At 39.3% G+C, this 57,671-nt stretch carries 39 protein-coding genes (2 of these 39 running past the window's edge); 8 read left to right on the top strand and 31 right to left on the bottom strand.

The features are described from left to right. The 5 genes from BM179_RS13160 to BM179_RS13140 all read right to left on the bottom strand — a co-directional run. Nucleotides 1-607, bottom strand: the beginning of a protein-coding gene (locus BM179_RS13160; protein ID WP_092017532.1) for an alpha-L-arabinofuranosidase family protein. Its footprint begins 1,385 nt before the window's first position; 607 of the gene's 1,992 nt are visible here — the first part of the coding sequence; its start codon is at nt 605-607; its stop codon lies beyond the left edge, outside the window. 348 nt (nt 608-955) lie between these two features. Next, a complete protein-coding gene (locus tag BM179_RS13155) occupies nt 956-2,449 on the bottom strand; it encodes an arabinan endo-1,5-alpha-L-arabinosidase (RefSeq protein WP_092017530.1) in 1,494 nt (497 codons plus the stop codon). Between the two features lie 92 nt (nt 2,450-2,541). Further along, the gene (locus tag BM179_RS13150) at nt 2,542-4,110 is read right to left on the bottom strand and encodes a RagB/SusD family nutrient uptake outer membrane protein (protein ID WP_092017528.1); all 1,569 of its coding nucleotides are present in this window, start codon (nt 4,108-4,110) and stop codon (nt 2,542-2,544) included. Nucleotides 4,111-4,129: 19 nt separating this feature from the next. Then, a complete protein-coding gene (locus BM179_RS13145; protein ID WP_177219396.1) occupies nt 4,130-7,249 on the bottom strand; it encodes a SusC/RagA family TonB-linked outer membrane protein in 3,120 nt (1,039 codons plus the stop codon). A 151-nt stretch (nt 7,250-7,400) separates the two neighbouring features. After that, on the bottom strand, nt 7,401-8,408 hold the full coding sequence (locus BM179_RS13140; protein WP_092017524.1) for a FecR family protein: 1,008 nt from the start codon (nt 8,406-8,408) through the stop codon (nt 7,401-7,403). A 280-nt stretch (nt 8,409-8,688) separates the two neighbouring features. Here BM179_RS13140 and BM179_RS13135 point away from each other — a divergent pair, with 280 nt between their 5' ends. Next, on the top strand, nt 8,689-9,795 hold the full coding sequence (locus BM179_RS13135) for a DUF2891 domain-containing protein (protein ID WP_092017522.1): 1,107 nt from the start codon (nt 8,689-8,691) through the stop codon (nt 9,793-9,795). Between the two features lie 353 nt (nt 9,796-10,148). On the opposite strand, the gene BM179_RS13130 is transcribed toward BM179_RS13135, so the two are convergent. Continuing rightward, nucleotides 10,149-11,264 (bottom strand): DUF2911 domain-containing protein, encoded by a 1,116-nt coding sequence (locus BM179_RS13130; protein WP_092017520.1) that lies wholly within the window; start codon nt 11,262-11,264, stop codon nt 10,149-10,151. 440 nt (nt 11,265-11,704) lie between these two features. Here BM179_RS13130 and BM179_RS13125 point away from each other — a divergent pair, with 440 nt between their 5' ends. Continuing rightward, entirely contained in the window at nt 11,705-12,784 is a 1,080-nt protein-coding gene (locus BM179_RS13125; protein WP_092017518.1) for an MBL fold metallo-hydrolase, read from the top strand. A gap of 65 nt (nt 12,785-12,849) precedes the next feature. Here BM179_RS13125 and BM179_RS13120 read toward each other — a convergent pair whose 3' ends face one another. The 3 genes from BM179_RS13120 to BM179_RS13110 form a co-directional block, all read right to left on the bottom strand. Beyond that, on the bottom strand, nt 12,850-14,910 hold the full coding sequence (locus tag BM179_RS13120) for a putative oxidoreductase C-terminal domain-containing protein (protein WP_092017516.1): 2,061 nt from the start codon (nt 14,908-14,910) through the stop codon (nt 12,850-12,852). A 178-nt stretch (nt 14,911-15,088) separates the two neighbouring features. Beyond that, on the bottom strand, nt 15,089-16,468 hold the full coding sequence (locus tag BM179_RS13115; RefSeq protein WP_092017514.1) for a Gfo/Idh/MocA family protein: 1,380 nt from the start codon (nt 16,466-16,468) through the stop codon (nt 15,089-15,091). A gap of 128 nt (nt 16,469-16,596) precedes the next feature. Beyond that, nucleotides 16,597-17,862, bottom strand: coding sequence for a DUF6807 domain-containing protein (locus BM179_RS13110; protein WP_092017512.1), 1,266 nt, complete (start codon nt 17,860-17,862; stop codon nt 16,597-16,599). 364 nt (nt 17,863-18,226) lie between these two features. On the opposite strand from BM179_RS13110, the gene BM179_RS13105 reads away from it, so the two are divergent. Continuing rightward, a complete protein-coding gene (locus tag BM179_RS13105) occupies nt 18,227-19,390 on the top strand; it encodes a LacI family DNA-binding transcriptional regulator (RefSeq protein ID WP_092017510.1) in 1,164 nt (387 codons plus the stop codon). Between the two features lie 7 nt (nt 19,391-19,397). Here BM179_RS13105 and BM179_RS13100 read toward each other — a convergent pair whose 3' ends face one another. Beyond that, a complete protein-coding gene (locus BM179_RS13100) occupies nt 19,398-20,246 on the bottom strand; it encodes a polysaccharide deacetylase family protein (protein WP_092017508.1) in 849 nt (282 codons plus the stop codon). Nucleotides 20,247-20,474: 228 nt separating this feature from the next. Between BM179_RS13100 and BM179_RS13095 the strand changes: the two genes are divergently transcribed. Both BM179_RS13095 and BM179_RS13090 read left to right on the top strand, forming a co-directional pair. After that, on the top strand, nt 20,475-21,566 hold the full coding sequence (locus BM179_RS13095; protein ID WP_310586950.1) for a Fic family protein: 1,092 nt from the start codon (nt 20,475-20,477) through the stop codon (nt 21,564-21,566). Between the two features lie 110 nt (nt 21,567-21,676). After that, nucleotides 21,677-22,504: an SGNH/GDSL hydrolase family protein gene (locus BM179_RS13090; protein WP_092017504.1), complete on the top strand. Its 828-nt coding sequence runs from the start codon at nt 21,677-21,679 to the stop codon at nt 22,502-22,504. Nucleotides 22,505-23,127: 623 nt separating this feature from the next. Here BM179_RS13090 and BM179_RS13085 read toward each other — a convergent pair. The 3 genes from BM179_RS13085 to BM179_RS13075 are packed head-to-tail and all read right to left on the bottom strand — an operon-like array spanning nt 23,128 to nt 26,452. Then, the gene (locus BM179_RS13085) at nt 23,128-24,984 is read right to left on the bottom strand and encodes an ATP-binding protein (RefSeq protein ID WP_092017502.1); all 1,857 of its coding nucleotides are present in this window, start codon (nt 24,982-24,984) and stop codon (nt 23,128-23,130) included. Nucleotides 24,985-25,013: 29 nt separating this feature from the next. Further along, nucleotides 25,014-25,976, bottom strand: coding sequence for a DNA cytosine methyltransferase (locus tag BM179_RS13080; protein ID WP_092017500.1), 963 nt, complete (start codon nt 25,974-25,976; stop codon nt 25,014-25,016). Then, on the bottom strand, nt 25,973-26,452 hold the full coding sequence (locus BM179_RS13075) for a hypothetical protein (protein WP_092017498.1): 480 nt from the start codon (nt 26,450-26,452) through the stop codon (nt 25,973-25,975). The genes BM179_RS13080 and BM179_RS13075 overlap by 4 nt, the downstream gene beginning before the upstream one ends. Before the next feature lie 380 nt (nt 26,453-26,832). Between BM179_RS13075 and BM179_RS13065 the strand changes: the two genes are divergently transcribed. Both BM179_RS13065 and BM179_RS13060 read left to right on the top strand, forming a co-directional pair. Continuing rightward, nucleotides 26,833-27,009: a hypothetical protein gene (locus BM179_RS13065; RefSeq protein WP_218159219.1), complete on the top strand. Its 177-nt coding sequence runs from the start codon at nt 26,833-26,835 to the stop codon at nt 27,007-27,009. Nucleotides 27,010-27,203: 194 nt separating this feature from the next. Next, nucleotides 27,204-27,626 carry a helix-turn-helix domain-containing protein gene (locus tag BM179_RS13060; RefSeq protein ID WP_092017496.1) on the top strand — a complete coding sequence of 141 codons (423 nt, stop codon included), beginning with the start codon at nt 27,204-27,206 and terminating at the stop codon, nt 27,624-27,626. Nucleotides 27,627-27,723: 97 nt separating this feature from the next. Here the strand turns inward: BM179_RS13060 and BM179_RS13055 are convergent, their stop codons facing one another. The 4 genes from BM179_RS13055 to BM179_RS13040 form a co-directional block, all read right to left on the bottom strand. After that, nucleotides 27,724-29,439, bottom strand: coding sequence for a GMC oxidoreductase (locus tag BM179_RS13055; RefSeq protein WP_092017494.1), 1,716 nt, complete (start codon nt 29,437-29,439; stop codon nt 27,724-27,726). A 42-nt stretch (nt 29,440-29,481) separates the two neighbouring features. Then, entirely contained in the window at nt 29,482-30,105 is a 624-nt protein-coding gene (locus BM179_RS13050) for a gluconate 2-dehydrogenase subunit 3 family protein (RefSeq protein ID WP_092017492.1), read from the bottom strand. 259 nt (nt 30,106-30,364) lie between these two features. Continuing rightward, the gene (locus tag BM179_RS13045) at nt 30,365-30,886 is read right to left on the bottom strand and encodes a hypothetical protein (protein WP_092017490.1); all 522 of its coding nucleotides are present in this window, start codon (nt 30,884-30,886) and stop codon (nt 30,365-30,367) included. Next, nucleotides 30,883-31,362 (bottom strand): hypothetical protein, encoded by a 480-nt coding sequence (locus BM179_RS13040; RefSeq protein WP_092017487.1) that lies wholly within the window; start codon nt 31,360-31,362, stop codon nt 30,883-30,885. The genes BM179_RS13045 and BM179_RS13040 overlap by 4 nt, the downstream gene beginning before the upstream one ends. A 285-nt stretch (nt 31,363-31,647) precedes the next feature. Here BM179_RS13040 and BM179_RS13035 point away from each other — a divergent pair, with 285 nt between their 5' ends. Continuing rightward, complete coding sequence (locus tag BM179_RS13035) at nt 31,648-32,661, top strand: YncE family protein (RefSeq protein WP_092017485.1); 1,014 nt, start codon at nt 31,648-31,650, stop codon at nt 32,659-32,661. Nucleotides 32,662-32,733: 72 nt separating this feature from the next. Here BM179_RS13035 and BM179_RS13030 read toward each other — a convergent pair whose 3' ends face one another. The 14 genes from BM179_RS13030 to BM179_RS12965 form a co-directional block, all read right to left on the bottom strand. After that, nucleotides 32,734-34,089, bottom strand: a complete 1,356-nt coding sequence (locus BM179_RS13030; RefSeq protein WP_092017483.1) for a sugar porter family MFS transporter — start codon at nt 34,087-34,089, stop codon at nt 32,734-32,736. A 4-nt stretch (nt 34,090-34,093) separates the two neighbouring features. Further along, nucleotides 34,094-35,866, bottom strand: coding sequence for a class I mannose-6-phosphate isomerase (locus BM179_RS13025; RefSeq protein ID WP_229632948.1), 1,773 nt, complete (start codon nt 35,864-35,866; stop codon nt 34,094-34,096). An 8-nt stretch (nt 35,867-35,874) separates the two neighbouring features. Further along, complete coding sequence (locus BM179_RS13020; protein ID WP_218159218.1) at nt 35,875-36,822, bottom strand: ROK family protein; 948 nt, start codon at nt 36,820-36,822, stop codon at nt 35,875-35,877. 26 nt (nt 36,823-36,848) lie between these two features. Then, the gene (locus tag BM179_RS13015; protein WP_092017477.1) at nt 36,849-38,150 is read right to left on the bottom strand and encodes a glucosidase family protein; all 1,302 of its coding nucleotides are present in this window, start codon (nt 38,148-38,150) and stop codon (nt 36,849-36,851) included. A gap of 9 nt (nt 38,151-38,159) precedes the next feature. Beyond that, nucleotides 38,160-41,306 carry a glycoside hydrolase family 92 protein gene (locus BM179_RS13010; protein WP_177219394.1) on the bottom strand — a complete coding sequence of 1,049 codons (3,147 nt, stop codon included), beginning with the start codon at nt 41,304-41,306 and terminating at the stop codon, nt 38,160-38,162. Nucleotides 41,307-41,485: 179 nt separating this feature from the next. After that, a complete protein-coding gene (locus BM179_RS13005) occupies nt 41,486-42,217 on the bottom strand; it encodes a GntR family transcriptional regulator (RefSeq protein WP_092017475.1) in 732 nt (243 codons plus the stop codon). A gap of 238 nt (nt 42,218-42,455) precedes the next feature. Then, entirely contained in the window at nt 42,456-43,778 is a 1,323-nt protein-coding gene (locus tag BM179_RS13000) for a Gfo/Idh/MocA family protein (RefSeq protein WP_092017473.1), read from the bottom strand. 155 nt (nt 43,779-43,933) lie between these two features. Further along, complete coding sequence (locus BM179_RS12995) at nt 43,934-45,403, bottom strand: sulfatase family protein (protein WP_092017471.1); 1,470 nt, start codon at nt 45,401-45,403, stop codon at nt 43,934-43,936. A gap of 184 nt (nt 45,404-45,587) precedes the next feature. Beyond that, nucleotides 45,588-48,020: a polysaccharide lyase family 8 super-sandwich domain-containing protein gene (locus BM179_RS12990; RefSeq protein ID WP_092017469.1), complete on the bottom strand. Its 2,433-nt coding sequence runs from the start codon at nt 48,018-48,020 to the stop codon at nt 45,588-45,590. 198 nt (nt 48,021-48,218) lie between these two features. Further along, on the bottom strand, nt 48,219-48,551 hold the full coding sequence (locus BM179_RS25595; RefSeq protein WP_218159217.1) for a glycoside hydrolase family protein: 333 nt from the start codon (nt 48,549-48,551) through the stop codon (nt 48,219-48,221). 329 nt (nt 48,552-48,880) lie between these two features. Next, nucleotides 48,881-51,937 carry a chondroitinase family polysaccharide lyase gene (locus tag BM179_RS12980; RefSeq protein WP_092017467.1) on the bottom strand — a complete coding sequence of 1,019 codons (3,057 nt, stop codon included), beginning with the start codon at nt 51,935-51,937 and terminating at the stop codon, nt 48,881-48,883. A gap of 31 nt (nt 51,938-51,968) precedes the next feature. Further along, nucleotides 51,969-53,093 (bottom strand): glycoside hydrolase family 88 protein, encoded by a 1,125-nt coding sequence (locus BM179_RS12975; RefSeq protein WP_229632947.1) that lies wholly within the window; start codon nt 53,091-53,093, stop codon nt 51,969-51,971. 249 nt (nt 53,094-53,342) lie between these two features. Continuing rightward, nucleotides 53,343-54,353 carry a glycosyltransferase family 2 protein gene (locus BM179_RS12970; protein ID WP_092017463.1) on the bottom strand — a complete coding sequence of 337 codons (1,011 nt, stop codon included), beginning with the start codon at nt 54,351-54,353 and terminating at the stop codon, nt 53,343-53,345. A gap of 78 nt (nt 54,354-54,431) precedes the next feature. Further along, nucleotides 54,432-57,671: the 3' portion of a polysaccharide lyase family 8 super-sandwich domain-containing protein gene (locus BM179_RS12965; protein ID WP_092017461.1), read on the bottom strand. 396 nt of this gene lie beyond the right edge of the window; 3,240 of the gene's 3,636 nt are visible here — the last part of the coding sequence; its start codon lies off the right edge, out of view; its stop codon occupies nt 54,432-54,434.

The following is a 57,671-nucleotide window of genomic DNA, read 5'->3' as shown; positions in this document are numbered from 1 at the left end:
TTCCTTCAAACCAGATATTCAGTTTTCCTTTGGATTCTGTAGCATTTGCGGTGAAACTGACGGCTTGCTTTTCCCAGGTATTTCCGTTTTTTTGTGGAATCAGGGTAGTTCCTCCTATGTTTTCTCCTTTGGCATTTATTAATTCTACATGAAGTTTTACCGATCCGCTGGTTTGTCTGTACATGACCGAGAAGTCATAACGCAAACCATTTTTAATTCCCATTCCTCTGAAACCTTCATTGGTAATACCCAAATCTCCTCTGACAGTATTTTCGGCTTTTACAGAAAGAAACCTTGGATTACTGACATTTTTCTCTTGTCTGTTCTGAACGGTAACAGTGCCTTCTTTAAACTTTTTCTGCTGAATTTTCCAACCCATTAATGGTTTGAAAAATTCGAAAGAACGGTTTTTAACCAATTCTGCATATAAACCTCCATCTGCTCCCAGGTTAATGTCCTCAAAAAATACACCCCACATAGTTGGCTGTATTTCTGAAACAGGTTGAGCTGTTTTTACCACAATGGAAGGATTTTGTGCTTCCGAACTGAGCGGAGCCCAAAGGGTGGAGAGCAAAACAGCTGAAAGAGTTACTTTTCTGATATTCATTGATATTGAGATTTATTGTTACTTTCTTTATTTTTCATGGTTTCAGAAGCTATTTAACCTTCTTTACTCCTTCTGATGTCATAATGACACGTTTCAGGCTGCCATCTGGATTATAGTTGAGATAATCTATACAAACTGATCTGTGAAAGCTTCCGGCATCGGCTGCTAAAGCTCCATTATGATAGATACATTATCTGAAACGGCTACGCCAATGGCTTTCCCGGCAATACTCCCATGTTCTACTGCAACATGCCAAAAGTACTTATTATTTTTCTTAATTACCTGAGATGCCCGGCCGGAATCTTTTGCTGATTAAATGAGTCTGTATTTTGTTAAAAGAACGATGATTTATTTCTTTTTACCCCAGACAGCAATACCTGTTTTCGTTAAACCTGTAAAAATCAGGCCGGAGGTTTTATTTTCCCAATCTCTTCCTCTTTCAACATATACCGAAGCAGATTTACCGTCTGCCCATGTCAATTCCAGCCAGGGAGCAGCATATGACCATTTATTGGCCGCATTATTGTCAAAACTTCCGTTGGCATCTATTTTCATAGGAACAGACACCTGAAAATCCGGAGAAGTCTGCTCTTTGTCATACCCGGGAACAACTCTGTAATTCAGGGTAATCTGTTCCCAATTCCCTGATAAATCGGCCTGACTTACCGCAGTCGGCTCAACACCATCGTATCGTTCCGGTGAGGCAATTGGCCAGCCATCTTTTGTCCAGTATAATTTCCGGACATGCAGAATCATAAAATATTTATCATTCCCAGGTCGTCCCTGATGAGCAATGTAAAACTGTCCGTTATTCTCGAAAACGGCACAATGAGAAGTCCCCTGCCAGCCACTGTGACCCTGAAACTGATAAGGTGCAATCAACATCGGAGCATGATCGGTATCAGTATTGAGGTCTTTCCCCTCAAAATCATAGAAAGGTCCTTCCGGCGAATCAGCTCTTCCTACTCTGACATTATATTTGGTTTCCAGCCAGTCGTAAGCGATAAAGAGATAGTATTTTTTCTGAGCCTTGTTGTAAATAATTTCAGGCCCTTCAATATTTCCGTTATAGACCCCGTTTGTAAAACCACGATTGGCAATTCTCCTGCCTTTATCTCCGCTTTTAAGAGCCAGACCAGTTGCCGGATCAAGCTGCAACATATAAATACCATCCCAGGCTGAGCCATAATAAAGCCAGTGTTTTCCACTCGGATCAATCAGAACGCTGGGGTCAATGGCATTTGTTTGTCTGGTATTATCATCTTTGGAAACCACTGCCAGACCTTGCTCTTTCCATGGACCGAGCGGGGAAGAAGAACTTGCCATTCCTATTACACTCAATCGGGCTTTGGCGGAAGAAAGGGAATAATATAACCTGAACTCATTACCTGCTTTTATTACATACGGAGCCCAAAGTGAATTGAAAGGTGTGCCGCCACTTTGTTTGATAAAATCACTTCCTTTGGCCGGAAGGCCATCAAATGCCCAGCCATAGAAAGTCCATTCTACCAAATCTTTAGAAGTTCTGATCTGGATCCCGGACCTGATATCAGTGCCATAGGCAGCGTCTGTACTGTAACTGTAATAAGTATCTCCTTCCTTAATAATAGAAGGGTCATGAACATTGTAAGGTCCCCAGCGAAGATAGTTTGAGGCTGAGGCAACCTCTGCATAATTGTCTTTGATAGTGTTAATATCAAAGGTTGTAGGGGTAGGTGTCGAGGGATTTCCGGTACCCGGATTCGTTCCGGGATCCACTTTAGACTCTTTACAGGCAGAGAGGAATCCCAGCCATAAAATTGCTATAAAGATATGTTGTACCTGTTTTTTGAAATATTGCATAAAATTCAGTGTATCTGGAAAGGTGGCTGATGAGGAAAATGTTTAAACACTCATCCGTAAGCGATTAAACTCCGGATGAGTGTTATGTGCAATTAGTAGCTTTGATTTTGTTTTACTCCCGGATTGGTGTTGATTTCAGCAATAGGAATCGGGAAGAATTCGCGTCCTTTCTGATAGGTATTAAATTCAGGATCTCTTTGCTTCAACTCAGCGAGTTTTGCCGGATCCGATAACCAGCCCCATCTTTTGATGTCATCAAAACGATGTCCTTCAAAACTGAATTCAAGCAGACGTTCATGAGCAAGCTGATCCCGCATCTGAGCGGCCGTCATGTTTGGTCTGACCGCAGCAAGGTCCGGAAGATTTACCCGGCTTCTCACCTTTTGGATGTACTGATAAGCCTGAGCTGTCTGCCCTGTTTCGTTAAGACATTCGGCATACATCATCAGAACATCTGCATAACGCATGATTCTTTCATTAATCCCTGATCTCCAGTCGAATTCATCAGAGCGTCCGGAATCATCGTTTTCGTATTTTCTGACAAACAGATCATTCAGATCGGCAGGATTGTTTTTATAATTTTCCGAGAAAAGTTTCCCGTATAACTTCAATCCCGGTTTGTTATAAAACATCGTAGCAACCAGGCGGGGATCATCATCTCCTGAAATGGTTTTTTCCAGTAAAAATTCGTTGAAAGAAGAACGGGTTGGCTGAACGTCTGTCCATCCGAATCCACGCGGGGCATAAGTAATAGCTCTTGCTGAAACTACTCCCCAGCCCGGTTGTGGTTCCCCTCCCCAGTTCAGGTCTTTACCTCCTGCATCTCTGGAAAACTGAACCTCGAACAGAGACTCCTTATTATTCTCATTTTTCTCTGTGAAGTTATCACGATATTCTGCTACCAGATCATAGATTCCTAAGTCCATGACTGCTTTAAACTGACTGGCAGCTTCCGGATATTTTTTAGTAAAAAGGTAGGCCTTTCCCAGGAAAGCAAGAGCAGCGCCTTTGGTAGCACGTCCTTTCTGCCCTTTATCAGGTCCGGTAACATTGTCATAACTAACCGGAAGCAATTCTGAAGCCTTTTTTAAGTCATTGATTACCTGAGCCCAACCCTCTGCTTCTGTAGATTGTTTTACATAAAAATCTTTGGTAGATTTTACAGAAGTAGTAGGTAAAATAACATTTCCGAACATGTTAACAAGGTGATAGAAGTACAAGCCTCTCAAAAAATAAGCCTGACCTAACACCCTCTTTTTTACCTCTTCATCCATTTTGATTCCCGGAACAAAGTCCAGAACCTGATTGGCTTTGGAAACTCCTTCATAATAGGCGCCGAAAGCCCAGCCATAGATATCACTATTTCCGGCATTCAGGGCAAATTTGCCGGAATTGTACATCTGGTCCCAGGGGCTGTTACTTCTCACATCATCTCCGCGCGTGTCGAGCAGGAGAGGTGTACTGCGCATATAACCTCCGTCGATAGTCAGGGTCTGATACGTTGCATTTATTCCTTTAATGGCATCTTCCTGATTTTGCCAGAAAGTGGCAGAAGTCTGCTGATTAGGATTAAGTTGCTGAAGATCTTTCTCACAGGCTCCTGTAAGCAAAGCTGTAGCCAAAAGTGCTATTGTATATTTTTTATGTAATGTCTTCATCATGATAATACGAAATTGAATGTTAAAATCCTACCTGCAAACCAAGCATAACAGTTCTCGGGTTCGGATATGAACCGTAGTCAAAACCTCTGCTGAAAAGTCCATCACTTGAAAAATCCGGGTCATATCCTCTGTAACCTGTAATAAGGAAAAGATTCTGCCCTGAAACATAGACTCTTACTTTGTTTACGCCTTTTAGTTTTCTTAATAATTCCTGAGGAACCGTGTAACCGATCTGTGCATTTTGCATTCTCAGATAAGCCCCGTTTTCAACAAATCTGTCGGAATCTCTGGCATTGGCATTGGGATCTCCGATGACAGGTCTCGGAACATTCGTATTGGTATTGGCAGGAGTCCAGTAATTCAGGGCATCTACATGGTGATTTGAATACTGCTCACCCATCAGGTTACGATAAACGCCATTGAAAACTTTGTTTCCGGCTTGCCCCTGAATGAAAAATGATAAATCGAAATTTCTGTAGGAAGCTCCGAAATTTGCTCCATAATAGAAATCAGGAATGGCATTTCCCAGATAAACACGGTCGTCGGCATTGACCTTCCCATCACCGTTTACATCCTTGAATTTGAGATCGCCGGGAGCGGCATTGATTTGGATAGCATGATTTTTAATGTCATCAGCATTCTGGAATATGCCTTCAGTCAGGTAACCATAAAGTTCACCGACAGAGTGTCCGACTTCGGTTTTACTGGCAGCTCCGTAGATAGGTTCATTATTCCCGCCCAAAGACAAAACTTTGTTGCTGAGCGTATGGGCATTTGCCGAAATTTCGTACTTAAAATCGCCTTCTTTATGTCTGTAGCCTGCGGTAAACTCTACCCCGGAGTTGCTGACAGAAGCAGCATTGGTAACAACCGATGCATTGGTAGAACCTACCGAAGTCGGAATAGGTACTGAAGCCAGCATATCATAGGCCCTGTTATCAAAATATTCAACCGTAAAGGAAAGTTTGTCTTTCAGTAAACCAAAATCCAGGGCCACATTGGTAGTTCTTTTCGACTCCCATCTGATTGAAGGATCAACTACCTGTGTGCGGGTAGCGCCGGGAGCCAATGCTCCGTCAAAGACGTAGTTCCCGTTGGTATTGATGTATGTATCATACTTGTACGGATCTATCGCCTGATTCCCCAATTCTCCATATCCGCCTCTCAGTTTCATGGAATTGATAAATTCAGGCAACTGAAGATCATTATGAATATTCCAAGCGGCCGCTAAAGACATAAAGTTACCGAATCGGTTGTCCGGGCTGAATTTAGAAGAGCCGTCACGACGGAAGTTAAAAGTCAGCAGGTATCTGTCTGCAAAATTGTAATTCACCCGGCCTAAATATGATTGTAATACAGAGGTTGAAATGTATTCACTTACACTCCGGCCTCCGGAAGATTCCAGTCCTGAGCTCAGTGAAAGGAAATACGGTTCGGTCAGGCCAAGAGCCGTACCTCTTGTCCAGCCAAAATTGTCTTTCTGGTGAGTAATCCCCGCCAGAAAGTCCACTCTGTGACGACCGATTTCTTTGGCATAAGAAAGTGTATTTTCAACCAGGAAAGTGTTTGAAGCACCACGTGTAACAGACAAGAAAGCGAGTGGTGTAAGATAGTAAAACCCTAAATCATATTTTGGTTCGAAGAAAAAGTCTTTCCAGTCTGTACGGTCATAGCTCACACTCAGTTTATATTTGAAATCTTTTGCTAATTCAAGTTCTCCCCAGAAGTTCCCCAAAAGCCTGTTTCTGTCTCCATAACTTTGCAGAAGACTGTTCATGCCGATAACATTCAGAGTAATAGCTCTTTGTGTATTGTTATCACTTCCTCCAAAACCTCCCAGGCGATTCGGATCATAGACCGGCATGGTTGGTATAGCCGTCAGTAAACTGGTTACACTTCCTCCGAAAACAGCATGTTCTCTGGTATTGGCATTATTGATTTTATGCGATTGTGTATAGGCGAATTTGGCACCGAAAGAGAAAATACCCTTTTTCCCGGTAAGGTTTCCGTTAAAGGTATAGCGGGTATAATTCTGAGGACCGGAATAAGTGCTGCTCTGGTCGAAATAACCTAAAGAAGCATTGGCTTTTATTATATCATTTCCACCTGAAAAACTTAGGTTATGGTCTTGAATGATACCGGTTTTAAAACCCTCTTTCTGCCAGTTTGTATTGACATTACTGATAAAGGACGGGCTGGAAGGGTTATTCCCCGGTGCGACAGGCAAGCCGGCATTTACTTCAGCAGCACTTGTAATATTCTGATAGCCGATTCTATCTGTTACAGGAATCGTTTTGGCAATATTCTGTACACCTGCATAACCGCTGTAATCAATTTTCAATGGCCCTGCCTTACCTTTTTTAGTAGTAATAATGACCACTCCGCCGGCAGCTCTGGAGCCATAGATTGCTCCGGCTGAAGCATCCTTTAAAACCTGTACACTTTCAATATCATCAGGGGCAAAATCGTAAGGAGCATCTACCGGAACCCCGTCAATTACAAACAAAGGATCTGTTTTTGTAAATGAGGAAATTCCCCTGATTTTAATGCTTACAAACCCTCCGGGTTCTCCGGAACCATGTACTGTCACCCCGGCAACCTGTCCCTGAAGCATTTTAGCTACATCATAGGTAGCTGTTTTCCGGGCATCATCCATTTTTACAATACCTACTGAACCTGTCAGGTCTTTGACTTTCTGGGTACCATAACCTACTACAACCACTTCTTCCAGCGCCTTCACATCTGAAACCAGTGTGATATTCAGTACTTTTTTCCCCTGAACCAATACTTCTTTCGTCTGATATCCGACAGAACTGATTACCAGAACTGTTTGTCCGTCAGGAATTTCTATGCTAAATTCTCCTGCAGCATTAGAAACAGTTCCTTTGTTTGTTCCTTTTACCAGGATATTAGCTCCGGGAAGTCCGTTCCCGTCATCACTTGTAATTTTACCGGTAATGGTATAGGCTGCCGTTTTTGAATTATAAATTCTTTCTGAGATGAAATTTCCCGTTTTCAAGCCTTCAGAACTTCTGCTTTCGGCTTTTGCCTGACCGAACAATACTATATTCAGTGCCAGAAGCATACCTGCTGACCTGCCTTTAGGGCTACGAACTATGGTACATATTGTTTTTTTCATAAATTTGTTTGAAAATAAATATTGAAGAATAATTATTTTTTCATCTATAACCAGACGCCAATCCATTATAGATGAGCTTTCAGGGAGTCCGTTTTCATGACTGACTCCTTTTTTTAGCTTGAGTTAAGAAAATGGTTTTGTCGCATTTTAATTAGTTTGAAATAATTACCTGATTCTTATCTATTCTGAATTTAAAATCTGAGGTATAAGCAATGCCGTTTAAAACCTCTGTGAGTGTTGCATGTTCAAACTCTCCGCTGTAATGCCCTTTTAATTCCGTATGATTTTGCACTTTTATCCTCACGCCATACATTTCTTCCAGCTTATTGAAAACCACATCAAATCCGGCTTTTCTGAATAATAAAATCCCATCTTTCCAGCCTGTGATTTCCTTCGGTTCAAAATCCTTCTGCTCAATACTGCCTTTTGCCACATTCATGATGCCTATCTCGTTCGGATGCAAATCCAGAGAAGTATGACTTATTTTTACCCGGACTTTCCCGGAAACCAGTGCTACACTCTGCTGATTCTCATGACTATAGGCTCTTACATTGAAACGGGTACCTAAAACATTTGTCTGAAACTTATCAGTTGTTACAACAAAGGGCTTTTCAGGATTCTTTGTCACCTCAAAAAAGCCTTCCCCGCTGAGTATCGTTTTTCTGATATCCTGCTCAAAAACTTCCGGAAAGCTTAAGCGGCTGTTAGCATTCAGAATCACTTTAGACTGGTCAGGAAGGGTAATCATTTTTCGTTCGCCATTACCTGTTACCACTTCTTTCCATTCCGGATCAGCTACCCTGGAATAATGTTGATTCGCATAGAAAAATCCGGAAATAACCAGAACTCCTGCGGCAGCCCACCACCATCTTTTGAAAGGAATCTCTATACCGGAGTATTTCCTTTCCTCATCTTTTTCCTGATTTTCCTTTATATTCCAAAGTATTGTTTCTGCCTCCTTCTGATCGAGGTCATATCTGTTAAGATAACCGAACTGCTCAATCACATTCCTGGCCGTTAATGCTTCTTCTTTCTCTTCCGGAAACTGTTCAAACCAGTTTTCCCAGAAAATATTCAGTGCTGCATCAGGTTTTTTTACCCAGTTTCTAAATGATTCATTGGCAAGGAAGTATTTTATTTTTTCAAGTTTTTTTTGCATAATTCATCGCTTTCAAATTCATAAAGATCAAAAAGCACAAAATGACCATAGAGAAAATCAGATTTTTTTTATGATTTTTTAAATAATCGGATGAGTGTGCGGGAAATGAGGGCCTGAAAGGGTAGGGGGATTGAGGTTAGTGCCTGATCCTGAGTTTTTTAGATTAGCAAATGCATTCCGAAAGATTCCGGATTATTTTATCTCATATGTTAAACCACATAAACTCTTTGGAATCTATCAGTTATCTTGCGATAAAATCTTCTGACAAACTTTCCCATTCATGAAAAAAAATCTATTACTATTTGTCCTTCTTACCTTGTGTCAGTCTGCCTGGTCTCAAATCAAATATCTTGAGCGATCTGAAGACGGAAAACAATTAAATCTTACCATTGAAGGCGCTTCCTTTCTGGCGAAGCTCCCATTGCATTGTATCGGAACAGAGTATCCGAATAAGCCGAATCATACCATAGAAACAGCGGAAGAAGTAAATCTTTCTCCCAAACAATTACATCCGGCTTTTTACGGTTGCCTGGACTGGCATTCTTCAGTACATGGGCACTGGATGCTTGTGCAATTGTTAAAGAAATTCAAGGATCTTCCTGAACAGCAGGAAATCAAGGCCATATTAGACCAGAGTTTCAGTGAGCAGAATATCAATGCAGAAGCTGATTATTTCATGAAATATAAACTGGCAAAGGGCTTTGAAAGAACATACGGATGGGCCTGGCTTTTAAAACTCGATGAAGAACTTTATACCTGGAATGATCCACAGGCAAAAATCTGGCTGGCACATCTGGCACCACTTACCAAAATGATTGTACAACGCTGGAAAGAATATCTGCCAAAGCAGACTTATCCGAACAGAACAGGAATCCATCAGAATACAGCCTTCGGAATGGTGTTTGCACTGGATTGGGCAAGAACAACCGGAGAAAAGGAATTTGAAAAATTACTCGTGCAAAGAAGTAAAGATTATTATCTGAAAAACACCAATACTCCCGCTATTCTTGAGCCGGATGGTACAGATTTTCTTTCCCCAAGTCTGGAAATTTCTGATCTTATGAGAAGAATTTTGCCTCAGAATCAGTTTGTTAAATGGTTTAATGCATTTCTGACACCTGCGGGTTTGAAAAATGTCATGCAAGCTCCGGTGGTGAGCGACCGGGCCGATTATAATATTGTACACCTCGACGGACTTTCTTTAAGCAGGGCCTGGTGCATGAAAGGAATCGCTGAAAGTTTACCCAAATCAGACAAACGACGTGAACTTCTCAAAAAAACCGCTTCGGCATTTATTAACCAGACGCTTCCTCAGGTAACGAATGGAAATTACGGAGGAGAACACTGGCTGGGATCTTTCGCTGTTTATGCCTTGAGTGTAAAATAATTCATAAAAAACGTCGCCTTCACAGATGGCGACGTTTTTGCGACTAAATTCCATTTCAAATATTATCAAGTGTAATTGATAAAGCTGTTCGTCTTCTTTGTATTCCGCAGAAAGACATAATAGTTGGTTTGAATCAATCCGGTTGGATAGATTTATTACTCAGTAATTCCGGTTTTCAGGACACTTTCATTTTCAATTTCCCCATCTCCGGTGAAGTTCCCCTGAAATTTTCGTTCAAAGAAACTCAAATCTTATTAAAAAGACAAATATTTATTTTTTTTAAACGAACAAAACAACACCATGAGTGTAGTTTTTAGGTGTTTAAAGCGAAAATGAAAAATCTCAAATCAGGTTTACATTTCTATCGGAAGACTTTTGCCTTCAGCGAGCATTTTTGCCATTTTATCTGCCTTTTCTTTATCCTCCGGGGTTTGCGCTTCTGCTGCAGCCAGTTTTATATATTTCCCGGCTGATTTTAAATCACCATTTACGGAATACGCTTTGGCAAGACCCGTTAAGGCCTGAAATTCCTTAGGATTTTTAGTGGCATTAAACCTGAAAACATCCAGTGCTTCAGCCGTTTTTTTCTGAGCTAATAACCTTTGTCCAAATTGATTTACCTCTGCAAATGTTCCTTTGGCCAATGCCTCTTTCATCGTACTTTCAGATTCAGGAGTTCTTCCCAGTTTTTTCAATAAATTAGCCTTGGTACGAAGTGTGGTAAAATTGGCCTGGCCAATATAGTTTTCAGTTATAGCGCTTTCTGCCCAGCTCAATCCTTCTTCCAGATTGGTATTGTTCTGCAAACAATAATTGGCAGCTTCAACGAAAGCAAACCAGGAAAATCCTTTTTCTCCCTGCAATTCCCTTCTCAAAGAGGCAATGACAGTTTCTTTAACATTTACAGTAATTTTGAAAGGTATTTTCCAGTGCTCCCATAACAGGGCAACTACCGCAGAGCTATCCGTTTGTTCTGAAAAATCAAATGACAGCCTTTCAACCATAGGCTGATTTTTCAGTTGTTTTACGTTAACGCGCAAAACATCTTCTTTGGGTGTATAAAAGAAACTCCCCCAGGCTTCCGAATTTTTAGAAAAAATCAAGGTAATATCATTTTCCTGAACAGCCATGAAAAGACCGTATTTCCCGGCGGGCAAAGTTTTACCTTCAACTGTGACATCTGTTGAGAAGGAAATGGTAGTACATTCATTCGCTCCGGCACGCCAGGGTGCTTCCTTCGAAGTACCAAAATCCAGATACTTATATCCGTAATGTACAAGCTGCCCCCAGATTTTACCTTCACGGCCTTTCACGGCCGGCCGGCTATAGCTGATTGCTACGTCTGTGATACCAATGCGTTCGCCAATGAGTGCTTTTTTGTTTCCTCCGTCCGGCGGAAATGTCAGTTGTGCCCGGAGCCCTGAAGCACAGATTAAAATAATTGAGATTGTGTTAAAGATTTTTTTCATGTTGATTGATGTTTACGGTATTTTATCTGAAAGATCAGATATTTTTCATACAAATAAACTATCCGGGCATTTGAAATACATAAAAAAATACCTGAGTAATACCGAATGGCGGTTGAATGATTTTAAACTGCTTTGAATGGTATATCCTGCAATTCCCGGAGCCATAAGAAATTACAACTGAGCAGGTTAAAATATTATAACAATGGTTTCCGATTATTCTGTAACCATAAACAAAGTGTAGCAAATGACCGGGAAATTGTCATAACATTAAAGCTTTCCTCTCAGAATTTATCGTCAAATCTCTTACCCAGGGGGCAGAAATATATTCTCAATGTCAGACAGTATAAACAGACGCTTCTTTGTCTGCTGGGAATTGTTTCAGGAATAATTAATAAATTGTATAATTGCATAAGAACCATTAGCCCTAACATTTACGCGATATGTTTGTAATCCTGTTAATCGCCTGCGCAGTAGTAATCGTCCTTCAGCAGAAAGTATTTGGCAGACTGCCTTTCGGAAATAAATTGGGAAAAATCAGAAAATCAGCCAATTATAAAAACGGTCAGTTTCAGAATCTTGCCGAAACCAAAATGATGGTGGAAGGAGTATCTTATTTTACCCTGATTAAATCAATCCTGAACAAACCTCCGAATTTAGAACCTCAATTTACCTTGCCTTCTGTTAAAACTTCTTTAACAGATATTCAGATTGCGGAGCCTGTCATCATCTGGTTTGGGCATTCCTCTTATCTGATCCGGATTTTGGAGAAAAACATTCTGGTTGATCCGATTTTTAGTGAAAGAACTTCTCCATTCCAATTCATAGGGGCAAAGAATTATAAAGGAACAGATGTTTTTAAAGCAGAGGATTTTCCCGAAATAGATGTATTGATTTTAACACATGATCATTACGATCACCTTGATTATAAAGGACTTGTGAGTCTGAGACCAAAAATCAAAAAAATCTATACAACACTGGGAGTCGGCTCTCATCTTGAAAACTGGAGATTTCCTTCTGAAATGATACAGGAATATGACTGGTGGGAAAGTCATGAGATCTTGTCTGGGTTTGAATTGACATCCGTTCCTTCAAGGCATTTTTCCGGCAGACTTTTTTCGAGAAACAAAACACTTTGGTCGGCTTTTATCCTGAAAGCGGGTGGGTATAATATCTTTATTGGAAGTGACTCAGGTTATGGTCCTCATTTTAAGGAAATCGGCAGGAAATTTGGCCCTTTTGACATCGCCCTGCTTGAAAACGGGCAATACAATTGGATGTGGCCAAATATTCATATGATGCCGGAAGAAACCGTTCAGGCAGCTATCGACCTGGATACCAAAGTTTTAATGCCTGTGCATTGGGGAAAATTCACACTTTCTGTACATCCCTGGGATGAGCCGATCAAAAGATTAAGCCTGAGAGCCAAAGAGTTAAACGTAAAAATTACAACACCCATGATTGGGGAGCCTGTAATACTGGGAATAAGTTATCCGGAAAAAAGATGGTGGGAAACTGAATGAAAAAGAGGAGAGAGACATTCCGGTAAAGTCTTTCTCCTCTTAATTTAAGGTTTTAGGTAAAACCTTTACTTCGCCTCTTTTGCCAGATCAAGGGCCTGAGTGGTCGTGTAATATTTTACCAACATGTTAGACAATTCCCAGTCCGGCAGGTTATTCACATTATAAAATTTCAGGAATCTTTCCATTACTTCAGCAAAATGGGCTTCATGTCCGTTACGGTATTTATCCGGAATTTCAACAAGCCATTCTTCCCCCTGTTTTTTCAGAGAGATTCCTGCATATTTTGCCTTCACTTTTTCAAAAGCACTGTTTAAGGATGTCTCTGATAAACCAGCTCCGGGTTTGATATAAAGTTGAGGTACATATTTTTCAGCAGCTCCCTGTCTGATTTCCAGGTTTGCCATACTGCCTTTCATAATAGAATAATGAGTGTCCCCACCTTCAGGAGCGCTGTAATTCCAGATTACCTTCACTTTCGCATTTACCCCTTTCAGGGCATAATTAATCTCTCCGTTACAGAATACATTCAGCACAGTATCATTGACAACATCTTTTTTCAGGAATGAAGGGAAAGCTGATGCCCCGGTAATTTTTGAAAACTGACTGAGAGTCATCGGAGTAACCCAGCGTTTGGCATGATTGATTTTTACATCATTGTTATTCAGAGGAATTTCAGGAAAACACTCCCATTGAACCAGATCCACAAGGTGCGTGGTAACATCCACAATTCCTTCTCCCTCTTGTGTAACGTCCATAAACCAAACGGGTCTTTTCAGCGGGCTTCCGGAAACGGATTTATAAAAATGATGGACGCTCTCCTTAATTACAGCAGGATTTTCCGGTGTTCCTTTTTCCAGTTTCCCGAATATCTCAGTTACCTGCGACAATTCTTTTTGCAAAACAGTTGTGATCTCGGACCTTTCAGTCATGATGTCATACAGGAGAACATTGTTCTTTTTAGCAACCGCAAATGCTTCCTTCAGCATTTCATAACCCTTTGTATCTATGCACATTGGCTTATCAGCCAGCACATTCATTCCGGCTTCAAGTGATTTCTTGATATATTCGGTCTTTTTACGGTTGTTCCCAGCCAGTACGACCATATTACCTTTTTTCTCAGCAAGCATTTTTTCCAGAAAATCATTTCCCCTGTAAACCACCTCATTCCAACGGGTAGGCTGTACAGCTCTGGTATTATAAGCATCTATACGCTTAAGATGATCTTCCACATCCTGGCTTGCAGGAGCATAAACCTGCACATTAGGATCAATGTTATCATACATCGATTTCTGAACAAGTGCCGCATGGAAATGTCCGGGATCAAGTGTAATTAAACGGGCCTTGGGAACTTCGTATTTTTTCACTTTCGAATAATCTAACTCATAATTCTGACCAATTGTATAAGTAATCCCTCCCAGAATATGCTTCAGAAAAACAGGATCTGAATAATCTTTTGCATTATGGCCAAGAGCGGTATAAAATGATCTGCCTCCTTCAAATTCCTGACACCATGAAGAAGGATAATTCTGTGTGTGCAATTTGCTTTTGAAAGTGGTTGTATCCAGAGTTGTAAGGACTTTGATATTAGGACTAAGATCTTTGAAAAAATACCATTCGTCCCAGCGCTTCCAGCGTTTGGGCAAGCCTTTGGTAGCGGGATGGTTCGGGTCTTTTACCACCACAAAGGCTTCCTGCTGTTCTGTATGCCATTGGAAAACACCCCCAAGCATCTGAGCAAACCATTTCCAGTTTCTTTCCACACCGGTTGCAGAATGAATCCCGGCTACACCGCCTCCTGCACGCACATATCTTTGTAAAGCAGCTTCCTGGTCAGCATTAAAAATATCCTGATTCGCACTGAGAAAAACCAGCGAACTATATTTTTTAAGAGATTCATCCGTAAATAAATCAGCATTTTCAGAAGTGTCCACTTTCATGCCGATACTTTCGCATGCTTTTTTGATAGCAATGGTCCCCGCTGTAATAGACTCATGGCGATAAGCCCAGGGAACATTTTTTGTAAAAATCAGGATTCGTTTTTCCTTTCTGACATTCTGAGCCGGAAGCTGGAAGGCGCAGCAGATCAGCAATCCTAAAAGAATATTACTCCATTGAAATTTCATCATTGATTTATTAAGTTAGACAAGGAAAAATCCCGATACATGCAGGGAAAATTCGTTTTCACAGATACAGGGTAAAGTTTTGCAACTGTGTTTTTTACTCATTTTCTTCCCAGCAAATTATCGGGACCGGTTAATTAATTGTATTAAAATTCAGGGTTTAAGGAATACGGCAGGGTGATAACTATATTTTAATCTGATAGGGTGCTCTCATTGGTCTGGCAAGCATGGCATTTGCTTCAGGGTCATTCTTGAACATTTCCTTTTGAGGATCCCAATATACTTTACGTTTTAATTTCATTACAATATGATGGATCAGACAGGCTGAACAGGAACGATGTCCGATTTCTACCGGAGCAATCGGTTGTTTCCGGGATTGGATGCTTTCAAGCCAGTTGCCATGATGGTCTTTACTTTCTGTGAGATGAATTTCATTTTTACCAATTACTGAACTCAAAATTCTGGGATCACTGGCATCCAGTGCTTTGCTATTAGCATCTTTTGAAACAGGATCGCTGGCTGTAGCAGCATAATTCCCGCGGGTTACAAAAATCCAGCCTTCTGTGCCTTCAAACTTTATACCATTCGGAATTTCATTGCTGATTATCATTTTTACGCCATTCTGATACAAGGCTTCCGTTTGAAATTTGCCATGAACATTCCACAAACCATGTGTAGGAAATTCTGCCCAACCCGACACTTCAATAGGTCCGCTTAACTCAGTATTCATGGCCCAGTGTGCGCAATCTACATGATGTGAGCCCCATCCGGTAATCATTCCCGCTCCGAATTGCTCACATCTCAACCAGCCCGGACGATCATAGTCTATCTGAGGATGTACTCTTTTTTCGGTATAATAAACAGAAGGAGTGGAGCCAAGCCACATGTCGTAGTTCAGGTTTTTAGGAATCGGCATTTCAAGCTCTTCCGGTCCGGAAGGATCGCCGGGCAGACCGACATAAACCGTTTTAAGTTGTCCGATCCTGCCATTTCTTACCAATTCTGCTGCATAACGAAACTGAGGCGAGGAACGTTGCTGGCTGCCGATCTGGATAATTTGTTTACTTCTGTGAGCGGCCTTTACCAATGCCTGGCCTTCCGCAATAGTCAGAGAAGTTGGTTTTTGTAAATACACATCTTTTCCGGCATTTACCGCATCAATGCTTATCAGAGAATGCCAGTGGTCAGGAGTACTTACCAACACAGCATCAATATCCTTATTCAATAAAAGCTCCCTGTAATCATCATAGGTTCTTACGCCATCAAAATCTTTTCCGGTTTTCTTTGTATAATACTCATTAACCAGCTTTTTGGCATCAGCAACTCTTCTGCTATCCAGGTCACAAACAGCCATAATCTGAGCATTATCGTATTTCCAGACACCCGGCATATCGTGCCCGCGTGAAATTCTTCCGTTTCCGATAGCTCCTATGTTAATTCTGTTGCTCGGGGCATTTTTGCCGAATACTGAGGCAGGTACAATAGTAGGAATTGCCAGAGTTGAGATACTTGCCAAAGCTGTTTTTTTGATAAAATCCCTTCTATCACGGTTAAAGTTTTCCATTTTCTTTGATGTTTTTACGCAATGTTAATTTCCAATTATTGTTTTCAGGTTAATTCTTTAAATATGTTCTGACAGAGAAATACCATAAACTACGGAAACTGAAAAGCGGACAAAGAAAATGGACTGAATTACAGAACTCTGACCATTACTTCCGGCGGATTGGCAAAATCCTGCCAGATTTGTTCGGCTTTCACCGTATCGGGTTTCCCCTCAAAAACCATCACTCTGTACTTCAGTGTATAAGATTTGTGCGGCTCAAGCAGCCAGTCTCTGTCTTTTACAGGGCAAAAGTTGAAAAATACATTTTCCTTTCCGCCATTGGCATCCGGTGGCCAGACTCTCATCGGTTCCGGAGCGTTATAATTTCCGGGATGACCCACAAACAGCATTCCGGCTCTGGCTTTTTCCGTCGGTCCGGAAATAAGGCACCATTTGCCTCTTGTGCCGTCACTGTCTTCTCTTTTCTTCCCTTCTGAAGTAAGTATTTCACTGTTAGCAGTATTCCATTTCTGCGTGGCACGATATCCCAGACCTCCGTAACGATATTCTTTTAACAATACCGGACTTTCGGAAGCGCATTGCATTGTACTGTTTATTTCCCATAACCAGGGACCGGATTCAGCTTCACCTATGTTAAAAACCCTGATTTTAAACTGCTCATTAATTGCTGTTTTCTCTCCTTCCGGCGCTTTCAGATCAATGTGCTTTTGCAGTGCTTTAAAACCACCGTAAACTGTTCCGATAGTCAAAGAGTCGAAACCTGCAAATTTTACTGTTCCTTTCCCATCTTTTAAATTCCAGAAATCAACGGTTCTTCCTTCAAATTCTGCCAGAGTCCAGGGATTCCAGATACCCAGATGATGAAAATGATCTTTGGGTTGAATCGCTGTAAGCACCTCTCCGTCAGGCGCCCAGACCGGGTGAATAAATCCACCTCTGGCATAAAGTTCCGACTGACCTTCCGGAGCGGGTATTGTGGCATAATTATATTGTAGAACCTTTCTGTTAAAAACCTTCAGGCGAATTGCTTTATCATCTTTATCAATCAGAACCTCTCTGAATGCTACTGTCTCTCGACCCACCGCAAGCTCAAAAGTCTGCATTTGATTCGGATTCAGTTTACGGTCCAGAATCCACCAGACTTTCAAAGGATTTCTCGATTCAATCTGAACAGGAATTTCAGTTCTTTTACTGCCGTTCAGTTCATTGAGAATAAGTGTTTCTTCCTCATTGAGTGTAACACCGTCAATAATACAGGAAAGAGGTGTTTTATTTCGCTCAAATTCACCTGCTTTTACCGTAATGAAGGCAATTTTTCTGGGTTTGAAGCCCTCCTGTGCCATGGCGTTAATGGTAATAAATAGTATTAAAATCGAAAGGATTACAGTCTTCATTGCGCTCTTTTGGTACCGGATGTTTTAATTTTATGTGCTTTTTATTTTCTGGGAAAAATACAATAAAATTTTTGCAAAAACAATTTACGGATAATCAATGCGCAAAACAGTAAAGCCATTCATTTTCGTTACTTCTGAAAAGATTATAATTGTTTTTGTACAAATCGATACAGAATAATTATTATTTTTTGAATGTATTAGCCGAAAAGTATCGTAAATGTTTTCGGTAACGTTTGTGATACTTTTACAGCATTATTAATTTGCTTTGAATAATTGTAAATTTACATTGGTTAATAAATTTGACTTTCTTCCCGAAGATTTATTTGTGGTTAGACACAAATATTAGAAAAGTAATACTAAGAAAATGATAAAGTGTCCAAAATGCGGAAAAGTAGAAAGCATCAAGAGAGCGGGATTTCTCAGAGGGAAACAACGGTTCTGTTGTAAGGAATGTGATTATTTTTTCATAGAAAATACTGAAAGCTCTCCGGTTGTTAAACAAAGGCATCAGACCACAATTATAGATATTGCCAATAAGATCGGGGTTTCAACTGCCACAGTATCAAGGGCTTTAAACGGCCATCCGGATGTTAATATCAATACCCGAAAGGCCATAAAAGAATTAGCCGCCGAGCTGGACTATCAGCCCAATCTGCTTGCTCAGGGTTTGCATAGAAACGAAACCCATACAATTGGTGTAATTATCCCGGATATCCAGCGGCATTTCTTCTCTTCTGTAGTAAGCGGAATACAAAAAATAGCCTCTGATGCCGGTTACAGAGTAATGATTTGTCAGTCCAATGAATCACATTTCACTGAAACACTGAATGTCCAGGCATTGGTCGCTAGCAGAGTTGACGGCCTGCTGATCAGCCATTCCAGAGAAACGTCCTCATTTGAACATATCAAACTGCAATTGAATAAAGGCTTGCCTATCGTTCATTTCGACCGGGTTTGTGAAGAAGTTCAGACAGCTAAAATTGTTCAGGAGGATTTCAGAGGAAGTTTTATCCTGATTGAACACCTGATTAAACAAGGATGTAAAAGGATCGCCGTGTATGCAGGACCTGAGGAGTTGTTAATCAGCAGAAAGCGGTTGGAAGGTTATAAAGCTGCTCTTACTCAGTATGGAATCGACATTGCAGAGGAGTTGATTATTCATGGAAATTTCAAACATGATGATTCCCTGCTTGCGCTGAACAAATGGCTTCAATTACCGGAACCTCCTGACGGAATTTTTGCCGTGCACTATGGCAATGCTATTGAAATTATGGTTGCTTTGAAGGAAAAAAACGTCAAAATTCCGGAAGAAATAGCGATAGTCGGATTTGGTGACGAGCTAATCGCTTCCGTCATAGAGCCCGGCCTGACCACATTTCATCAATTCCCCTTTAAAATCGGTGAAACAGCAGCTTCAATTCTGATCGATAATATCATTCAGAAAGAGAATTTTGTTCCTTTTACCCAAACCGTTCAGGGAGAGTTAAAGATCCGAAAATCTTCATGCAGGGGCATAGCTCATGAATAACTAAGAATCAGTTTTTGCCTTTCAGCGGATAGTTTTGCAATTGGGAGAACGTATAACCTCTTTTTCTCAGCTCCGGAACAATTTCCTGCATGGCTTCGTAAGTATTCCAGAGTGGTCTGTTGAAGTGCATGATTACCAATGCTCCGGGTTTAATGTTTTTCAGGACACTTTCTACAATAACAGCTTTGGGTGTATTGGGCACTGCGTCACCGGAGAGTACGTCAAAACTGATAATTGTAATACCAAGCTGACGTGCAATTTTGGCACAGGCTTCATCGGTGTAGGCCGTTGAAGAACGATAGAATGCAGGTCTTTTTCCGGTAATTTTCTGAATTTTAATTGCATTTGCCTCAATTTCATCAAAGGCATCAGGCACATCTTTTGTCCCGTGAATCCCGTATTCACTTTCTCCATCTACAGAGCAGGGCTTGTGGTTAAAACCATGATTTTCTATTTCGAAGAGAGGATTTTGTGACAACTTCAGAAAAGTAGTATAATTGGCATCAATCCATTTTCCGGTCACGAAAAGTGTGGCCGGAATTTTTTCATTATTCAGAAAATCAATCAGTTCTGCATCATAAGCACTGCCATTCTTTCCGCCGCAGGCATCAAAGGTAAAAGCAATGACTTTGTTTTGCGTAATAAAATCTTCATCGACTCCCTTTACAAATTCTCCCCAATGTCCGGGAACCGAATGGGCAAACTCCTGTGAAACTCTTTGTTTCAAAGAAAGATATTCAGCGTCTTTATATAATTGCTGAATAAAAACGGGATTGGTATATAAATTAGCCTGAGCCGATGCATCTGATGCCCAGATGATGCAGGTAAGTAAAAAGAACAGTAATCTCATCGTCATTTCAAAAGGTGAAAAAGGTACCCAAAAATAGTAAAGACCTGTGAGTAAAGTTTAAAATCACATGAAAATTTAAGCAGACAAAAGCTATAAGGTTTAATGTCCGTCAATCAGAATTTCGTTTTAACCGAGGTAAAAGAAAGGAGGTTGCGGAGAATAACAGCCCTATTCCCCTTAAATATGCGGAGAATATTTGATATATTTACCGCAAGCGCTAAAATAGAATAACTGATGAGATATATTTATGAGAACGACAAATGGCCGGAATTTACCTGGGACGACAAACAAATAACCTTGATTTTAGGAAAAGTCCGGCATCTTCAGGGGATGGTTTTCGGAAAAATGGGGTCATTGGGTTTTTCAGTCAAGGAAGAAACTATGCTTTCTACCCTGACATTAGATGTTTTGAAATCATCAGAAATAGAAGGCGAAATTCTAAACTATGAACAAGTCCGTTCCTCAATAGCCCGAAGACTGGGTATGGAATATGCCGGGATTGTGGCCAACAGGAATGTTGAAGGCATAGTAGAAATGATGCTCGACGCCACGCAAAAATACAATAAACCTCTCGATGAAGAACGGATTTTCGGATGGCACGCTGCCCTCTTTCCAACAGGTTGGAGTGGAATGCACAGAATAGTTGCCGGGAACTACCGTAATGGGGAAATGCAGATAGTATCAGGAGCGATGGGTAAAGAAAAGATACACTTTCAGGCTCCTTCACCTGGTCTGGTAAAAAAAGAGATGGATGTCTTTCTGGGATGGCTTAATAATGAAACCGGATTAGATGATGTGCTAAAAGCTGCAATTGCTCATTTCTGGTTCATTATTATTCACCCGTTCGATGACGGAAATGGCCGTATCGCCAGGGCGATTTCAGATATGCTGCTAGCTCGTTCAGAGAATAGTTTTCAGCGATTTTATAGTTTGTCAAACCAGATTCTTATCGAGAAAAAGAACTATTATGAGATCTTGCAAAAGGTACAGCATAGTTCCGGTGATATAACAGAATGGTTAGTTTGGTTCCTGAATTGTTTGTATCACGCTTTAGAGAATACAGAAGTAACGCTGGAAAAGATTCTTCAAAAAGCAGATTTCTGGCAGAAACATAAAGACACCAGCTTAAACAGCCGACAGAGGCTAATGCTCAATAAACTGTTAGATGGATTTGATGGGAAATTAAAAACCTCCAAATGGGCTAAAATCGCAAAATGTTCGGCCGATACAGCTTTGAGAGATATTAAAGATTTAATGGATAAAGGAATCCTTAAACAAGAGGAATCAGGTGGACGAAGTACTAATTATGAATTGATTTTGGAATAGCCATATTTCAGATTATCGGAAACGATAAAAGTGTATGTTTCAGCATATAAATAATAGGGATTCCTTCAGGTAAAATGAATATATTTGGCTCCGAACTTATTTTTAACTGTATGAAAAGAATTCTTGTATTTATTACGCTGATTTTATGCTGTGCCGGAACCTCTCCCCGGAAAATCACCTGGCTCGCCCTCGGAGACTCAATTACCTACCTCAATGACCATCAGGATGAAACCGGAAAACGGATTACCAAAGGTTATATGACATTGCTTACCGGGAAATTCCCGCAGGTTGAATACATCAATCAGGGGCATAATGGCTGGACTTCCGTTAAGATTGCTGAAAATATCGGGTCACTCGGACTGGTAAAAGCAGATGTCTATTCCGTTTTTCTGGGAACTAACGATTGGTGGCAGGGAAAAACCATCGGAACACTTTCGGATTATGAACAGAATACCGGAACAGGAACCATTTACGGTTCATTCAGAATCATAACCGATAAACTGAAAAATCTCAATAAAAAGGCCAGAATCATACTCATAACCCCTATGCAAAGAGGCGATTTTGTGTATATCAATGGTTTCAGGAATAATGCTTTCAGCTCCGATAAACTGAAAAACGGACAAAGTCTGGAACAGGTTTGCAATGCCGTTATTGAGATCGGGAAACTGGAAAAAATGCCTGTCGTTGACTTATACCATGAGAGCGGAATGACGCTCGAAAATATGGTGAAATTCAAAAGACTGAAAGATCCTCAGACCGGACTTTACAAAAATTACACTTATCCGGAATACAAAGATATTCCCTTTGATCCTGAGAAAGATGAATATCCTTATCCGGCAGAAGCAGCGGACATGACTTACGACGGACTTCATCCTTCTGACAAAGGCTATGAAATCATCACAGATATGTTAATTCAAAAATGGAAGGGGCTTAAATAGAATTTCCCCGCTGCTGTTATTCAAAATTCACATGGAATAGCGGTGATGGGATTTATAATTTTCTATTTAACATAACATAAATTATGCGATAAAACGGAATTTATCATCTATAATGTCATATTATGTCTGTGATCCGCCATGGCTGGCGGATTCACGCTAAAGTAAATAGTGATTGTTCTCCGAAGGATTTGCCCTATAATTAGACGTTATATTAAATAGCCGCGCAACCGACGCACTTATTACAGCAGAATTTTAAAAACCACCTGACGGAAATTTGGTTTTGAAAAATGCTGCTCTGCAATCTTTTCCGACGCACAGCCTCCCACAGGTTTTTCCTAAGGCTCCAACTTTTATTCTTTTCTAGGGAATTGATTTATGGCGTTCTTTTCAGGGAGATTTCCACCTTTTTTCATTGCCAAAAAAGGTGGAGCCAAAAAGTCTAGGCCTGTACACGTAAAGCTTGAAAACTAGCACTGCATTCCACACTGTTCGCACCCCAACTGCGCTCAAACAGGGGTTAAACAACGCTCCATTCCGCTTGTTTTCTACACTTTCCGCGTAAGGGCCGGTTTTGGATATCGCTTCGTATTGATGATTCTATTAAACATTACCGAGTGGATCAGTTATCGTTCTTTAAAATGGTCATATGCTTCAATAAATTCCTTGTGATATTCTTTTGATTGTTCCAAAAGCTCTCTGTATGTCTTAACAAATACTTGTCCCGAGGCGATATAAGTTTTCTCTTTGGATTTGAACTTATAATCATCCGATTTTTCCCCTCCGACAACGTAACATACTACTCGTGAAAATCCACTTTGAGAAGCAAATCTGTTTTCTAAAAATGCTTGGTAATGATAGGCTTGTTCAAGTGCTTTTTCATCAACCTTGTATAAACTCCGCTTAATTTCTATAACATAGAGGATTTCCCCAAGTGCATTGCTACATAAGAAATCAATTCTACGATTTTTATCATCTAATTCGGTTTCGGGAAAGGTTTCTTTCAACAGAGTTGAATATGTTACTTCGTCTTTAAACTCTAGAATTCTTGGATCAAGTAGCCATGAGAACTTTTTTAAAAAGTTATGTAAGGTTGGAACCTCATTCGTATTAGTACTTATGTAATTTTCGAATTGTTTTATTACTTCAATTCTTGAATAAGCTAAATCCTTAAATTGTTTTGCTTCAATCGCCTTCCAGTCTTCCATCAGCAGTAAAAGATTTGGGATGTCCTCTGGTTTTGATATGTCCGCTATTTTGGAAGCATACTCCTTAAAGGTTTGATTTTCGAATTTATTGATAACATTACCTATTATCCTCGATGATTCTTGAACATCAATATTGGCATTGTCCAATATCGGGTCAATAATTTTATTACTTAGCTCCCTTTCATAGGTTGGTAGACTCTGTTGCCAATCAGAAATATTTAAGCTCTGCTCTTCGAGTATTAACTCTCTCTTATTTTTACTTCTCTTCTCCCTCCACTCCTTTCCAATGAGTTTGATTATTTTGTGAAGATAGTCCTGGAGTTTTTTAGTTTCCTCATGTTCCCAATTCAATGAGTGACGATCAGTTGAAATTACATCATCATCGAAATCATCTATGAAATCAATTTCTAAATAACCAGTTACGTAATTATGAAAAAGGTCATTGTCTCTTGCTCCATAAAAACTAGCAGTATTAACAATCTTTCCTCGAGAAGTTAAATAAATCCCCCTCATTTCGGTATCCTTTACTGGAGTAGTTAGTGTTATTACTTTGCCTTTTATAGAACTCCAATATTCATAGTCTGAATCAAATTTAACATCAGGAAATGTCCATTCAAACTCAACGTTAATATCAGAGTACTTGAGTTCATTTGTTACTAGAGTTTCATTTTCGCCATTATGATAAATCTTGACTTCCATTTGGTCAAGAATCAAAAATTTTTTAGACAGACTTACAGAAATTTCTTCGAGATTGAAATCTGCTTTCCTTCTTACTTTAGTTAGCTTTAAAATAGTTCCGCTAGATTCTTGAGTAGTTTGATCAACGGCAATCAGTTCTGGTTCATATAAATGCTTACTACTAGATTTTATTGCAGCCAAATCCATTAAAAAGTGATTCTTTAATCCGTTTTTTACTGAAATGACTTCAATAGTATCACAAATACCAAAAACTGATAATTTACCGAGTCCTTTTTTACCAATAACTTTTCTATTCTTCGCTGTAAGTAGTTTTTTATCAAGGTCTTTTCTTCGATTTCGACCGATTACCAGATATTTTTCGTTCAGTTCATCAAAGGTCATACCTTCTCCATTATCTTTGTACAAGATTTCTTTTGTAGAATCTTTATGAATGAAATCAATTGTAACTTTATCTGCATCAGCATCCCATGAATTAGACACTAGTTCTGATAATACGCTAGGCAATTTTGAGTATAAAGAAATCCCTAAATGCTCAATTGTACTGGGATCGAAGTTCAATACAAGTTTTTTGTCCATATGAATAGTGGTTTTTAGTTTTTTAACTATCAGCTTATTAATGATTTAACGATAGACTCCATAACTGGTGGACAGACTCCATTCCCCATTAATTTTATACGCTCTCTTCTTGACAAACTGTCTAAATTCAAGTTGAAATCACTTCCAAAACCCATAGCCAGTTTTAGCTCTTCAGGTTGAAGCATTCGCATTTTATGTCCATTGTTTCCGTCAGGAACTACAAGAGCAAATCTATCTAAAGTAGTTATTGTTCTTAACGGTTTATCAAGACTTTGCCAGCCGTCACCAGTGCCATAATAAACCATTAAAAATGGCTTATCTTTTCCTAGTTCTTTTATAGCATTATCGGCTCTCTTTAGCGTCTTTTCTGCACGACCGGCTTTTCTAAGAGGTGTGTATTTGTATTTGTCGGACCAATCTATTATTGCCGAAACAGGAACGTGTTTTTTCCCGGCTGATGGTAAACCTGCCTCTTTAGCTTTGGAACAGACTAAGAACAGTCTATTTCTTGCTTGAGGTACACCAAAATCAGCAGAATTCAATCTAAGTTCTTTAACGAAATAATTAAGTTTCCAGAGTTCTTCAAGAAGTTTTGGATGCTCACTCCATGAAGCCATTTCAACTACATTTTCTATCACAATCCATTTTGGATTAAATACTTTTGCATATCTCGTTACTTCAAATGCAGTTAGTTTACTCAATTCACACCTTTCCGCTGAACCTTTAGCAACCGAGTGATTTGTACACTCTGGTGATGCTAAGATCAAATCTATCTCACCGATTTGATTTTTCACTTCTTCAGGCTCCATGTCTCTTAAGTCACCTTCAAAAGTTCTTGAGTTTGGAAAATTACTACCATAAGTTTTGATAGCAGATTGCCAAATGTCAAATCCTGCTACAATTTCTGCCCCTGCCATTCTTGCTCCATAGCTACTCCCTCCAGCTCCACAAAAAAGATCTATAGTTCTTACGTTTTGTCTATTTATTCTCATCTCGGGAAAATTTTTTCTACTTGATTTAATCTATTTGAACTAACGGGAACATACCAAGCATTCATTCTACTATCCCACGCCCGAAGTTCTTCAAACTCTTTCCAAGAAAATCGATGCAATTCAACTAAAGTGTAATCATCATCTAATCTAACTAAAAGGAGATATTCGAATAATTGCTGTTTTGTGTCTTGATCTGGATAAATCGTTCCCGTTTTTTTTCCGTTTTGAACAGTTTTAATGGAGTACCTATGTCCATCTCTTGACAGAGCGTCTACATTTTTAACTCCGGTAGGTGCTTTTTGAAGATTGGGTAAACCTGGTGTTTTATTAAAATGATTAACAGCAATGTTTTCCCCTAGTTCACCAACGGAAAACCTGATTCCTCTTCTCTTTAGTTCTTTGTCAAGAGTGACTTGTAATCGTAAAAGGTCATCTTCAGTAAATTCACCAATTACATTTTTAATTTGTTCAATCATTTTTCAGTTTCAAGTGGTTGCAAACATCTTTCAATAACTCACACGGATCAACATCAATTGCTAGTGCGATCAAGTACAATTCATCAACTCACAATTTCGTGCTGGAGTTATTCGTTAGTTCACTCAATCGTGTTTTACTGATTCCAGTTTTTCGGGAAACGTCTGATCGGTTTACTGATTTTCGGGAAAGGAATAATCCTAATTCGGTCATTATTGTCTGTTTTTCTGAACATAAATCTACCAAAACAGAACAATTTTTCCGAAAATCTGAAAAACAATTTGACATTTTATCCGAAATCCAATACGCTTGTTTAGAAAATCGGTTAAATTATTTCAAAAATAAGAATATGTCGCTTCAATGAACTTATACAAAATAGCAGTTGGAAGAATTCATCTACAGTCAGTTGGAGGATTTAAATGCGATGAACAACCTAATCAGCATTATGCACCATCAGAATGATTTGTTGAAGAAAGTTAATAAGAAGTTAAAAGAGGAAATAACGGCTTTCAAAGAACGTCAAATGAAATATCCTGCCGGAAAAAAGCGAACCGCTTAAAGATTTTGGAACGTAATAATGTTATCCGATTAAACTACATAGACTGTATATTAAGCAAATTATTCCCAAAACAACAAAATACGTTTATATATCACACCGTGAACCTGTATTTTACCGGTAAATTATTATTTGATTTATTGGCTATTTATTAGAGGAATCCGTAATTTACACCAAAGAAAAATTACATTTACCTCATGACAAACACAGCTACGCCAAAAAATATACACCAGGGACGCAATGTAAAACGCTTCCGTGAGATGATGGGTATCAAGCAGGATGCCCTGGCTGCCGACCTCGGTGATGACTGGAATCAGCAAAAAATTTCGCTTCTGGAGCAGAAAGAAACCATTGATGCCCCTCTGCTGGCAAAGATTTCCAATACCTTGAAAATACCTGTAGAAGCTATACAGAATTTTGATGAACAGAGTGCCGTTAACATTATTGCGCAGACAATAAACAACCACGATCAATCTGCTTCTGTTTTTTACAATCCAGTTTTTAATCCTTTAGATGAGATTAAGAAATTACACGAAGAAAAGATTGCTTTGTATGAAAGGATGCTGAAAGAAAAGGAGGAGATGATGGGGAGGTTGGAGAGGTTGATTGAAAAGAAGTAAAAAACTTGATTATTTAAATATATCCAATCTCAGATTCGGTTAAAGATTCAGACGAAATACATATAAAATATCTATATTCCGTCTGAATCTGATTTCATCAAAGCTCTCTTTTCTTCAAGGCTTTTACAGCATAATCTGCGGCACGGGCTGTTAATGCCATGTATGTGATTGAAGGATTTACACAGGAAGAAGAGGTCATAGCTGCGCCGTCGGTTACGAAAACGTTTTTACAGTCGTGCACCTGATTGAAAGCATTTAAAACCGAGGTCTTGGGATCACGACCCATCCGGGCAGTTCCCATTTCATGAATACCCAAACCTAAATGCACTTCAGGACGGTTATAACCCGTAATATTCTTAAACCCTGCTGCATCCATCATTTCCATGGCCGAATTCATGATATCTTTACGCATCGTGATTTCGTTTTCTCCGAAAGCTGCATCAAAAACAATCATCGGTACACCCCATTTATCTTTTTTTGAATTGTCGAGATACATACGGTTTTCCGGATTTGACAATACCTCCCCAAAACCACCAAAACCGATAGTCCATTGGCCAGGCTTGGTCAGATCCTGCTTAAAATCCGCTCCGAATCCATCGGCATTTACCCCTCTGTTCCAGCCTTCACGACTGGCGCCACCCTGATAGCCAAAACCTCTGAGATAAGATTGTTTATCATTTCCCCAATTCCGGAAACGAGGGATATAAAGGGCATTCGGGCGTTGTCCATATACATAATCATCCAGAAAACCTTCAACCGTTGCCGTTGCCCCTACACCCAAATGATGATCCATGATGTTGCGGCCTACCTGATCGCTATCATTCCCCAATCCATTTGCAAAACGGCTTGATTTTGAATTGAGCAGCAAAGCCGCAGAATTCATTGCACCAGCGTTTAAGAAGATAATTTTGGCAAAATATTCTTCCGTCTGCATCGTGTTCTGGTTAATTACCCGCACACCCGTCGCCCGTTGTTTTTGTCCATCGTAGATAATTTCTGATACAATTGTATCATGCAATATGCTCAGGCGTTTGGTCAGGTTTGCTGCCGGAATCGAACCTGATAAGGAACTATAATACGCACCATAAGGGCAGCCACGAGCACATTTATTACGATACTGGCATGAAGCTCTGCCCAATTTAGTATGCCATTCCTGTGGTTGGGAAAGATTTGCCACACGACCCACTGTAACAGGACGATTGAATTTTTCGAACATTACTTTTTTGAAATGAAGCTCCGGAGTAAACAATGGCATTGCCGGCAGAAAATGACCATCCGGTAAAACGTCCAGTCCTTCTTTCTGACCACTAACTCCTACAAATTTTTCTACATGTGTGTACCAGGGTTCCAAATCCTCATAACGAATAGGCCAATCTATTCCGATGCCTTCTTTGGCATTGGCCTCAAAATCCTGTTTATTAAAGCGATACGACTGTCTTCCCCAGTGCATTGATTTTCCTCCGGTATGATAAGCACGAATCCAGTCGAATGGGCGTTTTTCTACATACGGGTTATTTTTATCATTCGTAAAAAGCCCTCCGGTTTCTTCGTTGGCTAAATTTCCGAAACGCTTATTGGCCCAAAGTTCTTCTGCCGAGTGTGCTGTTACTCTTCCACGATGTTGAAAATCCCAGGGTTCTTTCATCGCGGTATCATAATCCTGCGGATGCTTAATTTCACGCCCGCGCTCAATCATCAAAACCTTCAGCCCTTTTTCTGTAAGTTCTTTGGCTGCGAAGCCACCTGTCATTCCGGAACCTACTACTATCGCATCAAAAGTATTATTTTTATCTGCTCTTATATTCAAATTCATGATTTTCTGCTGTTAAAATTGCGTTTCTGTTCTCTTTCCGGTTCAATAAGCGTATGATTTCTGGCCGGGTTTCAGTTTGATATTTTCAAGCTTTCCCGGAATCTGTACATACTCAAAGGAAGCCTTTATTCCACCCTCCGAGGTGAAATAGCCCAGGAGCGTCAGTTCCTTTATCAATCGCCAGAAAGGCAGTCCTTTTGACACCTTTTTGATATCCTCATGGTCATCATTGTCCCCCATTTTGGTTTGCTTAACCTGGCGGGCCTTCATTTCAGCTTTGGTTTCCTGCTCTAAATATTTAAGTACCCCAAGACGTTCGCTCGCATTCATTTCCAGAAATTTTGCTTGCTCAATTGAAGTCAAACCCTCCATAAAACTCAGGTGCTCAGGTTGTGCATAGCAATCTTTCAGCATCATTTCGATGAATGCCGGCACTCCTACATCTTTTGCTCCCGGCGAGGCTTCGCCTGCTGTACCGGTCCGGGGAATGATGGCTTCTGCGATTTCAGCTACAATTTTCTGCTGGTTCTCTGTAAGGCTGAAAGCTGATACACCGGAAACGGGTCTGGTAGATTGTTCCCAATGATTCATCGCCATAAGTGTTGGTGCAGAAAATGTCCCGCCCAGCATCAAAGCTATATTTTTAATGACTTCTCGTCTCTCCATTTTATTTTACATTATTGAATAATTTTTAGAAACAAATATATTTATTCAATATTAATTTCCATTCATAAGACTCCGGTTTTAATCTGCACAGGAGAATATTTATTTTATTCCGGTAACTCTCTCCTTCAAAAAGGAGCTGTTTCGTAACTAAAAAAGAGGCCATCAGTCAGGAATTATCCCTTCTGATGACCTCTTTTTCTGATGAAGTTTTATCATTCCGGTTTCCGGAGAGTTTCAATATAAATTCTATGTTTTATCATTAATTCACACTCACAGTAAGCCGATTAGAGACATTTTTTTCTTCCTGTTTCCTGATTGTTTTGTTGGTAATAATGTAATGCTCCTTTTCCCGTTCAATAAGCTTGTACCAGGCAATAGCAGGAATAGCTTTATTAGAGTGTAATTCGAGGCGAATGATAATATTTTCACCGGGGTATCTATGGTCATTAATTAACTGGCTTAACTCTGTTTCGTCAATATTAATTTCCTGAGCAAATACCTTTCTTTTTTTATTCAATAATTGTACATATTCTTTCAAAAAATAGCTGAACTTCAGCTTAGGGTCAAATTCTCCGGTGTTCAGGTAATCTTCCAATCTAAACCTGAGCTGTAAGATATCAGACATTAACTTATCCGCTGCTGTTATTTCTGACTGTACTTTTGCTCTTGCAGCTTTTAACTGGTTATCAGCCTCGCCCTTTTGTGCCGGAGTTAAAGCGGCAGGATATACATAGGCTTCTGCCAGTTCTTCAGGGGTATATCTTACTTTTGTATTTTTCATGCTTCTAACAAGTACTTTAAAATAATATCGTTTAGCGCTTTTCCTGCCAAAAACAATTGCAAACCGGCGTCCAGCATTCCATATTGCTGAATGTAATGAGCCTTTAACCTGGTTTTGGGCAACAAAGACACGCAAGCATCTCTTCCGTATTTTTTCACAGCCTGTTGACAGGTAAATGCTATAAGATGACCGGTGATACCTTCGTAGGTTTTATTTTTACCTACATTTTCTATGGAGCAGGCTAATAAATGAATTTCAAATCTACTTTCAGAGGGAACATCAATTAAGGCCATTACGCCAAGTATATCCTCATCGCCGGAAATCCGGAGTTTATATACCACCACATCAGTACACCTTTTGAACCGTTTCCACAGGAAATAATACCGCTTTTGGGTCAGTATTTTATAGTCATCATCCACGACGGGTACTATTTTTACTTTTTCCCTTTTCCCGGTTTTTATTTCAATTAAACTCATAAGCAAATATATAAAAAATTTACATTTTCTGTAAACTTTTTATATAATTCAGGAAACCTTTATCTTCATCAATAGCCTCATCTTCAATTATTTTAGTCAAACCTAATGGCTTTAAATAGCTTCTGCCTTAACCTTTTCTGTTTCATTCCTTTACCTTTCAGCCCATCTGGTATCATAACTACAAAATTGCTCCAGAATCTATGCTTTCCTTTATGTAATAAGTTGTCGTATTTCTTAGTATTCCCGGATAAAATCTGTGTGTAAACAATCTAAAATGTCAAATCGATGAAAAGAGCATTCTTATTAACATTCTTATTAAATATTTTCTCCTTTGGTCTCTTTGCCCAAACAAGTCTGATAAAGAAAACGGTGTTAGGTGGTGAAGGAGGCTGGGATTATCTTTCTGTCTCAGCGGAAGAACGCCGGCTGTATCTTTCTCATGGGAATCAGGTAGAAGTGCTCAATATCGATTCACACGAAAAAATTGCTGTTATTCCCGATACCAAAGGTGTTCATGGAATTATTGCGGTACCAGCTCTGGGCAAAGGATTTATCACCGCCGGGAAGACGAACTCTCTGATTGTCTTTGACCTCAAAACCTTCGCAAAACTTGCAGAACTCCCGACAGGAGAGAATCCTGATGCTTTATTATACGATCAATCTACAGGCAGGATATTTGTCTTTAATCATACAGGAGGGAGCGTGACTGCGGTTGATGCCAATTCCCTGAAAGTTATCAGAACGTTCAAATTAGGAGGATCCGCCGCAGAGGCAGGTGTCAGCAATAAAAAAGGGACAATCTATGTCAATTTAGAAGATTTGAATGAAATTGTAGCATTTGATGCGAAAACCCTCATGATAAAAAGTCGTTGGAAAGTCGCCCCGGGTGAGGAACCTACAGGTCTGGCTATTGATTTAACCAACGAAAGATTATTTTCAGTCTGTGGTAATAATAAAATGATCATTCTTAATGCTAAAAACGGAAAAGTCGTCACAGAAGCTCCCATTGGCAGCCGCTGTGACGGAGTAGTATTTGATCCTGTTTTAAAAACAGCATTTTCTTCCAACGGAGAGGGAACCATTTCTGTTATACAGGAAGTATCTCCGAATAAATTCAGTGTAAAAGAAACCATAAAATCAGCCATTGGTGCCAGAACCATCGATTATGATCCGGTCACGCACCATGTTTTTACAATAACAGCCCAATACGGAGAGACTCCGGCTCCTACCACCGAAAACCCGCATCCCCGGCCAAAAGTTATTCCTGGTACATTTACGGTTTTAGAGTTTGGGAAATAGCTCTTTCATAAAAAAGAGGCCATCAGTCAGGAATTACCCCTTTTGATGGCCTCTTATTCTGATGAAATTTTATTACCCCCTTTTCCAGAACGTTTCAATTTCTTCCAGGGTTTTGCCTTTGGTCTCCGGAATAAAGAAATAGATAAACAATCCTGCTAAAATCGACATACCCATAAAACACCAAAAAGTATAGGCACTGCCAAGCGAATTGAGCATTACAGGAAACGACTGAGAGACGATGAATACAAAGATCCATAAAGAAAAGAGGGATAAAGACATTGCTTTACCTCTGGTTCTGTTCGGAAATATTTCTGAAATAACCACAAATGTAAGAGGCCCTAAAGAAAGGGCAAAGAAGGCAATATATGCCATAATAGAAACCAAGACAAGGTACCCTTTCGAGAATCCGAAATGAAAAGCTGAGCCGATAGTTGCCAGACAAACAGTCATTCCGATTGACCCGATCAGCAATAATCCTCTTCTGCCCACTTTATCTACATACCTGATGGCAACCAGGGTAAAAAGGAAATTGACCACTCCAACCAGAATCGTTTGTAAAAGTGCCGAATCTGAACCATCACCTGTCGACTTAAATATCTCAGGAGCATAATACATGATGGCATTAATTCCGGTAATCTGTGAAAACATTGCTAAAATTACCCCTATAATCAGGGCTTTCATCAGACCCGGCCTGAAGATTTCAGCAAAAGACCCTGACTCACTATGCAGGCTTTGTATGATTTCCTCAGCTTCCAGATGAGCTCTTTCCTCACCGTTAATCTTTTCCAGGACGATAAACGCTTCTGCATTGCGCCCTTTTTTGATCAGCCATCTCGGACTTTCAGGAACAAAAAACAGCAGAATCAGGAAGATAAGAGAGGGGAAAATGCCTGAGGCAAACATCCATCTCCATCCGATTTCGACATTCCAGGTTTCATCATATAAATCCGCAATGGCAGCATTGACAAAATATATCACCAGAATACCCGTTACAATGCCCAACTGATTAATTGAAACCAATTTTCCTCTTTCATGAGAAGGAGCAATTTCCGTAATATACATAGGAGCGAGGACAGAGGCAATTCCAATGCCCAAGCCTCCGATAATCCGGAAAAAAACGAACCAGTTCAGGTCTCCCGGAATTGCAATCCCCAAAGAAGAAAGTGCAAATAAAACGGCGGAAAAAATAAGTACTTTCCTCCTACCCAGCCAGTCACTCAAAACACCGGAAAAAAGTGCACCTGCAATACAACCAATCAATGCACAGGAAGCAGCCCAGCCAACCATCATGGCACTGAGTCCGAATTTAATCTGAAGAAAACCGATTGCTCCCGCAATCACGGCTGTGTCATAACCGAAAAGAAGTCCTCCTACTGCGGCGACTATTGTTATTCTGTAAACAAAAAGTCTGCTCCAGGTATTTTTCATGGATTTATTTAAGATTGAGGGTTAGAAGTTGTTCAGTTCTGATATAGGCCTTGATCGTTGCACAGGTTTTCCCTTCACTTTCACCGTAAGGTCTGATCGTAAAATCGCCAACTGAAGCCGGAACGATAAATGTTTCAGCATAATGAACCACAAAGGCAGGAAATGCCTCTGTCGGACTTTCCACTATTGCCTCTGCCCCTTCTATAAGGTTAATTACATTTACAACCCCATTGGTAGAATGGCTTACTTTTTCCGAAAACCAATGTCTCCTTGTTTCAATAAACGATCCGGACTCAAGGCCGGTTTGTTCTTCATACCATCCCTCTCCTTCTTTAATTTTCACAAATCTGTTTACCAGATTTTCCCGGGTCCAGTCTGTAGTCCGATCCCACTGAATATTATTTTTACCGTGTTCCAGAGAAATCGGGCGGGGTTTTCCATCAAGTCCCATTCTACCCCAATCCCAAAGTTTGAAAGTGAAAATAAAAGGTGTGGCACTGATTTCCAGCACCACGGAGTTTGCTCCGGAGCAATGAACTGTTCCGGCAGGAATCAGAAAATGATCATGCTTTTTGGCCGGCCATTTTTCTACATATTTCTCTGCCTCAAAATCTTCTCCTGATTCATTGGAAATCTCCAGATCTCTCAGCATATTTTCCGGAACAATATCTGTTTTCAGTCCCAGATAAACCGTAGCATCATCCATGGCATCCAGCATATAATAACTTTCGTTCTGGGTATATCCCATTCCAAAATTTTCCCGGATATATTCATGCAGGGGATGAACCTGCAGGCTCAGATTTCCTCCTTCCATGGTATCTAAAAAGTCAAATCTGATTGGAAATTCATCTCCGAATGCCTCATAGACCTTCTCTCCCAAAAGGGCTTCCGGATGCGCATAAACCAGATTAACCGAAGGAATTTCTACATTTCCTCCTTCAAATTCGAAAACAACACTATTTTCTTCAGGAACACAGTCGAAGCCCCAGGCATAATTCTGAGCTGATCTGTCGAGGTCGCAAACTTCTTTAAGCCATTGTCCGCCCCAGGGTCCCGGGTCAAAGAAAGGAACTACTCTGAAAGGTCTTTGCATGGCGGTATTGAATGCCTCTTTCATGGCAGTACCTGACACCATTTTCGGCTGATCTTCAATCGTAGTATCCAATACAAAATCCCATTTTTGCATCAGGTTTTTTTTATGGCGGTCAAAGACTTTCCAGTCGACGAACAGGGCTCTTTTATATTGATTGGAAAAGACTTCTTCCTGATTATGAATCCCCAGATTGCTGATTCTGTTTTTCCGGAATCTTAATTGTATTTCCCATCTTGGCATATCGGCATAGATCAGAATATCTGCTTCCGGAACCATCAAAGAAGCACCTGCTCCAGCTACCAGAATCAAACCAGCCTCAATTTCTGAAATTTCCCGCTGCAAAGCACTAACCTTATTTTCTGCAAAAAAATCCTTCAGATTCAGCGGGCACATATACCCAAAAACCGGATCGTCTGTAACATACTGATAAACCAGTGCATCAATGTTTTCCTCACGAAGCATAGCAGTCTCAGCTTCAAAAACTGCACATACGGGCAGCTTAAGATTTTTCAGTATTTCATCTGTATAAACTCCGTGATAGGTATCAACCGCCACTATTATCTTTGGCTTCCGGATTACCTGAACGGCAGATTCAATCTCCGCTGAAATTTTTTCCCAACCGTTAATACATTGGTGCGTATTTATTTCAATTACAGGATATTTGTTAAAATTTGAAATGCTCAAAACGATTATTATTTAAAGTTATATGCCAGACTACTTACTCCTAAAAGTGCTGCTGTATTCGTAAATGAGGCAGCTTCGACCTGTACTTTTCCCCAGGCCGTCCAGGCATGCTGATTGATTTTACTCTGAATAAAAGGGGCGATAATATCTTTACTTCCCATGATACCCCCTCCCAGAATCAATAGATCCGGGTCATAAGCATGAATGAGGTTGACGGCGCAGGCGCTCCAGACTTCAAGTGATTTGTTTCTGATAGTTTTAGCCAGTTCATCTCCTCTTTCAGCGTATTGGAAAATGGTTCTGAAATCAAGTATTTCTGTCTGACTTAACCTGCTTTTGGAAAATCCGGGGTGTTTTTTGGCTAATTCATATAAGTTCCAGGTTGAAGCTTCTGCCTCTGCACAGCCATAGTTTCCACAATTGCATAAATCTCCGTTTATGTTTACCGTAAAATGTCCTCCGAGAATTCCGGCCTGAAAATGTCTGCCCCTGAGCAGATTCCCTTCAATTACCGCAGAAGTGCCAATTCCGGTACCTAATGTCATCAGCACCAGATTATTACAGCCGGAACCTTTGCCGTATTTCCATTCTCCCAGGAGGGCAGAACGGGTATCGTTTTCGATAAAAAGCGGAAGATTCCATGTTTCTGAAACCCAACGGCTTAAATCTAATTCTATAACGTCACTGTATTTTTTATTAATCGATAAAACCTTTTTATGTACAGAATCAACAATTCCAGGAACGGCTATTCCCATACCGATAACATTGGAAATAGACAATCCTGCCTGGTCAAGAAGATTATTGAAACAGGCCGCTATTTCCGGTAATCTTTCTCCTAATCCTTCATGAGACTGGGCATCCATCTGGCTTGTTACCAGAATTTCTGATTGATGAATCAATCCTAGTTTGATCTGGGTACCTCCCAGATCAACTGCCATTACTATTTTCTTTTCCAATTTGAAGCTATTTAGAAAAAGGGAAATTATTTTTTAGCTGTTTTTTCAAATAATACAATGGCATCATATAATACACCTGCTTCTCCGCGGAAAGTACCTGAACCTTTTGGTTTATTGTCCACAGTGTACCATTCATAAAACCCCTTGTTATCAATTACCCGCTGAATCATAGGTTTAAATTGTTCATAGGCTTCTTTTTCAAAACCGTTCAAAATCAACTGTTTTATCATTCTGCCGCCAAACCAGGTCCAGTCTCCTCCGTTCTGATAACCATATGGATACATTCCTTTATTTTTAAACGCTCCTTCCGGATAAGTCGGGTATAAAGTAAGTCCGATAGAGCCGGCACCTGATTTCTTCACATTTTCCACCATTTTATCCAGAGAAATCTTAATCTGCTTTTTAGACAATAAATTAGCCTCAATTGCTACTGCGGTACCGCCGTGGTAATAAATCTCGTTTTCGTTAAAATTTTGCGGAAACGGTGAGCCATTCAGGTAAATATGCGGAATGAACTTGTTATTTTTCTCATCCCAGAGATATTTCATCGTATTTTTAGCAATTGCTTCACGAACAGGTTTCCATCTGGTTTTTTTAGCAGGAAGCATGGCCATAAAATTATCCAAAGCAATCAAAAACATCGCATTATCGTAAATGTCGATGGCATAATGGGTATCTTTTGTCAGATAAACACCCCATTCATGCTCCGGTTGAACATCTCCCCAATCTGCCGTGGTAGCTCCCCAGATCAGGCCATATTTTTTATTAAATCTGTGTTTCATTAAAAATTCCATCGACTGCTCTAATCGGTCAGCTACAGATTTACCTCCGATTTTTTCATGCAGAAAAGCTTTATCATGCGACAAACTGATGTATTTGTAAATCGCCTGAACCAGAGAAGTCTCCTGATCGGTTTCTACAGAATTTTTATGTCCGGCATAAGACGGTTCCAGGTCTGTATAAATATAGTCGTACCCAATGGTACTTTTTTTCGCCTTTTCAATAGGAATAAAACCGTCAACAATATTGCCGTCTTTCCCCTGAAGTCTGAAGAAAACTTTGAGATTTTCCTTTAATACTTCGGGTTTATGAACCTGTGCGGAAAGGGTGATAAAGGTATTATAATCCCGGATCCATACCTCACCATAACCATCTCCGGCATTAAAGCCATTTTTTACAATTTCAAGTGCTTTTGCCTTCACTTGCTTCAGTGCACTGTCTTTTTTTATTTCAGCATAAAGTCCGGTGTTCGTTTGCTGTTTAACAGCCAGACAATTTATGAGAGTAAAACAAAAAGAAAAGCTTAACAGGGTTTTTCTAATTTTCATGTTTTCTGATTAATTGGCTATTGGTAAAGATTTAACTCCCCAGTTTTCATTTGGCTGCGGTCCCATCTCAAGAATCAGAGAGCCACCTTTTAACAGTTCCGAAGCATCGAACCAGAAGTTGTTTAAAGCCTTACCATTCAAGGTTGCTTTTTGGATATAAATATTTCTTTTTGAGGTATTTTTAGCTTCAATGGTAAATGTTTTTCCTCTGCCGAACTGTCTTCCCAGATCAATCTCTGTTTTTTCAAAAACCGGACTTCCTATTTCATAAATCGGATTTACACGGGTACCGCCGTCAATCTGAAAAAGGCCTATTGCGTTCATTACAAACCATGCACTCATTTGTCCCTGATCTTCATCTCCGAGGTAAGCATTTGATACCTCATGTCCGTAATATCTGTCCATAATAGCTCTGCTCCATTTCTGGGTCAGCCATGGTTTTTTCACCCAGTTGAATAAAAAGGCAAAATGCATAGACTGCTGATTACCCTGAACTACCGGATAGTCCCAATATTTATCACCAGGTCCGTTGAATCTCAATTTATAGCTTTCTTCAAATCCCCAGTTTAGTCTTTCGGAAAACTTCTTTTCTCCGATCATACTAGCAAGCCCTGTAATATCCTGCGGAACAAAATAAGTCAGTTGCCAGGCGTTTCCTTCAACGTAATGCTCATTAGCCCCGGATTTATAGGGATCAAAATTTTTGAACCAATTCCCTTTCGAATCTTTCATTCTGGCATATCCTGTTTCAGTATCAATGACATTTTTCCACCATTTCCCTCTTTCCGAAAACCGGATATATTCCTTCGTTTTACCCAATGCTTTAGCAAACTGCGAAACAGTCCAGTCATCAAAACTATATTCAAGGGTATTGGAGAAACGACCTTCGTCATAAGGTACATACTGATGTTTCAGATAAGTTACTAAATCCCGGTTTCCGGCAAAACCACCTCCTACCGAAGCGGGCGGAGTAGTTTGCATTTTGTTTACTGCTTCGAATGCTTTCTGGGCATCATATCCCCTTATTCCCATCTGATAAGCCCCGACTATCAGCGGAATTTCATGCTCTCCGACCATTACCGGAATATACTCCATTCCGGCGGGTCCTTTTGCCAGCCAACCGCTATGCTGATACATAGCCAATTGAGAATTCACCCATCTGTTCGACCATTCCGGTGTAACCAGATTCCAGAATTGATTCAAATTCCAGAAAGTATTCCAAAAGGCATCACAACCCAACGCTACATCATCCTTATCTGTGAATTTTTGCACTTTTTCATCTGCATCAATCCAACTTCCATCAACATCACTAAAGGTATTTCTGCTGGCAAGAGAACGGTACATATTGCTGTAAAATCTCTCTTTTCCCCGCTTATCATTACTGCTTACTTTCAATCTGCCTAAAAGATCATTCCAAACCTTTTGCTGGTTTTTTCTGACCCGGTCAAAATCCCATCCGAAAGGGTCGGAAATCTCAGTTTTCAGATTCAGTCCTGCATTCTCAATACTTACATAGGAAATTCCCGTTCTTACCTGTACCTTATGGTTTTCATGCGTGTCAAATTCAAGGTAAAAACCTGCTGTTTCAGCGCTATCTGCCTGAAGGTTGCTCTCTTCCCTGATCTGATCATTCAGCCAGCTGCCATAATTTTTTATTGGCTGATCAAACTCCATCACAAAATGAACCTTGTAGGCCTGATCCGCCTGATCCGACCAGACATTATCAGAAAACTGATCAATATAACCCTCAATTCTATAGTCACTGATTTTTTTAACATTAATCCCTTTAATCTTATAATCATATTCTGTCGGGATTTTAAAATCGACCATTATTCTGCCTTTTTCACTATTGTGATACGTGTAAGTCTGGAAAGAGGCTCTAGTGGTAGCAGTGAGTTCGGCAGTGATGTTGTAATCTGTAAGATTAACTTTATAGTATCCAAGAGGCGCTTCCTCTGTGCTTTTATCCATTCCCGAACGGTAGCCACTATCCGGATTGCTCTGATCTCCGATTTTAATATTCAGCGGGCCTGCCGTTGGAAAAGTTCCCAGACCTGTCATGGTCCATTCATGAATATGACTGAACGTTCCGATCGATTCAAAGGCAGGATCGTATCCGGCTTGCCAGCCGGTATTCTGATTATCAGGACTTAATTTGACCATCCCGAAAGGCATCCATGGGCCGGGAGCAATCATCCAGCGGGAATGTGCGACGCCAAGCATGGTATTAACATAATCTGCCGGGGTTTTTATGGCTTTCGGAGCTCTTTTTACCTCTCCTTTTCTCAGAAGCTGGTGATTGAGGTAAATTTCATATTGACTGCTTTTCTCTGCTGATACTTCCGGCATAGGTGCTTCCAGCACATATCTTCCCTGCTCGATCTTCTGAGAAAGAATAACAGAACCATCTAATTTCACCTGAATTGACGGACTTCCTTTAATATGCTGCAAATCAATCAATAATGGTTGAAAGTTTTTGCCGTTAAGCAGTGTTTCATAGTTTGCAGCAGTAATATTTTTAAGAAGAATTTCTTTGGGTAAATCTAACCGGGTTTCAGAAGGGCCTTCGAGTTTAACCTGATCGAATGCCAGCCAGCCTCCTTCAGGAACAGTTATTACAATTTCATTATTACCGGCACGGATTAAGTCGTTCGGCACATCAATGCTAATTAATTGTTCTTTGGCATTGCTAAAATCCCCCTCCGGATTTTTGGAACCATTACCTTTGTTAAGTTTAAATTTCCAGGCTTTCCCATTCATAATAACCTGTAATAGAGGAGCATTTACGGGATCTGTCTGCAAAATATCAAGTGTGAATTTCCAATTTCCTGAAGAGGGTTTTTGCTTTAATTCAAAATTAATATTGAGGAAATTAGCCCGGATTCCGGAGAGCGTTGCCGTTCCGCCCCAGTCATTCGCAGGCCCGGGAAGTACATATGGCCAATCTTTTTCGGCTTTAGAATGTCCGACTAAAAAATAATTATCTTCATACCCGAAATCAGATGCTAAAAATTGACGATACTGGTCAGGAGCCAATGCCATTTTATCAGGAGAGTTATCATTTTCTCCAATCTTCCAGATCGTTTTCTCCTGCCCGAAACTTCCAAAAGTCTGTGATAACATAGCCAGAATCAAACAAAAAATCAATTTTTTCATAATTAACAATCTTAAAGTATGAGTTATTTGTGTTTCGATTAATATAGAAATTAAAGTTGGTATGTATGAACATATTTATTTTCGCAAAAACACCTAATTGGTACAATCTTTATTTATCAGATATCGTCAAACCTTCGGAGATTTCTGAAGCGTTTCACTAAACGCAAATATGTTTTATGCTAATTGGCCAGATCAATAGAATAAGTAAATTTATCTGCTCTGTAGTAACCCAGATTATATTCTATCAACCTGTCGCCCGGGTCACAGACGATTCTTTTACGAAGTAAAATGGGCTCCCCTTTTTTCATTTGCAAAGTTTGTGCACGAGACTCATCTGCGATGACAGCACAGATTTCTTCTTTGGAAACAGCGACTACAGTATGATAATCTCTTTCAAGCATTTCATAAAGTGGCTGAGAGAAATTTTCCTCGCCTGTCAAGCCCACACGTGGGTGAAAATACGAAATAAAATAAACCACCGGGCCTGATTCCAATCCTCTTAATCTTTCCAGTTTCAGAATTCTGGTATGTTCTGCTATTCCGAAAATCGTTGCTATTTCCGCTGTCGCTTCAACCCATTTTATTCTGACAAAATAATTTTTTACAGCTAATCCCCCTTCAAGCATTTCAAGGGTAAAACTCGACCATTTATTTAATTTGGTTAGAATACTTTTCTGAGCAACTTTTGTTCCGACGCCCTTTTTTCTGACAAGAAGCTGCTCATGAACTAATTTATTAATCGCATGCCTGACTGTATTTCTTGATATACCCAATCTTTTGGCAATATCTACCTCATTTGGAAAGAGTTTACCATTCTGATATTCCGGATCACCAATCAGTTTTCTCAAAATCTCTTCTACCTGTACATGTAGCGGAAGAGCACTTTCATGGTTGATATTAAAAATTTCCATTCAAATTTAATATGTATGAACATATGAACATTACAAAGAAATGCAATACTTCTTGTTCTACAAAATGTTTATACTATTTTTTTAGAAAAAAGGAGTTTTTAAAGATTATTAACTCTTATCAATTGAAGCGGCATCATACAATTATACGCCAATAAAAAAGGTAAATGAAAAAGACGAGTCTTTCTCATTTACCTGATTTGTTTATTTTTGAAAATTCGGATTTCTTACAGAAATCGTCCTAAAGTGTCATTTCCCAACCTTTTTCATATTCCCGTTTCCATAATTTCATTGCTTCTGCATCATTGAGAATGTGTCCGTTTTTAGGATCACAATAAAGTGTTCTGCCTGAGCGATAAGAGATATTGCCGAGTTGAGGTAATAAAGTTGATTTCTGGCCTTCCGTTATCGGTGCAACCAATTTGCTTTTTCCACGGATAGACTCTACGAAGTTGGACAAAATAATACTGTCAAGTTTCTCTCCCATCCCCATTGTATTTGTACGGGAAGCCTCCTGAAGTTCTGTTTTAACCTCTTTAACTAATTTATTGTCTAAATCATACACTTTGTAATCATCTCCTCCCGGAACAAACATTGTACCTTTTTCTCCATAGAAAATCACCCCTCTTCCGTAGCCTTCGCTGTTGAATCCATTACTGCTCCGGCCTTCCCAAAGAGCCATTTTATTATCCGGAAACTCGAATGAGATTGTTTGTGTATCAGGTGTTTCCCAGTCGTCTTTATAAGCAAATCTTCCTCCGATTGAAGTAACTTTAACAGGAAAATCAACGCCTAAGCCCCAGCGTATTACATCCAATTCATGGGTTCCGTTGTTCAAAGCTTCACCTGTTCCCCAGTTCCAGAACCAATGCCAGTTATAAGGAACGAGATTATCCTGATAAGAGCGGCGGGGAGCAGGTCCTTGCCATAAGTCAAAGTTCAGATTTGCCGGGACACTTACTTTTTTCCCATAACCAATTGGTTTGCGGGCATTTGCATACCAGCCTTTGGCGTAATAAACTTTCCCGATTACACCTTCATGCAATTCTTTAATTGCTTCAATAATTCTTGGAAAAGCTCTCCGCTGGCTTCCCATCTGAATAAGTTTTCCATACTTATCCGCTGCTTTTACCAGCATTTCACCTTCTGCTGGGTTATGAGAACAAGGCTTTTCTACATATACATGCTTGCCGGCTTTAACTGCCAGCATGGTAGCAGGAGCATGCCAGTGATCGGGTGTTGCGACCATCATCGCATCCATATCTTTTAATTCCAGCATTTTCCGGACATCTGTAAAACCTTTTGGTTTCCTGCCTGTCAGTTTTTCAATTTCTGCTACAGTTTTATCTACTACATTGCTATCCACATCGCAGACGTATCCGATTTCAACGTTGGGCAGCTGGGCAAACATTCTGGAGACAAAAAATCCACGGCTGTTTGTTCCCATTGCCCCCAATACCACTTTTTCATTGGGCGAGCCATTAAATGCATAGATGTTCGGGAGGGTAAAAACTCCGGCACCTGCCAGAGCCGTTTTCCTGATAAATTCGCGACGATTTTCCATATTTAGTTAAACTGTTAGAAGAATGGGATTGCCCTTAAAGTTAATCATTCAAATGAATAAGTTCAACCTTACCTGTTCGGGTTACCGGCAAATTCTTCAGGAAATCAACAGTTTTCCGGCAGATAGCATAATGCACATGGCTGCTTTACATTATGCTATTCAATCGTGAACGAATCATTATATTTTTTCAACAGAGAAATAAGGCGTGTTTTCAATATTTTTACTTGTGGATTATCCTTATTATACAAATTATTCTGTTCAAACGGGTCCGCCTTGATATCATATAGAAAAGCATTTAATTGTTTCCCTTTTCTCTGATAAGCAAGTTTATAATTATCGGTACGTATTCCTCTGAATCCTGAACTCAATTTTGTATCGTTGTTATTAAGCGCTCCCATAAAAAATTGTTCTGTGGGCATAGCTCCTTTTCTGTTCAAAAAATAGTCTGCATAGCTCTTTCCGTCAACAGTTGCCGGGATTTCCTTTTTAAGTCCGGCCAGATCAAGTAATGTCGGGCAAACATCTACAAGACTGCCTAAAAACTTCTTATCAATATCCGGTGAAATATGTCCTTTCCAATAAACAATAAGAGGAATGCTCAGTGATGCTTCATAAATATTATTTTTAGACACTTCATCATGTTTACCTAAACAATTCCCGTGGTCAGCAGTAATCAATACAATTGTGTTATCAAGCATTTTTTTCTCTTTAAGTGCATCGATGATACGTCCGATCTGCTCATCTACTCCTGTGATATTTGCATAATAGTCCTTAATATTTTTGCGATATTCTTCGCCCATCGGAGTTCCTGCAGGCGGAATATCAGCATCTGACAGCAAAGAATCAAGTGGCATATTTTCATAAGCCTTCTGATACTTTTCGGGAGCAGTATTGTAAGGCGAGTGGGGGGGATTTATCGAAACCACTAATGAAAAAGGAGCATTCGGATTTCTGACATTTCCTTTATTATCAAAAAAGTCAATGGCTTTGTCGGCTTCATGTACAGGGCCCCATTGATCTACGAAATGAAATTCGTCCCGCAATGCTTTTGTATCCCAGTACATCGGACGGCTATGGTAATCATATGTATTATAGGCGTACCAATAGTCAAAACCATGACGTCTGTCGAAGGGAGTCCATTCGTTCCATGCTGTTCCACCCTCATTATTTTTGGTTTGGATATACGGCTGATGAGGTGAGTCAAGGTGCCATTTCCCGATGTAGCCGTTTGAGTAGCCTTGTTGTTTTAATATATCTGACCAGCAAACGATATCAGAGGGCAGTTCAACGCCATATGGAGCCGTATTCGAATTAGCATTACCATGCACTTTATTTTTAGCCGGATAGGTACCGGTTAGTAACATGGCCCTTGCAGGAGAGCAAACAGGATAGTTGGTTACCATTTGAGTAACAGCTAACCCTTTTGAAGCTAATGCATCGAGATTAGGCGTTTTCACCTTTTCTTTTCCAATAAATCCTAAAGCCTGTCCTCTCCATTGATCAGTTATGATAACGAGAATGTTGGGCTTCCTTTTTGTTTTTACCTGCGCCGATATTGTAAAGCAATTTAGTGTCAAACAAATCATGCAAAGGCATATCAATTTTACATTTGTGTATAGCTTCATTTTCGTTTCCTTTATTTGATAAATTTTACCATGTTCGTTTTGGCTTAATAAAAACTCTGTTCCCGTTTCTTTTAAACATTTTCTAAAGTGTGCAAAGTCACCGTGTCAAAAGGTTAGCTGAATCTCAGGCATCCTCTGTTAAAATTAACCGAGGGTGCCTGAGATTTATAAGCTCTGATAGCTTTTACAGGCTGATCATTTTCGTTACAGGTTTACCACAGTCTTTTCCTTTTAACATTGGAAAAGCAATCTGTTTATCGTTGATACTTACTATAATTTCATTAAGTTCCTGGTTCATTTCAGCATCAGTTACCGTAATCTCATAGGTATTATCGATTTTCTCCAATAATACAGCACATGGAGCTGATGCTTTTAACCTGAACTCAGGAGTTTCTAAATTACCCTTGCCTGTATAAAATACAGCACCGGTAACTTTCCTGTCATCCGACTGAATAGCCTGAATAGTTGTATCATTTTTTAATACATTAACAGGTAGTTTAGGAGCAGGATTTCCATTACCCATATAAACCGCATATCCATAAGTATCATTTACGGGGTGCTGTCCGTGGTCAATCCATAGCCGTAAGATATTCACCTGTTCCGGCAAATTCTCTTTTGTCTTATTTGTAAAGTTCATTTTTCCCCAATCCGTTGTTTTGGATTCACAGACAAACAGGGCTTGCCTGGAAAATTCCGGCAAAACGGTATAGGAAAATTTATTTTGTTGCTTAACCCAGACAGGATTGGTCTCTGAAATTAAGGATATAGGTTTGTTTAGGGTCACGGGCTTTTCTATGCCATTCTCAATAATGTAAACCTTTTCTCCGAGAGCCGTTTGGTCAATTGTTGTACGGATCGTTCCGGGCATTTCCGGTTTAAGATTGGTAATTCCGGCACCCAAAGCGATCAGGTAATCTCCAACTATAAAATATGATTTGTATGCCTTCACACCATACAGCACCGGATTTTTACCAATATTATCTCCTTTATCATTTACACCATTATTATCTGAAGCATTCATTTTTTCAAAAATAAATCCTGCTGCACTGTTTGCTCCACCGCTTGTTGCAGCGGCGGCAAAATTGTACTTACTTGTATACCCTCTCCAATTGGTAACAGGAGTCAGGTTTTCCATCCCTTCTCTCGCCGTTACTCCGGGGCTGGCTGTTACATCCCATCCGCCAAAAACGCTTCTGTACTCTCTCCCGTCTTTTTCAAATAATGTTAATCCATCTGCCGTATAAAAATTGTAGGCATCTGCAAAGTCAGAGGCACTTTCTAAACCATCACAGCGGCTGGAGGCCATGTTAACAATCAGGTGGTAATCATTACTTTTCTTAACCAGGTCATCATTATTATAAAACCATCGAGTGCCATTATAAACACCTTCCGGATAATCTGACATTCGGATATTTTTACTTTCTCCTTCCGTTTGCAATTGCTCCAGCTCCTTTAATTCACTTACTGAAAAGTCTTTTCTCCAATCCTTAAGGACGCTATTCAGGATTCCCATGAAAGGAATCGTTCTTGAACTGAGATTATAACTCATGGAATTTCTGTCAAGGCATGGCAAAATATAGCCTTTATAATAATACCAATTCCCACCATGGAAATAATTGAGGAATGCTTCTTTATTTTCCGGAGTCAATGATTTTTCCCATGGCGTTCCTTGCAAAGCAGTAAGTATCGAGAGAGCGCCCGAAGTCCCGTCGATAGGATAGCCCCAGATCAGGCATTGCTTTCCATGCCCCCAACCAGCACCGTCGGCAGTAAATCCTTCATTCCAAAAAGATTGATTATAGGTTGCCTGAGAAGTGGGACTGATTCCTTTCGAGCTAACTTCTGCAAGCAAATCAATCATTGGTACAGATTTGTACATACAGGCAACAGCAAGCAAAGGGCGATAGCCCAAAGCGTTACCACCGACCCACCATACATGATTGCGAAAACGCTCAATTTGCACCACATTATTATCGGTTGCATCATTTCGAAAGGGCTGAGTCCATGCCTGTAAGGCAATTACCTTCAACATATCGCATGCCTCAGCCAATAATTTATTATCAGTTTTTCCTTCTTCTACCTTATCCATTTCCTTTAATAAGCAGAAATAGATAGCTACAGCAGCGGTTGGCGCTGCGAAACAAGAGGCATGAAATCTTTTCCAATCATTAGGTCTATTAATCTCTTTATTTCCATAATATATAATAGCCTTTAAAAATTGCTTGGTTAACACTTGCTTACTGTCAGCCTGTCCATTCCGGTAAGCTTCCGCAATTTTCCATAATCGGTTATAGGCTTCAGCAATAATAGCAGGATCATTTTTTTGCTTTTCTGTAAAATCTATAAAAGCCCCATCGGCATTTATCTGTTCAAATAAAAAGTCGTTGTCTTCCTTTACCTTTAATGAATAAGAATGATATCCATTTTTAAGATACTTTTCCCTGAAATTAAGAATAGTCTCTTGCTTATTCTTTTCCTGAGGCTTAACAACCGGATCATAATACTTCCGGTAATTCGAAAAAGCGATTTTCTGTTCAGCAGATTGCCCGGACCCCTTCAAAAAGAAAAAGGTAAATAGTGCAACAAAAAGTGTACTTCTTTTGATTAACCTGATCATTTTATTAAAAAATAAATTTATTCAATATATAAAAGGTGCATGGCACCTATTTCTTAAAAGGTATAGCCCAAACACCGGAAGACGTTCCATTCTCAAAACTTCCCTTCCCATTTATGGTTGAGAAATACATACAACGAGGCGTTCCATTTTAAAAAATATAAATGGCCTTTCTAATTATCCTCTTTTTCAATAGTATTATCATCCCACCGGATGGTTTTGAGTAGGTTTTGGGTTCTTATCGATTTTCCAATTTATCCAATTAACAGAGTGCGCCAACACACCCTCACCCCATTCATCTGTATATTTTCCCTTATGATCCTTAAAAACAACATGGTATCCTCTTTTATCTTTCCATAAAAATGGATCCTCAAGTTCCCCCATCACTTTTGCATTAAAAACAGGGCTTTTATTATTTAATACCCGATAGGGGCCTTTAATAGTTTTAGTATATGCCATACCAAGCGACATGGGTCCATGTCTAATACCTTCGGGTTTATCGGCAACAGCATGCACAATTTCTGACGAAACCATCCAGCCCGGATGAAAAACAATGGTATCCGGATAACAAGACGAAAAAAGATGGTACTTGCCATCGTTTCCTTTTATTACCGTATTATCCCAAACCCAATATCTTTTGAGGAAAAAGCCACCATTTTAACAGCCTGACATTGATTCTGAAAAAATTCATTCTTAGTGGTTTCCTTTAATGTTAACAAATCCGTTAACTCTTCTTGTGCTGATGCAGATTGAGCTACAATTAACATGAGTCCTAAAAAATCAAAAATGCGTGTTTCATAAATCTATTTTCATTCATTAGCGCATTTCTTAAAAAACAATCAGAATAACTGACTATCATAGCCTTACTTCATTAAATCAATCTGATTAGAAAATCCGTGTCTGCACTCCATCGTTATTACAGTATTATTTCCAGCAACCCAAATAGATTTTACCATCAAGTTTTGCTTTAATTTCCACTTTCCTTTCAAAGTAATCGTCAATTCAACTGGCATACTGTAGTTATTAAACTTTTTATCTTTTTCTACAAAATTAAGATCAGGTTGCACCGCACTTATCGTAATAGTTGTTGCTTCATTCTTAATCATCACAAGTGAAGGCACAGAAACACTTTCTAAAATGGCGTCATCTAATTCTTTAGCTGTATCAAATATTACAAATCCTGTCGTGGATGTCTCATTATCTTTTACAATATGAGCCACATTATCTGCTCTTATGACTTGATATGATTTATCATTCTTAACTTTATTTTCAAAAGAATTGACGGCATCTCTTTGGAGTCCCGGATAAATAACATACTTATAGGAAGCTTCTTTGGGGGCCTTTTTATGTTCTATCCAGGCAGAAGCATAGTCACCTTTTGTCACAGTGTCATTCTTTGCTTTAGGATTCATTTTACCTGTATTAACAGAATAGGCGTTATTGTAAGATTTCTGAGATTGTCTTCTTATTTCAATTTTATCAGAAGATAAAATATAATATCCGTTTTGATAAGCATCAATCAACCATTTACCCGAATTGCCGGTCACCTCCATTGATGATTGGTAAGGGAACGTCGAAATGCTCTTATTTTCAGATGAAAAAACAGGCATTGAAGTATCTCCTAAAAAATTCTGAAACAAATTAGTTTGAACCGGATGTATAGTGTCAATACTTGAAATTCCGGTACCAATACATATTAATTTATCCCCAAAAGAAAACACAGATTTATTAGCCTTCAATTTTCCTGGGAATCCTATATTTTCTCTTGTCCCGTCTGCATTCGAACCTTTGGCTTCATTCAATTTCATGCCAAAAACTCCATTATTGCCCAAAGTCACGGCACCTGCAAACGTTTCATCTGACCGGAACATTATTAATTCGGTATTCGGCTCCAATTCTTTAAAGGGAAGATCAATAACGGTTGTTCCGGGATAGCGATTCCAATCCCAACCTTCTTGTTTAAAACCACTGGCTGCATCACCGCCTATATTATTTATCTGAATACTTCCATTTGAAGGGTATCTTCCATATCTATTAGCATCGACATATATTTCTGACGACCAAACATATTTACTGTAGCCTTTTATAATGGCAGCCCAATTATTCCTTCTATGAATTGCCGTTGCAGCATAAGGAAGCACGTGATAACCTGGCAATATATCTTCCCCAACGGCATATAAACTTTTAAATTCCTTACTATTTACTTTATCCTGATCTCCCCATAATCTTAAATAAGCAGAAGCTACTTCTTTATCTATTTTCGAAGTTCCATCAGGATTTCCTGAACGGGCCATCAGCAAAAATGATTTTTTTAATGATTTAATAGAATTATCTTCAAATGGATGGCGTCCAGCATTTCCAAAACCGAAATCCAGCAGCTGGCTATACAATCGCGTTGTTAATAATGATTTCTTAAAATTCTTATGCCCGGCCTCGTCAATTCTAAACTGAGTTCCGGAAAGTATAAAAATCAACTGAGGTACACTTGCAAAAGCCCCCATTCCATAAGCAGGATAATGTCCACCATGGTGCCATGATGTACCATCTATTTTGAACACGCCTAACTCATTATTCTGAGTTAAGGTTTTTGAAATATAATTAGAATATCCGTCTAATAAAGCCGCTTGCTTTTCAGCATTATCAGACATAAAAATCAATTTTAAATGATAGAAAGACTGAGTATTAAAATAATCAATATTAGCTTCAAATTCATTTTCCGGTCCCAGAACTTTGCCAAGATTAAAAACCCACTGCAAACTATTTCCGACCTCATTTAACAATCCTGCTTTTTTTAATGGAGCTCTCATCATATAAAATGCATCTACAAGCTCCCGTAAAGCATAACCGATATGGTGTCGTGTTCCACCCGACGTACCCTCTTGCCATCCCTGGTCTAAAAAGTAGCGGGTTGATGTAATAAACAGATCTTCTATTTCAATTCTATTCTCATCAGTACTTTGAAGATAATAATTTGCTATTTGCTTTAAGGATTTACCAAAATCACTTACACTATTATAACTTTTACGATTAACATCTTCTTTATCAAAATACACTTCATCAATTACAAAAGTTAAAGGTGGACCTAAAACTGTCTCGCTCTTCACTAACTTTAATCTGGCGTATTCTTCTTTTGCCTTTGATAGGTTATTATTCTTTCCTCCATCTTTAATAAAAGTATCATCCAAGCGCTTTTCAATAAGGGCCAGATCCTTTTTCTTAGTCTCAGAAACCGACTTCAACGATAGATCGTAAATTCGTTGCATGTTTCTAGTCAAAGGCATCCAATGATCTTCTCCATTTTGTCTATCCCGTTTAATAAAAGGAACCATTACATCGGGATAAGGATGACGGTCATCCATATATTGAGAAAACACAATATCATCAAAGAACAATTCCCCTTTACTTTTAGCAGTACTACTGCTTACCCGGAAGGTATCATAAGCTATCTCATCCTCCTTTTTGGGGGCATTGCCACTCATTTCGAAAAAAGGAACTCTAATCGTTCGCCAACCTGTAAAATCTAATTTAACCGGAAACCAAACCTCTTCTTTACCTGCTTTTTCAAAAGAAATTTTGATCGTATCTTCCTGTGCTTTTTCATTGTACAAAGAAATCACCAAAGTCGGGCTTGCTGGAAAGAAATCTCCGTAAGAAAGCGGGCTTTCTTTTTTAGTTAAAATTCTAAAATCAGAAGTTTCAAAAAAACCTCCTTTAGTCCATTCCCATTTCAGCGATGACTTTCCAAACTGATAATGTTTATTACTTATAGATAATTCGCTTGAATTATCCTTTTTGAAATGAATTATGGACGTCTCATTCTCAAACGATTCTCTGGCAGGATGGTTATTTTTTATTTGTGAAAAACTTAAAAATCCTGTTAACAGAAAGGGCATTACAAGGAACTTATTAACTATTTTCATTTCTTTTACTCATTTTGATTCTTTGCTTAGGCTATAAATACCATTTTTTATATCGCAATAATGCTTCTAAAAAATAATAATCGGCATAAGTGAGTGGTGTATCTACTTCTGAATTATGCGGAATTGAGCCTACACTATGCATCAATAAATAACCTCCATTAGCTCCCGGTTTTGCTCTATACTTTGGAGTTGACAAAGACTTCAGAATGGTTTTGGCAACATCAATGTAGTTTTGTTTTTCCTTCCCCGAAGTATATTGTCCTAATTCTAACAAGGCTGAGGCGTAAACAGAAGCCGCCGAAACGTCCCGCAAAGTAGTTGGGGTTATTGGTGCGTCAAAATCCCAATACGGAACCTTATCTGCCGGTAAATTGGGATTGTTCAAAATGAATTTTGCAACCCCTTGAGCTTGTTTCAGATAAGCAGGATTTTTGGTAAAACGATACATCATAGTATAACCGTACAATGCCCATCCCTGCCCTCTGCTCCACGCACTCGAATCTGCATAACCTTGAGATGTAACTTTCTTTCTGACTTCACCGGTATTCAAATCATAATCCAACACATGGTAACTGCTGTAATCCGGCCTGAAGTGATTTTTTATCGTACTGTTCGCATGAGCTTCTGCGATGTTTGCAAAGCTTTTATCTCTGCTATTTCGGCTTGCCCATTCCAGCATCTCTATATTCATCATATTGTCAATTATAACCGGGCCAACAAAACCTTTTTGTTTAAGTGCGCCATCAGTAATTTCCCATGACTGAATAACTTTGGCATTTGGACGATACCTGGTTGCCAATGATTTAGCCGATTGAAGAATTACTTTTTTATATTCTTCATTTTTTGTCAATCGATAGGCGTTTCCAAAACTGCAAAACATCATAAACCCCAGATCATGGTTTTTAGTGAAATATTTTACTGTATCTAAAATTGCCAGTCTTTTTTGGGCTTTATCAAGTATCCATGGTTTTCGGGTATATTCATAGATATACAAAAGTGATCCCGGATAAAAGCCACTACACCACCAATAAACATCGGAACTAATATTTCGGTTGTCCTCAAATGTTCTTGGCATTTTATTCAAGGGAGTAGCTTTCTCTAAATTTTGAATTTGCTTTGCAGCAAATTCAAAATCATCATGAATCATTTTTTTCATTGCCAAACGATCCTTTCTATTATCTTTCTGTGCAAAAGATGATAAACAACAGAAGGACAATAATATTAGCAGGTATTTAATTCTTTTCATTTTTTCTTGTTTTGCCTTGTCAATTTATCAGACATTATTTCTGTAGGAGGAATCAGATTCAAAATATATATAATATTGGAAATATAGACAGCAGCCTAAATCTATGATAATAACAGCTTTAAATGATTAGCATTGAATATCCGGAAACAGAGAAACCTTTTAATTAATCCCCTTGTATCCTTTATTATGATTACGGTAATTATATTTTTCGGAATTGCTGAAAACCTGTTTTCCTCTTACAAATCCTGCATAATCCTGTATAACATAACCCGGCCTCCCTTTCATTTCCTGAAAAATCTTCCCCAGATAAATGCCGATTACTCCTATCATCATTAACTGAATCCCGCCTATTAAACTCGTAAAAATGATAATCGAAGCCCAGCCTGTAATAACATTATGGTTAAACAAATGTTGAAAAAGAGCATAAAGCCCATAAAATGCCGAAATACCAACCATCAGAAACCCGAGAAATGCTGACATATACAAAGGCTTGGTTGAGAAAGACGTTATTCCCGTCGCTGCAAGTGTAAGCATCTTTTTCAAGGAGTATTTGGTTTTACCTGAATACCTCACTGCAGGAGTATAGTCTATTCTATATTGTTTAAACCCAAGCCAGGGTATAACTCCTCTCAGAAATAAATCCTTTTCTTTCAGCTGAATGATATAATCAGCCACTTTTCTATCTATCAATCTGAAATCAGCGGCTCCTTTCTCAATCGGAATATCTGTAACGAATTTGATTACCTGATAGAAAAAAGAAGAGGATATTTTCTTAAAATATGTTTCATCATCACTTTCCTCTCGCACCGTGTAAACAATCTCATAGCCTTCCATCCATTTTTCCACAAATCCCGGAATCATTTCAGGTGGGTGTTGTAGGTCGGCATCCATCGTAATGATACAATCACCTGTAGCATAATCAATCCCCGCTCTCAAAGCCATCTGATGACCGAAATTGCGTGAAAAAGATACATATTTTATATTTTCATTCAGTTCATGGAGTCTTTTTAATACGGCAAGAGAGCCATCTGTACTTCCGTCATCAATAAAAATCATCTCATACTCAGCATAATTCTCCAGTATGGGGAGTGCTTTTGAAACAAGCATCCCGATATTGCTCACTTCATTGAAGGTGGGTATAACAACAGATATTTTAAAATCCTTATTCATGGGTCATAATTTGCATCAAAAGTTTGGTAATTGGTAATTCGGGATTCATGCCAGCTGGCATGAATCCCGAAGGTTATTTTATTCAAGTTTAATAAACTTGATTGCTGTACGTTTACCTCCTATAACCACTTGTAAGAAATAGACTCCTGTGTGAAGATCTCCTCCGAACCTAACTGCATCGTCTGTAGTTTGAGAAATCGTTCTGATTAAACGACCAGCGACATCGGTTATCCACATTTGTGCCTGCCTGTTCACATTATCCGGTAGTTGTACTTCAAATTCGCTGTTGCTCGGATTAGGGAACACTTTTACCGCATTGGTCTCTTTCTGCTGAGATGTTGTACCCAATGTCTCCTGATTACGTACCAGTTTTATTTCAACTGGAAATCCATCTGCAACTGTAAACGAAACTGTTGTTCCGGAGGCTGAAGCTGAACCAATGCTGACATTAGGATTTGCCAACGATACATTCCATTGATCATTTAAGGTCAAAGTAATAGTTTTCGCTGTTGATGGCGTAGCTCCCATATCTGGATTACTAACTGAAAGAATTATTTCTGAAGAACTCTCATTCAGGACTTTATACATAACTAAACAAGGAGAGTCGTTTGCTTTAAGCAATCCATCAGTAATTGTAGCATTGGCAGCGGGCAAAGCATATGCCCAGGTTTTAGAGGCTTTGTGTTCGATTATCTGTTGGTTAGCATTATTTTGATAAACGCTATATGGCTTATCAGCAGATTGCATTTGTTGAGCAAATGTTGTCATTCTTGAGGTACTAGCTGAAGGTATACAAACGAATTCATATGAACTGTTCGTCGGAGCAACTCCATGATCCAGATAGGCGAGATGGTAATTGTTTGACGAATTGCTTGCTATAGTAGAATCAGTAGGAGCAATCTGATTCTGATAAGGCGTGGTTTGTACAGAATTTCTGATTTTCAGAGCACCAGAATTGGGTAAAATGTAGTATCCGGTGTTGTAATTATCAATAATCCAGTTAGGAGAACTATCTGCAAATGAATCTGTACTTTGATTGGTTTTTATATCACCATTTACCAAAACATCTGTTGAGTTATTATTAAGCCTTTGGAATAAAGTTGTTACCGTTGGATTAGTAGCATCATTATTTTTAATACCATTGGCTAAACAAATAATAAAATCATCTACGGCAAAATAAGTTTTATTAAATTCAAAAGTATTATTATGAGTATTTGGACTATAAGTAATGCCAAATCCTACATTACTCAGTTCTTTAAATTTCATGGCAAACAATCCGGATTGTCCTATGTTTTTTGACAGAACACTTTTATTTGCTTGACCTAATACTAAAGCCCCAGCAAAGCCGTAAGTGTTTTTTTCGTCAATCCGCTCTCTTTCAGCATGCAATTTACTCCAAGGCAATACTATCGTTGTTGTCCCCGGATTATAATTCCAGTCCCACCCTACTACGTCATATCCATTTCCTGTAGTGGCATTTCCGGGATATATAATTTCCAATGCCCCGTAACTTTGGTATCTACCAAATCTATTTTGACTTGCATAAATCTCAGAACCCCATAACACATCGGATTGTCCTTTCATCGATGCAACCCAGTTATTTTTCCTATATACCCCTAAATTCCCGTAGTTAAACTGGATATAACCTTCCTCAAATGGTGTAACAGTACTGTTGTTAAAATTATTATTAACACCATATCTTCTATTGTAAATTCCAGCCAAAACAGAATCTGCACTACTTAACCCTAAAATTTTACCCCCGGATATAGCAAGATTAGCTAAAGTGCCGGATGATAATGTGGTCGTTTTAGTTTGCGGATTTCTTCCAGCCATTGCAAAAGGTTTTACCCCTGCATCGTTAGAATACATAGTCTGGGCATAAACCGCATCTCTAAATCTAAAATAAGAAGACTGATCAATTTGAAAACTGGTACCCTCTAAAGATTTAATAGCTGCCGAAACTGTACTATAAGCATACATATAACCATCATAACTGTTATTGTGATGGTTTCCTAAACCATCTTTTTTTAAACCATCATTTGTGCCAGGAGTGTATATCAAGAAACGGTCAAGAAATCTTTTAGCTGTTTTAAAATACCGTACTTTTTCATCATCAGTCTTAAACCAATCAGCATAAGCAAATAACACATCTATATCCAGGTACATTATATCAGTTAAAATTGCACCATTCGTTTGAATGGTATTGAAATCGTAATTGGGATCAAAAAGATATTTGAACGAATCGGTCTCAGTTTGAAGAGTATTACCAAACATATTTTTTACCTTATCAGAGAGGAAACTGTTGAGAAACACTACAGCGCGAGATAATGTAGGATAGTTATAAAATGTTAACGCCGTATTGGTCTTATTACAATTTTGATCTGTCGCATACCAAACGGCTTTCATCGCCATATTACTTACACTGGTATCAGTGGGGCTAAATTTCAAATATTGTGCAAACGTCTTTAAGAAACCAATTTGTGAGGTACTGGTTATCGGATTTCCTGTTATAGTATTTCCTGTTATGGTAATATTTAAAGCATTATATGCAGCAATGGCATTATTTAAAGCAGTTGCAGAAGGAGCTGCTGTTCCTAAAATTTGATTAGACAAATTCGCACGGATTGTATTTAAATCGCTAATTTCTGAAGTAGTAGCCGTGGTAAGTGGCAAATCAAAATTAAAGGTTGGTTTACATACCGGAAGCATATTAATAAATTGTCCATTTACCTTTACATAGTCTAACCCCGCCTGACGTGCTGTATTCAAATCATCTGTACGAACAAATCGTACCGCAATTTGATCCCCTGAACTCGAAGTGGTAAAAACATAAGATAAAGTAAGCGTGCCAACAACCCCTGAACCAGTGGTAACAGCTGCTGTTTCAGCCAAAACAACATTGTCCGTTACATTATAAACCTGCATTTTGAATTTACAATATGACGAGGCTGTTTGCCAATATTTTACTTCAAGATTAATTTGTCCATTGGCGAAAGGAGTTCCTCCCAATAAATATTGTATTCCTTGTAAAGCGGGCGTCGTGGCAGTCCCTTTAATGAGCACAGCTCCATCATTAAGACCATCACCATTATCGGCATCCGTTTTAACGATAGATACCGGAGTTACATCTCCAATTTTTGACCAGGCAAAATCGCTTACATCAAAGGCTATCGGTGGTGCCTGCATACTAATAAATTGCCCGTTTACCTTTAGATAATCTATAGCAGCTTGGCGAACAGGATTCAAGTCATCTGCACGAACAAATCGAACAATAATTTGATCCCCAACACTAGAAGCGGTAAATGTATACAACAAAGT

This window comes from Pseudarcicella hirudinis, assembly GCF_900115665.1.
In the GTDB taxonomy this organism is placed as follows: Bacteria; Bacteroidota; Bacteroidia; order Cytophagales; family Spirosomataceae; genus Pseudarcicella; species Pseudarcicella hirudinis.
Note: the sequence above shows the minus strand (reverse complement) of the source record. Positions and strands in the feature narration are given on the sequence as shown.

Coding starts and splice junctions, on each gene's coding strand:
- BM179_RS13145 (WP_177219396.1), bottom strand. CDS start 7,249: ATGAAAAAAACAATATGTACCATAGTTCGTAGCCCTAAAGGCAGGTCA.
- BM179_RS25595 (WP_218159217.1), bottom strand. CDS start 48,551: ATGGTTTCGTCAGAAATTGTGCATGCTGTTGCCGATAAACCCGAAGGT.
- BM179_RS12970 (WP_092017463.1), bottom strand. CDS start 54,353: ATGAATAAGGATTTTAAAATATCTGTTGTTATACCCACCTTCAATGAA.
- BM179_RS13030 (WP_092017483.1), bottom strand. CDS start 34,089: ATGAAAAATACCTGGAGCAGACTTTTTGTTTACAGAATAACAATAGTC.
- BM179_RS13135 (WP_092017522.1), top strand. CDS start 8,689: ATGAAAAAAAATCTATTACTATTTGTCCTTCTTACCTTGTGTCAGTCT.
- BM179_RS13010 (WP_177219394.1), bottom strand. CDS start 41,306: ATGAAAAAATTGATTTTTTGTTTGATTCTGGCTATGTTATCACAGACT.
- BM179_RS13045 (WP_092017490.1), bottom strand. CDS start 30,886: ATGAAAAATACAAAAGTAAGATATACCCCTGAAGAACTGGCAGAAGCC.
- BM179_RS13125 (WP_092017518.1), top strand. CDS start 11,705: ATGTTTGTAATCCTGTTAATCGCCTGCGCAGTAGTAATCGTCCTTCAG.
- BM179_RS13110 (WP_092017512.1), bottom strand. CDS start 17,862: ATGAAGACTGTAATCCTTTCGATTTTAATACTATTTATTACCATTAAC.
- BM179_RS13080 (WP_092017500.1), bottom strand. CDS start 25,976: ATGAGAATAAATAGACAAAACGTAAGAACTATAGATCTTTTTTGTGGA.
- BM179_RS13085 (WP_092017502.1), bottom strand. CDS start 24,984: ATGGACAAAAAACTTGTATTGAACTTCGATCCCAGTACAATTGAGCAT.
- BM179_RS13120 (WP_092017516.1), bottom strand. CDS start 14,910: ATGATGAAATTTCAATGGAGTAATATTCTTTTAGGATTGCTGATCTGC.
- BM179_RS13090 (WP_092017504.1), top strand. CDS start 21,677: ATGAAAAGAATTCTTGTATTTATTACGCTGATTTTATGCTGTGCCGGA.
- BM179_RS13000 (WP_092017473.1), bottom strand. CDS start 43,778: ATGGAAAATCGTCGCGAATTTATCAGGAAAACGGCTCTGGCAGGTGCC.
- BM179_RS13130 (WP_092017520.1), bottom strand. CDS start 11,264: ATGAAAAAAATCTTTAACACAATCTCAATTATTTTAATCTGTGCTTCA.
- BM179_RS13005 (WP_092017475.1), bottom strand. CDS start 42,217: ATGGAAATTTTTAATATCAACCATGAAAGTGCTCTTCCGCTACATGTA.
- BM179_RS13105 (WP_092017510.1), top strand. CDS start 18,227: ATGATAAAGTGTCCAAAATGCGGAAAAGTAGAAAGCATCAAGAGAGCG.
- BM179_RS13140 (WP_092017524.1), bottom strand. CDS start 8,408: ATGCAAAAAAAACTTGAAAAAATAAAATACTTCCTTGCCAATGAATCA.
- BM179_RS13100 (WP_092017508.1), bottom strand. CDS start 20,246: ATGACGATGAGATTACTGTTCTTTTTACTTACCTGCATCATCTGGGCA.
- BM179_RS13155 (WP_092017530.1), bottom strand. CDS start 2,449: ATGCAATATTTCAAAAAACAGGTACAACATATCTTTATAGCAATTTTA.
- BM179_RS12990 (WP_092017469.1), bottom strand. CDS start 48,020: ATGATCAGGTTAATCAAAAGAAGTACACTTTTTGTTGCACTATTTACC.
- BM179_RS13075 (WP_092017498.1), bottom strand. CDS start 26,452: ATGATTGAACAAATTAAAAATGTAATTGGTGAATTTACTGAAGATGAC.
- BM179_RS13035 (WP_092017485.1), top strand. CDS start 31,648: ATGAAAAGAGCATTCTTATTAACATTCTTATTAAATATTTTCTCCTTT.
- BM179_RS12975 (WP_229632947.1), bottom strand. CDS start 53,093: ATGAAAAAAATGATTCATGATGATTTTGAATTTGCTGCAAAGCAAATT.
- BM179_RS13040 (WP_092017487.1), bottom strand. CDS start 31,362: ATGAGTTTAATTGAAATAAAAACCGGGAAAAGGGAAAAAGTAAAAATA.
- BM179_RS13060 (WP_092017496.1), top strand. CDS start 27,204: ATGACAAACACAGCTACGCCAAAAAATATACACCAGGGACGCAATGTA.
- BM179_RS13050 (WP_092017492.1), bottom strand. CDS start 30,105: ATGGAGAGACGAGAAGTCATTAAAAATATAGCTTTGATGCTGGGCGGG.
- BM179_RS12980 (WP_092017467.1), bottom strand. CDS start 51,937: ATGAAAATAGTTAATAAGTTCCTTGTAATGCCCTTTCTGTTAACAGGA.
- BM179_RS13115 (WP_092017514.1), bottom strand. CDS start 16,468: ATGGAAAACTTTAACCGTGATAGAAGGGATTTTATCAAAAAAACAGCT.
- BM179_RS12995 (WP_092017471.1), bottom strand. CDS start 45,403: ATGAAGCTATACACAAATGTAAAATTGATATGCCTTTGCATGATTTGT.
- BM179_RS13095 (WP_310586950.1), top strand. CDS start 20,475: ATGAGATATATTTATGAGAACGACAAATGGCCGGAATTTACCTGGGAC.
- BM179_RS13055 (WP_092017494.1), bottom strand. CDS start 29,439: ATGAATTTGAATATAAGAGCAGATAAAAATAATACTTTTGATGCGATA.
- BM179_RS13150 (WP_092017528.1), bottom strand. CDS start 4,110: ATGATGAAGACATTACATAAAAAATATACAATAGCACTTTTGGCTACA.
- BM179_RS13015 (WP_092017477.1), bottom strand. CDS start 38,150: ATGAAAATTAGAAAAACCCTGTTAAGCTTTTCTTTTTGTTTTACTCTC.